The sequence below is a fragment of the Bacillus sp. D386 genome, from assembly GCF_006346415.1.
Genome location: NZ_VEMV01000004.1, coordinates 576,715 through 621,043, shown reverse-complemented (window position 1 = coordinate 621,043; position 44,329 = coordinate 576,715). Strand labels below are relative to the sequence as shown.

The following is a 44,329-nucleotide window of genomic DNA, read 5'->3' as shown; positions in this document are numbered from 1 at the left end:
GGCCGATCACCCTCTCAGGTCGGCTACGCATCGTTGCCTTGGTGAGCCGTTACCTCACCAACTAGCTAATGCGCCGCGGGCCCATCCCTAAGTGTTAGCCGAAGCCAACTTTCCTTCCAACACCATGTGGTGTTGGAAACTATTCGGTATTAGCACCGGTTTCCCGGAGTTATCCCGATCTTAGGGGCAGGTTGCCCACGTGTTACTCACCCGTCCGCCGCTAATCGTTGGGAGCAAGCTCCCTCAGATTCGCTCGACTTGCATGTATTAGGCACGCCGCCAGCGTTCGTCCTGAGCCAGGATCAAACTCTCCGAAAGATGTTTGATCTAGCTAAATTTTAAAGCAAATTGACGAGATTTTAAAAATCTCTTATTTTTAGACTTGCTTGGCGTTTCGTTTTGTTTAGTTTTCAAAGAACAATCTGTATGTCGTGTTAGCGACTTTTATATTATATCAAGATAACTTTTCTTTGTCAACAACTTTTTTAAAAGTTTTTTTGACTTATTTTAACTTGTTATCTCGTTCGCGTTAGCGACTTTTATAATATATCAGAATAACTTATTTTCGTCAACAACTTTTTTTAAAAGTTTTTTTAACGAATGTTCAACGAAGTGAACGATAGTTAATATATCATGGACAACTATTAGGATGCAAGTACTTTTTTACTTTTTTTCGCTTTTTTATATTATTTCTACATAACATCATAAAAATCACATATATCCAATACATTGACATACAACTCTTCATTAAGATTAGCAGTGTTTGTTTGCCTAACCATCCTGATCACTAAGCACGCCCTTTAATGTTCATAAGAATGAATTCCTTCAACAATACACTAAAAATCGGAAAAAGTTCAACACCAATTATATTTTAAAAAAACAGAGACATCCTTCTTGGATGCCCTGCAATGCAATTAATAGTTAACTTCGCTATTCTCTATTGCGTCTCTTCTTCTATTCATTAATATAAATAAAGATAACCCCACCAATACTAATGTTGCACCAAACAATTGTATAGCAGATAGGCTTTCATTAAATAAAAAGTACGCCAATACTGCCGCACCTATTGGTTCAAATAATATAGCCATCGATATTTTTGTTGCACTAACCCATTCAATTGCCCAATTAAAAAGTGAATGCCCCAACAATGTAGGAATGATTGCAAGCAAGATAAATAGGTACCACTCTTTTTTAGGATAATCGAATAACTCCTGGCCGCTCCCCAATACATAGATCAATAATATAATTGCGCTAATACCGTATACAATAAAAGTGTAAGCAGTTAACCCCATTCTTTTACGTACCATTTGTCCAATCAAGAAATAAGCTGTTGCAAGAGCACAAGCTACTATGGCAAGTACATCTCCGAACAAAGCTCCCTTATTATGCGAAAAATCGCTGGCACTAATCAATATACTGCCTGAAATCGCCACAATAATACTTACGACTCCACCGATAGATACTCGTTCCTTAAATAAAAAATAGGTACCTAAAAAAGCAAATATAGGCTGCATTGTGACTAGGACAGTTGAATTAGCCACTGAAGTATACCGAAGAGACTCAAACCAAAAAATAAAATGAAAAGCAAGAAACGCTCCGGCCGCTGCACATAATACCCAATCTTTTTTATTAATCCTTCCTATCTCTTTAACAGCCTCCCTACAAAAGTACGGAATTAGAATTAAACAGGAAAATAACATGCGGTAAAAAGCAATGACACCAGACTCGGCTTCCGAATAGCGAACAAGTATCGCTGAGAAGGATACAGCAATCACTCCTACAACAATGGCAAGATAAGGTTTAAAAAGTGACTGAGTCATATATTATTCCACCCTTTAACTGTAATTTAAACAAATAAATATTCATAATTCATAATTCTGGAACAGATCCGTCTCATATTCTATTCTATATAGAAGAACTTATAAAGGCAGGTTGGCAATATGGATTTCTCAATTGATATACAGATGATTATTAAATTATGCATATCAGCAGTATTAGGGCTTATCATAGGACTGGAACGGGAAATCAAAAGAAAACCTGTTGGTCTGAAAACATCTCTAGTAATCTCAATCGTTAGTTGTTTATTAACTATTGTCTCTATTGAATCTGCATATAATGCAAAAGGATCAGCATATGGAGTCACAGTAACAATGGATCCGCTCCGTCTTGCAGCCCAGATAGTATCCGGAATTGGTTTTATTGGAGCTGGCGTTATATTAAGGAGAGGCAATGACAGTATATCTGGTTTAACTACTGCAGCATTAATTTGGGGAGCAGGCGGAATAGGGATTACAGTAGGTGCAGGTTTTTATATGGAAGCAATAGCAGGTGTAGTTTTGTTAATCATCAGCGTTGAATTGCTGCCCATGTTATTTAATTATATTGGGCCAAAAAAGTTTAGAGAAAAAGAGTTAAACCTCCAGTTAATTATTGCAGAAAAAGACAGTATAGCGCCAATTATAAATTTAATTGAACAAAAAGAGATTTCAATTAAGTCTGTTCGCATAAAAGATCTGACTAACAGTCATCAAATTCGTTTAAGAACCACCATAGACAGCAAAAGACTAATTACAGATGTTTATTATTCCGTTTCCTCTATCGATGGAGTCATGAGCATTGAAATTGAAAATGCATAATCAATAGGAGCAGGAAAGAAGCATAGGCAGTTTCTTTCCTACTCTTTTTTACCCTGCATTATAGCTTGGTTAAGTTAGAAGATTCAGCAAAAATACTTCATACAAGATTGACATTCGTATTAAATTAGTTAAAATAAGGTTGTACATAATTTTATTACTTATTATGGGGCTATAGTTCAGCGGGAGAATGCTTCGCTGGCAGCGAAGAGGTCAGGGGTTCGAATCCCCTTAGCTCCATACCGGAAAACCCTTGTGTAGCAAGGGTTTTTTCTTTTTTTACAGGAGACATCTATGCAAAGAATCGGTTGAGTTGCACAACTAGTGCACAATTTGTTAACTAGGCGTTTGACCTCAGAACTTCAAAGCGGACCTCCATAACAATTATGAGTGAAGATGTACTACTGTATAGTTAGAATTTATTAAGTTATTTTCTATTACAGCCATAATGATCAGCGAGTACATTTCCATTCCCCCCAAATAACATAAAAAACAATTAATAATGATTTGTTAAGGAGCTACAGTCGTTGCTCCTTTTTCTTCTGCTTGAAAGAAGGTTTCTGAGAGTCAAATTCAGAATACAGGTTTTAACTCCTAAGACTTTCTAAGCACTTAAAAAAGACCTTAATTTAAGTTAAGGTCTAAAATTACATATCCATATCCTCATTTATAAATAATTCATCTACTGTTGTATCTAATACAGCAGCTATACTAAAAGCCAATTGTAATGTAGGGTCATATTTATCGTTTTCAATCGCATTTATCGTTTGTCGTGATACATTGCAAAGTTTAGCAAGTTCTTCTTGAGATAGCTTTGCTGATTTTCTTAATTCTCTAATATGATTTTTCAACTTAACCACCATATTTCTTTTTGCAAAATAGTAGTGAGATTAAATACACTAAAGAAATACCTATAAGAGCAGTAAATGGATTTATGCCTTCGTAAGTGTTGTCTGTCCAGAAAGTTACATAAATAGATTCAACAAGATTAATCAATAAATATCCAATAACACCTGCAAATGCAAACGACTGAGCTTTCATCTTAATAAAATCTTTTCTTTCATCACCCAGTTGAGGTAATGACACAAGAGTAACGATGATGAGTAAAACACAAATTGCTAAAATCACAAACAACAGCAAGATAGCTAACCAATCCATTAATGACAGCTCCTTTGAAAATGTAAAAACCTTTTGACATTTTCATTGTATCCATACTCATCATAAATGTCAAAAAGTTTTTACATATCGGACTTCTAAATAATATAGATTATTCAAAGGCAGTGATCTAATGTATCTCAATTCTATAGGTTAACTCCCTGCTATCATCATCACTCTTGCAGTTGTGTTAAAATCAAATCCACTATCTCGGTATATGTTAAATGACCTGTTACTTTCACTTCATTTTCCACTTCCAAATAATCATTTGGGGTCCACCATTTTCGTAAAGCATCTACACCGAACTCTTCCTTTTTATCACGTGAGAGATGACGTTTTACCGTTTCTTCGAATGACAAGTCAAAATAATAGATATATGCCTTTCCGCCATAGAACTGGATTAAGTCATTTAGCATTTGACCATAGCGACTTTTATTCAGAATTCCTTCAACAATGGTGTGTTCACATCTCCCTTTCCCATACTCAGCAATTTGACGAATCAAATCAATCGAAAGATTCCCTTCTCTATCCTCGACCTTCAACATCTCACGCCGAACATTATCTTGAGAAACTAACAGGGTACCTTTTCCTAACTGATCTTGAATGCTTTTAGCAATGGTTGTTTTTCCACTTCCGGAGTTTCCTCTTAGAATAATTAAGTTTGATTCCATCGATCCCATTCCCTATTATGTTTTTTATTTCTCTATAAGCCTCTTATGAAAATAATAATTCGGTATGATTAATCATTTTCCTTTTTATCATCTAAGTAAAAAAGTCGCCTCCTATAAATTAGGAAAGCGACTTTATGTCTCTACTGCTTAAACGGTCTTTTAAATTTAGATCAAAATCCTTACTTAAGTGAATATGTATAGTCTTTAGATACTCTGAACGAAGCTCACTATTAAATAAACAGCGATACAAACCACAATACTTTGTAAGTAAAGGCCTGCTTCCTTCTTTGCAGATTCATCTTTACTATTTTGATTTTTCACGGAACGTACGGAACCATAAAGAATACCTGCAATAACAGCAATTATTAAGGGAACTGTATTCATAGCATCTGCCTCCTTTGTGATTATTCTAACATAGAAGTTTTTCTTATATTATCTATAATGCTTTTGTGTATCAAATCTATTTACTATCCATAAAATAAGTATTACATTAGTTAATTTACCAAAATCTTCAGTATATATTTTTCGGTGAATATTTAGATACTACCTATTAAATTTGTTACGTTAATAAAGGATTAATTACATCTCAGGGGGTTCATAATGAAAAGTGGTAAACTGCTCTTTCTATTAGTATTGAGTATTATGCTGGTTGCTTGCTCATCAAAGGATGAGGAAAATAAAAATTCCGATAATGTGGATGTCAATAAGGGAATGGTAAATGTTGAAGTGACATTACCTGCATCATTTTTTGAAGACACAGATATGGTGAAACTAAAGAAAGAGGCTAAAGAGGACGGGGTAAAAGAAGTAATTGTAAATGATGATGGATCGGTTACATATAAAATGTCCAAATCTAAGCATAAGGAAATGCTGAAAGAGATGGGAGATACAATAGACACTTCCATTAAAGAAATAGAAGCCGATGAAGACTTTCCTTCAATTAAAAAGATAGAACACAATAAATCATTTACAGAGTATACGATTAAAATGGATCAGGAGCTTTATGAAAACAGCAGTATGGACGGATTTGCCTTCTTCAATTTAGCTTATCAATCACTGTACTATCAATTATTTAATGGTGTAAATGAAGATGATTATAAGGTTACCTTCCAGCTAAAGAACGAAGAAACCTCCAAAACATTTGATACCATCGTTTATCCGGATGATATCCAAACAGATGAGAATAAAACAGAAGAGAATAAGTAAGCCAATTTTAAGCTGTCTTCCCGATGAAGGCAGCTCTTTTCATGAATGAATAGTATTTCCACTATACAAATTCTGCTTTTCGTAAAACAATTCAATTGGTTCCCTCTCTTATACTATTTCCTCTTCGGAGCAATTTATTTTAAAAAAATTTCATCTCGATAAAACACCGAGAATCTTCAGTTAAGGGGAGATAATAACTTATTTTTAAAGAAGGTATAAATAGCCTTTCCCCAGATTTGAATACAATTGATTAATTATCTTTCTTCACTTTTATGACCTACTGCTTGCTCTTCCATAAGCTTTTTATAGAAAATCAGTGTTGTATTCTCATTTAATTTTCGGAGTTCACCGGTATTTATATAACCCATTTTTTCATATAGATGACAATTCCGTTCTTCTTCTTTTATCGTGGCCAGTTCCCAGCTTTTTGCTTTGCAATAATAATCTTCAATGATTTTTATTGTTTCCTGTGCAATTCCCATCCCCTGATATTCAGGTAAAATGAACATGGGACTGATTTTATATTCTTCGGTCCCCTCTCTCCACAGAATATTAATGGCTCCAACTAGCTGTTTATTGAACATAATTTTATAAAATACACCATTAGGATTGTTTAATCGTAGGATCAGCCGATCTACTTTTTCATTTGCAGGATTCGTATCGTAATCCTTATATTTTTCTAATAAAGGCATGAACGATTTGCGTTGGATGGCAAATAAAGCTGCTGCATCCTTTTCATCTGCCTTGAGCAATTCAATACTCAAATTATCACTCTCCACTTGCTTCTAATTATTTAGATATGTATCCTGCCACGCTCTTTTCCTACGCCCTTTGTCTCAGCAAAAACGCACTTCTTCATTTATTTCGAATACGATGATAAAAAAACGGAAGGGACTGTAAGAATGGAATCTGAAAATGACTTAAATATATTGGATTTCGCCCTCCCGCTGCTGGATATTATTGTGATTATGCTGACAGACGAAAATCCTGTAAACGGGGTCATCCTTTTAGTGCTATTAAAAGCCGTAACAAACGATCCTTTAATGGAAATATTGTTTATGATATTAGCCATTGTTCTATGGGCTGCCCGACAGAGTGAAGAAGATTGAACTGTTTTTTAATATCAGACAGGCTATCTTGATTCCCACGTTCATCATAGGCTTAAATAACAAAATAATATTCTTGACTGCAAACTTGAAAAAGGCGCTATGTTGTTTAGCCCTTTTTCTTCACATTTAGGTAACATGGTTATGCAGTAATACTACTACACTTTTATAAATATGGGGATGGCGTTGATCGGCATGATTATCTAGCCCAAAATGGAACAGATGAAATAAAAACACGGATTTTATTAAATCTAAGTGTTTTTTGAACATATTATAGGAGTATCATATAGTGAAACGACCGACTGCCTCTCACAATTGTTACATACTTTCCGATTTTATTTTCTCGATGGTAGGGTTTATATAGGATTGGTAGGATTTCCAATAAACAAAAGCAACAAGAACAGATCCGCCTATGGCATTCCCCAAAAAGACAGGTACAAAGTTATTAAAATAATCCATCCAGGTAAAATAACCTTCAAATATTGCTGCCGGAATCACAAACATATTCGCTACTACGTGCTGAAAGCCAATTGCTACAAATGCCATGATTGGAAACCATATCCCTGCTATTTTTCCTGCGATATCGTTTGCACTGTATGAAAGCCAAACACCTAATGCCACAAGCCAGTTACAACCAACACCTGAAATAAGAGCCGGCCAAAAATCAACATCTATTTTATGAGCAGCCACGTCCACCGTTTTTTCGAGAAAGACACCGCTGGCTGTAAACTCTCCTAAGTGGCCAAAGAAATAAGCTACAAAAATAGCACCTGCGAAGTTGCTAATCGTAATCCAAAACCAATTGTGAACTAATCGTGAGAAAGGAATCCGTTTGGCAAGCCAGGCCATTGGCACTGCCATCATATTACCAGTCAATAATTCTCCGCCTGCAATTAAAATTAAAATAAGTCCAAGTGGGAAAACAGATGCACCAATAAATGTTCCAAAGGTCCCCCAGTCTTCAGGCAAGCTTGCGGTTACTCGGATATATAGTAAATAACCCACAGATATATAAGCACCGCCCAAAAATCCCAATAGTAATAAATTTGTTAAAGGTAAACTGGTCTTCTTCACACCTGCTTCTACTGCTGCTATGGCAATTTCCTGTGGAGTTTTGAAACTCATGTATGTTCTCTCCAATCTATGTAATACGTCTTCCACATCATCATATGGAAATAATTATCAATCTATCCAAGTTTATTATATTCGTATTTTAGAAATGCTTAAAGAGAACATTTTATGAATAATTCAAATTCTAATGATGTTAACTAAAAAATCCCCTCCGTTTTTTACAGATGGGGATTTAATTTATATCATTTTTTTATGTTCTTTTAATTCTTCATCAATCATGGAATCGAGTTTTATAATACTGGCTTTCGCTCTTTCATACTCAATCTTCCGATAATGGTGAAGGCCGCCTTCCTCTTCATCTTTTTCATCTGCCCATTTAACAATCTGTTGAAGAGGTGTTCTAACAATATCATTTGAAGGTAAAAAGGAATCTGTATGAAATAAAATTGCGAGGGAGATCGTTTTCGCCTGAACCGGATTTTCACCAAGCCTTATTAATAATTTATGCGCTCTTTCAGCGCCCTTAATTGGATGTATATCGTTCTTTCTATATAAATCATAATCCCATTTACCATTACGGTACCAAGTAAAATGTCCAATGTCATGGAGCAGACCTGCTTTTGCTGCAGAATCGACATCGATATTCTGTTCTTTCGCTAAATGAAAGGCATGGTAAGCAACGGCAATTGCATGTGCCAAGCCAGAACGATTTAAATATTTTTGAGCAATGCGATGCTCAAATATATCAAGTAAAGTTACTTCTCTCATAAGGTCTCCCTCCCTGGTTATTTTTGTATATTTATAGAGATAAATATATATTTTTGTGCATTATAGCATGGATACTTCACTGTTTAAAAGGAATTTATTATTCTATAAAATTATCTTGTTTCTGTACTTTTAAACGAAATTTTACAATCAGCCTTCCTTTACACCCTTATTCGCATTCATTCTTTTGCACTTTATGGCTAGTATTATCGCTAATCTTGGAAAACCGTGGCAGCTTGTCAAGATATTAACATGGACCAAGTTATTATTCATTATTGTATGTTCATGCCCTGTCTTTAAAAACGGCAAAATTCGTAGTTGGGCAGATACTAGTTTAGAAAAAACATAAGTATTTCCGAAAAACTCCCACACAAAAATATCCAGGTTGACTTGTTTATCATCATCTAAAAAGGGAATTTTGTGAATACAGGAGGAGGAGTACAAATGAATCAGTATCAAACTTTTTTCTTCGAGGATGATGGTAGGATACCTAATAATCCAAACTTACCAGTCATTCTATATAATCAAGCTGTAGACAGCCCTGAATCCACTATGGAAAGCCTATTTAATGAAAATCAATGGCTAAATAGTTGGACAAATGGGGTATTTGACTATCATCATTATCACAGTAATTCTCATGAGGTACTAGGGGTTATTAGAGGTGAAGCCACCCTTATGATTGGCGGTGAAACAGGAAGGAAGATTCATGTTCAGTCAGGTGATGTGATTATTCTTCCAGCCGGAACCGGCCATAAACGCCTTAGAGCCAGCTCTGACTTTTCTGTCGTTGGAGCATATCCAAATGGGATGGACTATAACACTAAATACGGGAAAGAAAATGAACGTCCTGAAGTATTAGAGGAAATTAGCAAGGTTCCCATCCCAAAGACTGATCCTATTAACGGTAAGGATGGTCCTCTGATAAAAGAGTGGCAGGTATAATTTCAAAAGAAGATATGCATGTTATACCGTTTGATAAAGTAGTGTGACTTTAAATTGTTCAGCGATTAATCTCCTGATTTTTTAGCGTTCTGCAAAACAATATTTTACTGTCTTTCAAAATGTTTCAAAGACTATTAATAGGGAATAAAGAACTTACTAAAATGAATATATAGGGGAATTATTATATGCCGGATACAAAAACAAATTTAAGTTTATTAGAAAAACAAGATATGACCAATCCACAAATCGTACCACAATGGGTAACAGAAGAATACCAAACATTTCATAACATTGTTACAAACCCAACATTTCCATGTTACTTTGGTATGAAAGCAGAAAATAAAGGAGAACTCCGTTATGCGTATATGACTCATAATGATTGGTCCTCTCTTCCAAAAGCAGTAGAAAGCTTTCTTGAACTATTTAAGAATCCACCTCATATAAGACACGGTTTATTTGTTTTTGTTGAACCTGAAAAAGAGGAACGCGATATCCCTTACTATAGAGATTATTTTTGGAGAATCCTACAGTATTTACACGAGCATGATCCGAAGCTTTGGCCTGAGGATAAACCGAAGGATCCTGAACATTTCCTTTGGGACTTTCACTTTGCCGGTGAACCATTCTTTATCTTCGGCAATTGCCCTGCCTACAAGCAACGGAAAACCCGTGACCTCGGTAATAGTTTAGTTCTTGGCTTTCAACCGCGAATGATTTTTGAAGGACTTGAAGGGACTGAAAAAGGCGGAATCATGTCCAGAGAGAAAGTTCGTGAACGAGTAGAGAAATGGGATCAGCTCCCTAAGCATCCGGATATCAGTCATTATGGGGATCAAAACCATAATGAATGGAAGCAATACTTTATCGGTGATGATATAGAACCAATCGCTGGGAAATGTCCATTTCACCATAAAGATTCATAATCATATAAAAAAGAAGCTGATCATTGAATCAGCTTCTTTTTTATAGAGTGGGAGCTTGTACGCCTTCAAGATTCGATACATTATTTAATAATCTGTTGAACCCGTCCCACCTGACCATCCGTTAACCGTACCTTAATGCCATGCGGATGTGTTGCTGAATTGGTTAAAATATCTTTAACGATACCGCGAGTTAATGCACCTGAGCGCTGGTCTTTTTTTAACACGATATCGACTTCCAGTCCTGCTCGTATATCACTACGATTCTTTCCATTGTTCATTTTTCTAACCTCCCTTATTTATCTCGATCCATAAATACATTCATTGAGCATAACGTAATCTATCCACTAATGGTATAATGGACAAATAGTAAAATCCACTTTTTTGGAGGCAATATGTTAACTTTTGAAGAAAAAATTGCAATTATAGAGTCCTTTAAGGAACTCGAACGTAAAAATGTTTCACTTGGGCGTATCAACTATCAATATCCTGAAAGCAAATTAGATAAATCGAATGTTGTTTATCACCTGCATCCAAACGGTAATGGTTTCGTTTATGCAGAAGGCATTCCTGGGTACCGTGTGGGTCAAAAGGGATTGGTGAATATCAAGGATTTTTCCGCTGAGCAATTAGAAACTATCATAGCTAAATCCATAGAGCTTCTATCTACTGATCCTTATGAAGATTATGCTGGCGATATAGCAGGTGAAGAAGAAATCTGGAGGAATAACGAAGGACATACTCTTACCGTTATAGCAGAAGAGGATATGTGGAATGTATATGCTGGCTTAAACCTAGATGGCACATTCCCATCCTACAATGAAGCAAAATCTTATTTAATGGAAGAAGGATTCCATAAAGTAAAGTAAACGAACCTAACAGCCCGTTGGTAATCCATAATCCAATGGGCTGTTCCTATTTAATCCAACAAATAAACGGACCATGCAGACACTATCTAATTTATTTACCTGAAAACTCTGCCTTTCGCTTCATAAAGAAGGCACTGATTCCCTCCATCGCATCCTCCGAACGGGCTATTTTCAGCATATTCTCTAGTTCAATTGAGATTCCATCTTCTAAGGAAACTTCTGTACCTCTCCCCACAGAATCAAGGATCCCTTTAAGCGCAAGCGGCGGCCCTTCAGCTAAATTGGCTGCAATCGCTAAAGTTTCATACTTCAGCATTTTAGCAGGCACAACTTTGTTGATTAAACCATACTCCAATGCTTTTATCGCCGAAATTTTTTCACCGCTTAAGATTAATTCAAGAGCCCGCCTGCGGCCAATCAATCTTGGCAGCCGTTGGGTCCCCCCATAGCCAGGCATAATTCCGAGCTTTATTTCTGGAAGAGCAAACTCTGCTGTGTCTGCAGCTATTACCAAGTGGCAAGCCATTTGCAATTCATTCCCACCACCCCGCGCACGACCGTTTATGCTTGCAATGATAGGTTTAGAGAAAGACTCAATTCGGTTAAATAGATCATGCATCCCTTGAATCGTTGCCCTCGCTTTTTCCGGATCCGCTAAATCTGCAAATTCATTTACATCTGCACCAGCTGAAAAAGATTTTTCTCCTGCTCCGGTTATTATAATAGCTCTAATTGTATGATTGTTTTCGATATCATCCAAATAGGTGCCAATCTCATATAATGTATCTCTGCTCAATGTATTTAGGGGAGGTCGATTAATCGTAATGATTGCCACCTTATCAGTTACCTCCAACAAACAATTTTGCCCCATTCCCCTACCTCCCTTTCCAGTATTACAGCAATTGCCTGACCAAAACCGATACACATGGTTGCAAGCCCAAATCTTCCGTTTGTTCTTTCCAATTCATTAAGTAAAGTGGCTATAATACGAGCTCCACTTGCGCCCAGAGGATGGCCCAATGCGATCGCTCCTCCATTCGGATTTACTTTATCCATATCTGGTTCCAGCTCTTTCGCCCATGCTAATACAACTGAAGCAAAGGCTTCATTCACTTCAAAAATATCGATATCATCCATGGAAAGACCTGCCTTATCCAATACCTTTTGTGTTGCCGGGATAATAGCACCGGTAACAAGAGCTACTTTTCCTTCCAGTGAAAATGACATACTTATTAATCTCCTTTCGATTTAGGCAATGACAGGCCAACTGCTACTTCATTAGCAGCTACCTCGATCTCTGCATATGCGTCTTCTTCATACATTTGTTCAATAACTTCTTTATACTTTTCTTCTATTTCTTTAAAACGTACCTTTAAGGACGGAGTCATCTCCCCACCCTCCACAGTCCATTCTTTCGTTACAATGATTAGTTTTTTGGGCTGTTCATAGCGTGCGAATTTATGAGTATTGGATTTTACTTCTCTCGTAATCAATTCCTGTACTTTTTTATTCGTAACCAACTCATTGACAGAACCACGAATGCCCTTCCTTTTGCACCAGCTCTTAAGATTTTCATAATTTAGAGTTAATAAGACGATTACATACTTCTGATTTTGTCCAACCAAAACGGCATTTTCTATATAAATACTTTGGTGAAGTGCATTTTCCACAGGCTGTGGAGCCACATTTATCCCCGAAGTAAGTACTATAATCCGCTTCTTTCGATCCACAATTCTTAAGAAGCCATCTTCATCAAACTCGCCTATATCGCCAGTCTTGAACCACCCATTTTCAAAGTGTTCCTTGGTAGCCTCTTCATCATGATAGTAACCTTTCATGATACTTGGGCCTTTAACAAGTACCTCACCATCATCTGAGATATGGACGTCCAGGTTCGGCAATGGTTTTCCTACTGTTCCAACTTTGGTTCTGGAAAACGGATTTACGCAGATAACGGGGGAGGTTTCTGTCAGGCCATATCCTTCAAGGACCGGAAGATCAACACACCAGAAAAACTTCCCGATTTCTGGATTTAAAGCTCCTCCGCCTGATATAAAGCCTCTGATTCTTCCACCCAATTGTTTTTTTACTTTTTGGTAGACAAGTTTATCAGCTATTTTCCACTTTCTCCTAAACTCTTTCGGTAGTTCACTTTTACGAACCATTACATCTGTAGCACTGGATAAATAATATTTATATCTTGTATTTCCGACTTTAAGTGCCCAGTCAAAAATTTTTCTGCGAATAGGGGTACCGGATTCGACCATCTTTTGAGCCTGGGCATATACTTTTTCAAATAACAATGGGACACTGACTAGGATGGTAGGTTGTACTTCTAGAAGGTTTTGTTGTACGGTATCAATATTTTCTGCATAAGCAATTGTTGCACCAACTGACAAAGGAAAAAATTGACCTGCCATACGTTCAAATATGTGGGATAGTGGTAAGTGGGATAACATGATGTCGTCAGGCCGGGCTTCCAACACCCAAAATTGAACGCCTTCAACATTTGATAAAATATTTCCATGCGTTAACATTGCACCTTTTGGATAACCAGTTGTTCCCGAGGTATGAATAATCGTTGCTAAATCATCTCTTGTTATTGCCTGGAACTCATCTTCCCAGTTAAATAAAGGATGTTTTTCACCTGCTGACATTAATTGTTCCATTGTCAGCATATCTTCTTTCTTTTCTGCTAAGGAATCACCGGGATAAAAGATAATCAGTTTATCGAGAGTAGAATTAGCAAGAATCTTTTGCAGTTGCTTTTGATTTTCTACAAAAAGAAACTTACAGTCTGCATTACTGAGAATGTAAGAAATCTGATCAGATGGTAAAGTTGAATGGATTGGCACACTGACTGCACCCAAACTCATAATCGCTATATCGCTTATAGCCCAGTAAGGATTATTATCAGATAATATGGCTACATGATCACCAAAGCCAACCCCATAATGTGCCAGTCCGGCAGCCGTTTGTGAAACCTGTATCCAAAAATCCCTGTATGTGATCCCCTTATATTCACCTGCTACTTTAACCAAAAAACCATTCTTTTGTGAATTTTTTTCGGCTGTTCTCCAAACCATCTCTACCAAATTTGCAGGTTTCATAAAACACCTCCCTTAGGCCTACACGTCGTAGGGTCACGAAGACGTTGCCACACGATGTGGCGTTTTTAGTCTTTGGTCCACCTTACATGGTCTCCGTTTTTAGCGAGATCTAGCTTCCGTGGCTAAAAGCTCGGGACATAAGCATAGCCTCTTCGGGGGAAGTTCATCCCCTATGAGCCTCTGTCTTATGCTCCTCGCTTTTGAGCAAGCCACTCCAGCTTTTCTTGAGATCTAGCTTCGGCTCCTAGCTCCTCGAGTCATAAGTGTAGCCACTGCTGGAGGGAGAACACCTCCCTACGTGACTCCTCTTATGCTTGTCGGAGCTGAACAGTCGCCTCAGCCTTTCTTATAAATATTCCTTTACGTTATATTGTTTCAGTATTCCTTCTAGTTTGATTGCTTTTCCGATGTCGCCTTTGATTTTTAGTTTGCCGGACATGAAGGCTACGGTTCCGTTTAGTTTGCCGAGAAGGAATTGGCGGAAGTTTTCGACAGACATGGTGAGTGTACAATCCGCTGGTGTTTCTTCTCCTTCGACTACCTCTGCCTGACCATCGTGTATATTAAGCTGATAGATTCCTTCTTCGGAACCGGTGATTGTGAATTGATAGCGTGTCGTAATTCCTTGAATTGGCTGAGGATCGTTTTTAAGTGCTTCCTCAATTTTTTCAAAAGACTCTCTTAATGTATAATCTTCAATTGCTTTTCCCATTTTAAAATTCCTCCCTTTATTATTAAAGGATATTTTTTTTATTTTTCAGTTTTATTTAGATGCAGCATTTTTGTCCTGTCGTTTCACCACCTCCTGAACGTATTTATAAAATCATTACACACGAATACCATATGGTTCATACAGATGACGCGCAATAATTAATTGCTGAATTTGATTAGTCCCTTCAAAAATGTCATAAATTTTTGCGTCACGATATAATTTCTCGACTAGATGTCCCTCAAGACCATATGGACCGAGTATTTCCTGACAGGCTGAAGTAACCTCCAAAGCAATCTTTCCACCATAGGCCTTACACATGGCTGCTTCTTTTGCATTCGGTTTTCCCAAATCTGCTTTCCAGGCAGCTTCCCAGGTTAACAGACGAGCTCCCTGAATTTTTTGCTGCATCTCTGAGAAGAGTCTCAGGGCTTGATGATAATGATTGCCGTGCTGAGGATATTCTCTTTTTACAAAATCCAATGTATATTCATAGGACGCTCTTGCAATTCCGGTAGCCATAGCTGCGATTATGGGCCTTGTGTTATCGAATGTTTTCATAGCAACCCTGAAGCCACCTGATCCATTCGCTTTATTGACATAGGCCTCTTCTCCACCTAAAAGGTTTCCATCCGGAACAAAGCAATCCTCAAACACAAGTTCTGCTGTTTCAGAAGCACGAAGACCCATTTTTTCCGCCAATCTCGAGCATGAGAAGCCGGGTGTACCTTTTTCTATAACAAATGCCCGGTGACCAGCCCTACCTAAATTGCGGTCTACCGTAGCAAATACAACAACCCAGGAAGCTCTTTTGCCATTTGTAATAAATATCTTCTGCCCGTTTATCACATAACCGCCGTCCACTTTAACAGCTGTCGTCTGTAAACCGGATACATCAGAACCTGCCTCTGGTTCAGTCAAAGCATATGCTCCCCACTTCGGTTTCTCATCTCTGGAGAAAATGGATAAAAAACGTTCCTTTTGTTCCGGTGTGCCGCTATGCTGAACAGGCGGACCTCCAAGCCCTGGCCCGGGTAGCGTCAAGGCAATCGCGCAATCTCCCCAGCCTAATTCCTCAGAGGCAATGACTCCCAATCGATTTCCTTGGCGCTCCTTCGCTTTTTTAAAATCTTTTTTCTTTTTATCATCATTGGACTCTCCAAAAGAAGACATGCTTAAAGAAATTCCGAGTTGATTTACTTTATCCAGCCAATCATCCGGTACTTTCTTTAATTGATCGGCAATCATGGATACCGGTCGCATTTCATTTTCAGCAAACCAATGGACCACTTCCTTAACTTGACTTTGATGTGGCGTCAACTCGTATGTGATCATTACTCATCCCCCTCTCCTTACCATACATGATCCAGTTTCCTGCCCTGATTTCTAAATCGCCCTCTTGTTCAAACCAACCGACTTGTGCCTGAGCGTCCCTCATCCACTTCTCAACAGGATGGTCCTGAACATATCCATGCCCACCAAGGAGCTGTACAGCTGAATCTGTTACATATCGAAGCGATTGATGGGCTTTTTTAAGTGCCTGGATACTGTGGAAAACAGCATCAGTTTCACCTTCATCAATTTGTTTTGCCGTATATAAAACAAGATGCCTTGCTGCACCCGTCTGGATAGCCATTTGTGCAAGGTTAAAAGAAACACCCTGGAATTTTGCGATTTCTACCCCAAACGCTTTTCTCTGGGAGGTATATTCAACTGTGTAATCAAGGGCAGCTGCCATAACACCAATTTCTTTTGCAGCCTCTAACGTACGTACACGGCTCAATGATTGATCCATCCAAGTTTCAGCTTCGGCACCACTAGCCAAAATATTGTTTTTGGAAACGCTTACTTCTTTAAGCTGAATTCTCGAAAAGCCGGCACTCAATAGCCCCAAGCGATAATCACCGTCAAGCACTCTCCAAGAATGATTATTGTCTTGATCTATCCAGAACAACACCGCTTCACCATTAGTAGCAGTTCCTGCAATTAATAGATATTCAGCCTTTCTGGCATTTTTCAGCGGACTCGTTTCTCCATCAATGATGTATCCATTGTCTATTTTTTTAATTTGGAGTTTATGTTGATTGGGATAAACAAAGGCGACTGTTGGGCAAATTCCCGTTTCACACTGAGTTTGATAAAAAGAAAATGCGTTATGATCCTCTTTTAGTCGAATAAACGATGCTCCCTCCCCGGCTCCTGGAAGCCCCTGAATAGTATCAAGGTCACCATAAGCAAGCGCCTCAACAATCTGTACCTGGGAAACGAGCGGCAATTCCAGGCCACCGTATGATTCAGGCAGTTCCAAATTTAATAATCCAAGGTCACTCAACTTTCTGACCACGTCCTCACTTACACCCTGATTTTTTTCCGTTTGCCTGGCATAGGGACGGATCTTTTGAATTGCAAAATCCTTTGCTACATCAACAAATGCCTTTTCTTCCTCACTTGGTAAAAAAGAAACCAACTTTCTCCCTCCTTCATATCAATAGTTTATTAATTTGAGAGACTGCTAAATGAGCGCATGACCAATCGGTTTAATAATCTAGCAAGATATTCTACATCTGTCTTTTGGTGATTTGGTTCCCGGAATTTTTGAATGACGACCTCATTGATTGCTCCAACCATTGCCTGAGAGATGATCCTAACTTCCTGTCCATTCACATTCTCCGGAAACTCCTGGTAAGCAAAAAAAAAGATAAGATCTGCGAAACTTTTAAGTGCTTCTCGTCTGACCAGTTCTACTTCGAAAGAAACTCCGACTGATTCGAGTAAAATAAAATTGGCAACAGCCTTATTGGAAAAGCAAATTTCCAAATAGCGAAGAATTCCGGCATATGCTTTATAACCAATGCGTGGTTCCCGTAAAGCTGCAAGCTTAATCTCTTCTGCAACTTCTCCAATCAAACTTTCACAAAGTGCAACAATCAAAGTCTCTTTATTGCCGAATTGTTGGTAGAACGTTGTTTTCGAGACATGTGCATACTCAACTATGTCCAGAACTGATGTATTCTTGTAACCTCTTGTAGTGAATAATTGCAGGGCTGCATATAGCATTTTATCTCTTGCTTCGGTCGGCAGGTCATTTACATATAACATTCTTATCATTCCAATCCCATGTGTGAGTACGAATACGTATTGGTATCATCATACCTACACAAAAGGGAAATTTCAACAAAATTGTTAGAAAATTTAATTTATTTTCTTCAACAAAAAAAGAGCCTCCCAAAGTAAAATGGGCGGCTCTTAAATGAAAATGTTTATTTAAATATTTCAGGATAGATTTTTTCAGCTATCAATTGCAAGCCTTCTGTTAAACGTGGTCCCGGTCTTGACACTGTGTCATTATCTACATCATAAACCTGCTTATTTTGAACGGCAGGTACCTCGGACCAAGCTTTTCTTCCATATACCTTTTCTTCTGGATTTTCAATATAATAGCCATATGTAGTAAGAATAACATCAGGATTGCGATCAATGACTTGTTCTTCATTCATTGTTACCCAACCCTCTTGATCAGCGGCAATATTCTCTGCCTGAATGATATCAAGCATTTCGTCTATATAGGTTCCGTTAGCCGCTGTATATAAATCCGGTGAGGAAGATACTTCAATCCAAACCTTCTTCTTATCTTTTATAGCACTTGCTTTCTCTTTAATTTCTGCTACTTCTTTTTTCATATCCGAAATAATTTCATCAGCTTTGTCTGATGTTCCGGTTGCTTTAGCAATCAATTCAATTGTTCCATATGCACCATCAAACGAATTGGCGTCAGGTACGATAATAACATCAATACCAGCTGTCTGGAATTGTTTAATGGTATCCTTAGCATTATTAAAATGACTGGCAGAAAGCAATAAAAGATCCGGATTTAATTCCAACACTTTTTCAATATTGATTTCTAACCCGCCGACCTTAGGTTTGTCAGCAGCTTCTGTAGGAAAATTACAATAATCTGATACACCAATGATTTTCTCTCCAAGACCTAGTGCATAGGCCGTTTCAGTATTGCTTGGCAGCAAGGATACGATCGTGTCCGGCTTTTCCTCAATCTTGATGCTTTCTCCGGATCCATCCCTTACCTCAACAGGAAAGGCTGTGGACGTTGATTCAGAAACCTCTTTCTTCTGGTTTGAGTCATCTTCAGTTGACGAACACCCAAACATTAACATAGATAGCGTAAGCATTAGCATAAATAAAAATAAATAGTTTTGCTTTTTTAGCATAGTTATTCCCCTTTCCAACATAATAAAAAAGCCTTAGCTCGAAAAAAGCTAAGGCGAAAATCCACATTAAAATAACAGGATTGGACGCCTACTTTTCCCTCCGAAAAATAGTACATACAAAAGAAAGAGCAGGTCTCCTGGCTGACGCATCAATTTACTCTGATTTACCTTCCCATGCTCTAAACAAAGAGCCGGTGGTTTACAAATCATTTCATCCGCGTATACAGTAGCGGGGGCTGCACCGGATTTGCACCGGTTTCCCTATTATCCTAATAAATAAGGCACTCTTACACTATTCAATATTTATATTTTTTATATAATCAGCTATCTTCATTCTTCTTCATATTCAACATCAGTATGTTCCCTGCAAAATTGTAAAACCATCGATAATTCATCTTCCTCAAGCTCAAAATCCAAAATACTTTGTGTTTCACTTTCTATAAACTCATATTTTGAAATTTGGTCCTGATTTTCATCCATTACATATATAACACGCAACAGAAGACCCTTATCGGTATATAGTTCATCTTCCTCGGGAACGGAAATCTCCAGTACATATTCGAACCTTTCTCCAGAAAGGATACCAAACGGGTCTTCCAGTTTCTCAACTGTATAACTTTGTATCTCGATCATCTTTATCAACCTTTCTAAAATGCTTATGTCTATTATACATGTTCAATCTCTTTATTAAACATTTTACCCAATTATTCAACTCCGTTTAGGAATATTTTTTAACAAGAATCAAAAACTATATTAAAATCACTTAATCCATAGGAGTTTATTATGCGTACTCTATCTGTTCTCACATTGCTCATTATCCAGCTTCTTATTCCATCTGAAACATTTGCAAAGACAGCCTACCTCAGTTTTGATGATGGTCCCTCAAACATCACACAGGAAATCCTCGATATCCTCAAAGTTCAGGATGTTAAGGCAACCTTTTTTGTAACGGGAACAGCCAGCCCGGGACATATGTATTTATATAAAGATATCGTAAAAAATGGACACGCTCTTGGACTGCATTCCTATTCTCATAATTATTCCAAAATCTATCGATCCAAGGATACTTTTTTTAAAGACATTACTCAACTGGAAGAATTTTTGGAAAGGGAAGTAGGCGTAAGCCCGAAAATCCTACGATTCCCCGGCGGCTCCAATAACTATGTCGCAAAACAATATGCCGGGACTGATTTAATGGATCAATTAAAGACTGAGGTAATAAAAAGAGGATATAAATATTATGATTGGAACTGCGATGCTAACGATGGATTAAATCCTCCAATTCCAGAAAAAAAATTACTTAAATTAATTATGCAAGGGGTAGGTGAAAAAGAAAATCTCTATATCCTCCTGCATGATTTTAACGGCAATACAACAATCGTGGATGGGCTTCCGGAAATCATTCGCCGTCTGAAACATAAGGGATACACCTTTAAAATAATGGATGAGTCCACACCAACTTTTGAATTTTAAAAATGATAAATACTCCTATCAGTTCAAATCGCAAATGCTGTCCATTATTCTGTAACGCTTCTTTTCTAACCTGAAATAAGGTTTACATTATAAAACAAACGCCCTTTCAGGTAGGGGCGTTTTGTTTTTTATTATTCGACTACAAGGTAATTGCCATGTTCCATATTGATTACGTATTCTGGCTTTGGGGGCTTACCTCCGTGCTCCTTGATTTTCGCTTTATGGCCAGCGATATGCTCAGGGCTCTTTTCCCATGCTTTCCATGCTTCCTCTGATTCCCAGCGGATAATCATGACAACTTCTTCTTCCCCACGCGTTGTTTTTTTCACTAATAACTCCCGACTTATAAAGCCTTCACGCTGCTCAATTAACGACGGACCTTGATCTGGCTTCTTTTTGAAGCGTTCCAATATCTTGTCTGAATTTCCCTCTGTCACTATCCACTTACGGATTTGAACAAACATACATAATCGCCCCTTATTAAAGGAGCATGCCCCACTTGAGACATGCTCCTTGTTATGAAGATTATTTTAATTCATTTAAGATTTCATCTAATTTTTCTGCTTCAGTCGTTACACCGTTACTTGAGAAGTACCAGTTAACACCGTCTAAGTAGACAATTTTGCCTTCTTTGTAAGCACTGGTTTTTTTGATAATATCATTTTCAATATCTTTTTTAATTGTTTCTACATCAGAAGCAGTACGGTCGATAATTAACAATACTTCTGGATCAACAGAAAGGATTGACTCATAAGAGAAATCAGAACCGTGGGAAGATGCTTCGATATCAGTTGTTGCTGGCTTGAAGCCAAAGTCATTATATACATATGCGAAACGTGAATCTTCACCATTGTCGAAACCGGAGATTTTCTTGTCATTGTACATCGCTACCAATGCATTTTCATAACCAGCAGCTTTTTCTTTTACTGCATCAACTTTTTCTTGTAATGAAGCTTTCAATTCTTTGCCTTTTTCTTCTTTATCAAAGATTTGAGCTGCTAAATCAACTGTTTCATATACAGCCTCTATGTAATTATCATTGTCAGAACCAATGAAAATAACGTTAGGTGTGATTTCTTTTAATTGTTCATAAAATGGTGTTTGACGACCAGAGATGAAAATAACATCCGGCTCAGCAGCTGCTACTGCTTCAAAATCGATTTGCTTTAGTGTACCAACATCGGCAACACCCTCAGCAACATATTTTTCTTTTAAATGCGCTGGCATATTTCCTTTACCGCCACCAGCAGCTACGCCTACGATTCCTTCAACACCTAATGCATCAAGTGTATCTAAAAAGCCATAATCCAGAGCAATAATGCGTTCTGGCATTTTATCTAATTTTACTTCTTCAAATGTAGTTGTCGTACCCTTTTCTTCATCTTCACGTGATTCTGTTAAGGAAGATACTGTCATTGGAAATTTAGAACTTTCGACAGTTTCTTTTTCTTCTGTTGGTTTTGTCTCAGAAGACTCCCCTGTTGTTGACTCGTCACCTGAGTTACAAGCTGTCAACATTAATGTTAACGCTGCCAAAGCAGTTAAAGTTTTCCATTTCTTCATCCTTTGTTCTCCTCCTAAAATACGCTGTTGGTAATTGAAAACGATTATCATTTTCAATCGACATTATCATTCTAAATGAGAATCACAAAATATGTCAACTCTTTTGAAGTGTTTGATAAATAATTTTATTTTTCCTATCTGACCTAACGAGAATTAGACATGGATGATTTCGTATCATTCTCGAGATATTCTCTCCTTGAAAAGTTAAATATCAGTTAGAAATGTGCTCAGCAAAAGAAATACTATAAAAAAAGACTCCAAAATAACAGCTATTTTGGAGTCTTCGCGAAAACTTAAGTATACGACCCTTAACTTGAACAAGATTTTGCTGCTGTCAATTATTCCAAAAATATAAGGCCAGAATCTATTTTAGAATCTAATGTGAATTAAAGTATACACATATACGACATCCATCTTGCTCTTGTACAGGAATATGCATGTCATATACATCACGCAAGGATTCTGAGTTAATAATCTCATGCGCTGGACCGTCCTTTATCAGACGCCCATCCTTTAACGCCACTATGCGATCAGAGTATACAGAAGCAAAGTTGATATCATGCAAGACAATTACAACCGTTTTCCCTAACTCATCTACCAGCTTGCGCAGTATTTTCATAATTTGCACAGAGTGTTTCATATCCAGATTGTTTAATGGCTCATCTAATAAAATATAATCCGTATCTTGTGCAATAACCATTGAAATAAAGGCACGTTGTTTTTGACCGCCTGATAACTCATCCAACAGCTTATCCTGCATATCTGTTAAGTTTAAATACTCCAGTGCTTGGTCTACAATTCGTTCATCATCTGCATTCAGCCGCCCTTTTGAATATGGATAGCGTCCAAAAGAAACAAGCTCGCGTACGGTTAAACGAATATTCAAGTGATTGGTCTGCCTTAAAATAGCCACCCGCTTTGCAAAAGCATCTGATTTCATTTTCTTAACGTCAGTTTGATCTAAAAATACTTCACCTGTATCAGCATCTAAGAGACGGCTCACCATTGATAATAACGTTGATTTACCAGCGCCATTTGGACCAATAAAAGAAGTGATAGCTCTTGGTTGGATTTGCAATGTTACATTTTCAATAACAGATTTTTTCCCAAAGCTTTTAGAAAGCCCTTTAATATCAATCATCCTGCTTTCCTACTTTCCCTTAGTAATAAGTAAATAAAGTAAATCCCACCGACAAAGTTAATAACGACACTAATCGTTGTATTCAAATGGAAAACATGCTGAACAAGAAATTGTCCTCCGACAAGCGCAATAATACTGATCAAGCTTGCCCCAATGATTAATATCGAATGCTTATATGTAGCCAAATATTGATAGGCTAAATTCGCCACAATTAATCCTAAAAATGTTACAGGTCCAACCAGTGCGGTAGAAGTAGCGATTAAAATAGACGATAGAATCAGCACTTTCAGCACGATTTTATCATAGGCGACACCAAGATTAATCGCGTTATCTCGACCTAGTGATACAACATCTAAATCACGTAATAACCGATAGCCATATATAAAGGCGGTACATAAAATAACAATAGCAATGCTCAGTAATTCCGTCTTCACGTTCATAAAGCTGGCAAACAAGCGAGCTTGCAAACTTTCATATTCCACAGGATCAATTAGAACTTGCATGAACGTTACCAGACTTCCGAGTAATGTTCCAAGTATCATACCTGCTAATAATAGAAGAAAAATTGGATATTTATCTGCCCTGAATAAAAAACGATACAAAATCAATGCGAATACTACCATCGCAATGATTGCTACACTAAAGTTTAAGTAACGGCTTACAACGAAGATTGAAGCCGACCCTGCCGTAAAATAAATGACAGTTTGAACGACTTCATACATCGAGTCGATCCCCATAACAGATGGTGTTAATAAACGGTTATGTGTAATGGTTTGGAATATAACACTTGCATACGCAATTGCCGTTCCGGTAATAACCATAGCAACTATGCGCTCAATACGCTTTGGAAAGGCGTAACTAAAACCGCCCTGAATATTATAGAAAGCAAATAAAGCCATACATCCAATTGCAATAACAGCTAAAATAATTAGCTTTACACTATTTTTTCGCATATGCTTTCCCCCTAAACAACATAATTAAGAAGATCGCACTGCCAATTACTGCAACTGTAGTATTTACAGGTATCTCATATGGATGGACAATCAATCGGCTTAGAATATCACATGCCAATAAGAATGCCGCCCCCATGAATATTGTATGAGGGATTGTTTTACGTAAATTATCGCCCAAATAAAGGGAAACCAGATTTGGTACAATCAACCCTAAAAACGGAATAATCCCTACCGTTAAAATGACTGTTGTAGAAATTACCGCTACGATAACTAGACCAATGTTTAACACTGTACGATAACTTAAACCCAGGTTTTTCGCAAAATCCTCACCCATACCAGCTACTGTGAATTTATTTGCATATAGATAAGCAATGATAATTGCTGGAACCGCTACATACAACAGTTCATAGCGTCCTGAAACGATCAAGGTAAAACTCCCCAAGAAAAACGTATCTACATTTTGCAGAACATCCGCTTCATATCCAATGAATGTTGAAATCGCCCCGATGATATTACCGTACATAATTCCGATAAGAGGGACGAATATGACATCTTTGAATTTAATGCGCTCAAGTAAATTCATAAAAATAAATGTACCAATTAATGCGAATGCAAAACTAAATAGTATTTGCCCCATATAGGACATATTAGTAAAAAACACCATAGAGACAATGACACCTAGTTTTGCTGCATCTAGCGTACCAGCCGTTGTCGGTGATACAAACTTGTTTCGGCTTAAGCTTTGCATAATTAAGCCCGCAATTCCCATTCCTGCACCAGCTAAAATAATGGCCATTAACCGTGGTAATCGACTCATCAAGAAGATTTGCGTCTTGTCTGAATCTAAATCTAGTAAATCACTCGGTTTAATATCAATAGCCCCTATAAATAGCGAAATAAAGGATAGGATAATAGTTACTAATACTAACATCCATAGTCTCATTGCAATCCCCGTCAAATTAGTTTCTCAACAACATTACTGATAATGATAATCATTATTGAGTCGTCTTTAATTATAGTCAATGAAAATAGTAAAATCAACATCTAGTGATAATCATTACCAATGATAAAATGAAAATTCAGGAAAATTGTAACGATTTTAAGCACCTGTAAAATTGCTTCTAAAATAATATTCCTTTAACCCAACGATCGCTGAAAGGTTTCATCAACTTAGGCTTTTGTAATAAAAACTCAAAAAAGGCATTCCTACTAAGTTACAGGTGAAATCCATTTAAACTCCTACTTAAGAATCATTTTTATACAATCTTCCTTTAATTCGTAGTAATCTTATAAGGTTTATTGTAATATACATCTATCCAAACAACGGAGGGATCTCATCATGATACAAATTATTAGTTATGGCCTTATCGTCGGACTTCTCTTAGGCTTTGTCTTACAAAGAGGACGTTTTTGTGTTGTCGGAGCATACCGTGACCTGCTTCTCGCTAGGGATGGACGCATGTTTCTCGCAACCATGATCGTTATTGCCATTCAGGCAATTGGTGTATATGCACTTGCAGCTAACGGAATCATCACCATCCAAGCGGATGCATTTCCGTGGTTAGGAACGATTGTTGGCGGATTTATCTTCGGAATTGGTATGGTTCTAGCCGGAGGATGTGCTACTGGTACTTGGTATCGGGCTGGTGAAGGGTTAATTGGGAGCTGGATTGCATTAGGCGGCTATGCACTTGGTGCCGCAATGACTAAGTTTGGGATATTAAGCGCTGTGGGCGGAAATGTACTATCCTATAGAACCAGCGATACGTATATCCATGAAACTTTCAACCTATCTCCATGGGTACTTGTCATTGCTTTTGCATTACTTATTGGATTTTTCGTATACCGTAACTTAAAACAGCCTAAGCTGCCATCCTTTAAAATGAAACAACAGAAAACAGGGATTGCCCATATTTTATTTGAGAAACGCTGGCATCCATTCATCACGGCGCTGCTCGTTGGCCTCATCGCTATTCTTGCATGGCCTTTAAGTGAAGCAACAGGGCGAATGGCCGGTCTTGGGATCACAACTCCAACCGCACAGTTGTTAACATTCTTTGTTAATGGTGATACATCCCTATTAAACTGGGGAGTTTTCCTTGTACTTGGTATTGGCCTTGGATCCTATATTGCCGCTCGCGGCAGCAATGAATTCAAATGGCGCCTTCCGGATAAAAGAACACTTGCATACAATGCTAGCGGTGGACTTATCATGGGCTTTGGTGCATCGCTTGCAGGCGGATGTACCATCGGAAATGGGCTTGTAAATACTGCTCTGTTTACTTGGCAAGGCTGGGTTGCTGTTGTCTTCTTCTTATTAGGAACATGGACGGCTACTTACTTTACAATTATCCGAAAACAAAAAAAACAAAAAGCAGGTACCGGTAATACAGCGGTGGCCTAATTTAATAGGAGGGTATACATTATGGCAAAAGTACTCGAGACAAACGGAATGGTTTGCCCCTTCCCACTAGAAGAGGCGAAAGTGGCAATGGTAGAAATGGCTGTTGGCGAAGAATTAATCATCAATTTTGATTGCACCCAAGGAACAGAAAGCATTCCGCGCTGGGCCGCAAAAGAAGGTCATGAGATTACTAATTTTGAACAAACAGGCAGTGCCGAATGGCAAATCGTCTTGAAAAAAGGCCAATAAATTAAACAAGGGGCAGTCGCATAAATATATTAGCGACTGCCCCTTGTTAATTCCCCCACAAAGTCTCTCCTATTAGTAATGCCTTCAATTGTTCTTTCTGCAACTGTCTCCTGCTCCACTCATCCAACAATCGCTCTAATGCTTCTGGTCCTGTATCATCAGCCAATCGATAGGCACCGTAATGCATAGGGATAAAATAGTCCCCCTTCAATTCTAAAAATGCTTTGATAGCATCTTCAGGATTAATATGAGAGCTTGCCATAAACCATTCAGGCTCATATGCTCCAATTGGCATAAGTACATAATTGATTTGGAACTTCTCCGCTATATCTTTAAATCCTCTGAAATAACCTGTGTCTCCAACAAAATAGACCTTTTCAGATGTATTGACTTTTTCAATCACCCATCCTCCCCAGTGGGAAGTATTCATATCAAAAGCCCCTCGTCTTGTCCAATGCTGCGCAGGAACAAAATGAAAAGATACATCTCCATGTACGAATGTCTCCCACCAGTTTGCTTCATGAACTTTCCCATACCCTCTTTTTAAGAAAGCTTTTCCCAGACCAATGGGTACATAATAAACCGGGTCACCCTTCAATTTTTGGATGGTCGGGAAATCCAGATGATCATAATGTCCATGAGAAATTAAAACGGCATCGATTGATGGTAGGTCATCTATCTTCAAACCCGGTTCTGTCAGTCGGGTTTGAACACCCATCCGCCTCGCCCAAACTGGGTCAGTCAAAATATTTATCCCTGCCATTTGAATTAAAAAGGTTGAATGGCCAATCCAGGTTATAGAAGTTCGGGATTGATTTCTTTTTAGCTCCTCAATCTGCGGGTTATCAACACGGCTAATTTGAGTTTTTAAATCCTTTTGTTTTCTCCGCCGTTCTTTATTCCACCGATACATATCCAGAAATGTATGATCATTCCCTACGCGATCAAGATTTTCAAATTTTTTCATCATATAGATACAATCCCTCACTCTTCTTTATAAACCCAGTGAAATGTATTTAATCTCTAAATATTCATCTATTCCATAATGGCTTCCTTCTCTGCCCAGTCCACTCTCTTTAAATCCTCCAAAAGGTGCCTGCGCTGTTGAAGGCAACCCATCATTAACTCCAACAATCCCATATTCCAGATTTTCAGCTATCCAAACAGCCTCCCGAATATTATCCGAGAAAACATAAGCAGCCAATCCAAATGGTGTATGATTTGCACGTTCTACCGCTTCTTCAACTTGATCAAACACTGAAATTGGAGCAATTGGGCCAAAGGTTTCTTCTTTCATACACAGCATATCATCAGTCGCACCCGAGATAATTGCAGGAGTTATAAAATGTCCCGGCATGTCTTTCGGAACATATCCACCTGTAAGAATGGTTGCGCCCTTTTCTTTCGCATCATCGAGGTGTGACATAACCTTTTTTACAGCTTCCTCATTTATGAGCGGGCCAATATTATTTCCCTTTATCAATCCATTGCCTACCTTTAATTGTTTGACTTTTTCCGTGTATAGATTAGTAAATTCATCCATAATTGATTGTTGGACAAATATCCGGTTGGCGCATACACACGTCTGACCCGCATTACGGAATTTGGAATCGATTGCTCCCTGAACTGCTTTTTCAATATCAGCATGCTTTGTTACAATAAAAGGCGCAAGTCCTCCTAGTTCGAGAGAAATCTTCTTCACCGTATCTGCAGCATCTTTCATTAAAATCTTCCCTACTTCAGTCGAACCGGTGAATGTAATTTTGCGGACTCTTGAATCCTTCTGCCAAACAGACACGATACGCTTTGCATCACCTGTAACAATATTAATGACTCCGGCAGGGATATCAGCTTTTTCAGCCAACTCAATCAATTTCAAGGCTGTGAATGGTGTTTCTTCAGATGGCTTCAGAACAACCGTACATCCTGCTGCCAATGCCGGTGCCACTTTTCTCGTAATCATGGCAGCCGGAAAATTCCAAGGTGTAATCGCTGCTATCACCCCGACAGGCTGTTTTTGAACGAATATCCGTTTATTAGGTGAAGATGCCGGGATTGTCTCGCCGTATACACGTCTACCCTCTTCAGCAAACCAGGTAATAAAACTGTTGGCGTAGCGTAATTCCCCTTTCGCCTCTTCAAATGGTTTACCCTGCTCAAGCGTCATAATTTCTGCTAATTCATCTATATGTACATCTATTAATCTGGACCATTCCCGGAGTTTTGTACTCCGCTCCTCTGCAGTAAATTTTGACCATGCCACTCCACTCTTATAAGCTGCCTCAACCGCATCCTTTGCATCAGATTCAGATCCATTCGGAACGCTTCCTATCACCTCGCATGTAGCTGGATTATATACATTTATTGTATTTTCACTGTCTCTCCATTCTCCATTAATATACATTTGTTGTGGAAAGCATATACTCTTCATCCCTATATTCCCCTCCCTAAAGTAAAAAAGATACTATTTACTAGTTTCCCATTCTTTTCCATCTAAAAACAATCATTTGTTTCGCCCTTGCGAATTGAATATGAAAATAGAACAAAATCAATAGTAATATCCATATTAATCCATTAAAATGAAAATGAGACAGTTTTTATAATTTTTGGAGGTTGAGAGATTGAAGAATCCCCAACGAAAGAAAAAGAAAAAAAAGCAATCCGTTAATACGCGAACAAATATATTACTTTTTGTTGTCTTTTTACTATTCACAGCCTTAATTTTACGATTAGGATTTTTACAGATTGCTCATGGTGAATCCTTCAAGAAAGAAGTCGAAAGGACAGAGGATATCACCATTAACAAACCTGTACCACGCGGCCTGATTTATGATAAAAATCATAAATTAATAGTTGATAATCAACCTGTCAATGCAATCACCTATACGCGCAGTAAAACAGCAAAAACAAAGGAAATGGTAGAGACAGCCGAGAAACTATCTGAATTAATCGATATTAGTAAAGATGACCTGGAAGATATAAAAGAACGGGACCTCAAGGACTTTTGGATTATTATGAATCCGAAGGTAGCAGGGAAAAAAGTAACAAAAAAAGAGCTTTCTGATAAGAAGGATAAAGAATTATATAAACTTCAGCTCGAGCGTATCACTGAAGAAGAGTTATCTTCATTCACAAAGGCAGAGTTAAAAACTCTCGCTATTTTCCGTAAGTTTAACAGCGGAACATACTTGACTCCACAAATTGTTAAGAATAAGGATGTCACCGATGAAGAAATGGCTCGGGTCACTGAAAATCTGGATGAATTGCCTGGAGTCGATACCTCAGTCGATTGGAATCGTGCATATCCGCTTGACAGTACTTTAAGATCTATCCTTGGCAGAACAACCTCATCTGATGAAGGTCTCCCAAAGGAAAAGGTCGAATATTATTCTTCCCGTGGATACAGTCTTAACGAGCGTGTCGGTGTTTCAAACCTTGAACTTCAATATGAAGATATTTTACATGGCCAAAAAGCTAAGTCAAAAAACAAACTCGATAAAAGCGGAAATATTTTATCCATAGAAGAACTTAGTGATGGTCAACGTGGAAAGGACCTAGTCCTGACAATTGACATAGATTTCCAAAAGAAAGTGGAAACCATTATTGAAGAAGAGTTAAGAGCTAAAAAAGCAGCGTATTATGCACCTTATCTTGATCGAGCATTTGTTGTAGCCATGAATCCTAATACTGGCGAAATATTAGCGTTAGCAGGCAAACAATATGTTTGGGATGACGAAAAAGATAAATATGAAATGAAGGACTTTGCCCAAGGGACTTATACAACTGCATATGCAATGGGGTCGGCAGTCAAAGCAGCCACCGTATTAACCGGTTATCAGGAAGGGGTTCTTAATCCCGGAACCACTCTATATGATGCTCCAATGATCATAAAAGAAACACCTATAAAAAAATCCTATACAAATATGGGGTACGTTTCTGACTTAACTGCCTTACAGCGATCATCCAATGTGTATATGTTTAAAACAGCTATTGCAATTGGTGAAGGCAATTATGTTCCGAACGGACCATTATCTGTAAAACCTGAAGCATTTGATATGATGCGAAATCATTTCTATGAGTTTGGATTGGGTAAACGAACAGGTATCGATCTGCCCGGAGAACAAATTGGCTACAAGGGGACAGAATTGGGTGCCGGTAAACTGATGGACTTGGCGATCGGGCAATATGACACATATACTCCGTTGCAGCTTGCGCAATATATCTCTACCATCGCCAATGGTGGATATCGTATTCAGCCTCGTGTTGTTAAGGAGCTTCGTGAACCAGTACTTGAAAAAGGAAAACTTGGACCAATCTTCCAAGAAATTGAACCTAAATTCCAAAACCAATTGAGTATGAATGAAGATTGGATTAATCGTGTTAAAGAAGGGTTACGGCTTGTTACCCAAACGTCAACAGGAACCGGATACAAAGAAATGGGTAGAGAACCATATAGACCAGCTGGCAAGACAGGTACAGCAGAAGCCTTCTATGATGGACCAAAATGGACACCAGGAACCGAACAACCGGAAACATGGAATATCACATTTGCTGCGTACGCACCACATGATAATCCGGAAATCGCCATAAGTGTTGTAGTACCGTGGGCGTATCAATCAAATGGACATCGTATGAATATGGATATTGGGAAAAAGGTATTTAGAGCCTACTTTGGAACGGAAAAAGAGAAGGAAGCAAATTAAAGAGACAAACCATACAAAAGGAAATAATACAATACATTCTGTTTGAGCCATCGCCCATCTTTTAGACGAATAAGCTCCTTCTTTATATAGACACATATACTATAAGGAACCAGTTCAGAAGGAGTGAATGGAATGCCAAATGAATATGATCAGCAAAATGTAAATTTCCCACATGAAATGAGACAACAAGGCTATTATGGCAGCGGTTATGGACATGGACAACACGGTGGTGGTGGCTATGGGCAACACGGTGGTGGTGGCTATGGGCAACACGGTCATTATGGTGGTGGTATGGGCCATCATCAACATCATCAAGGATATCACGGCGGTATGGGATACCCTCATTATTCAGGCGGAGGATATGGACACCATATGCCTTACCATCCAGGCCATCACCATCATCAACATCACGGATATGGCGGAGGCCACGGATTCCCACATCACGGCTGGCAAGGACAGCAGTGGGGCCAAGGATGGGGTCAAGGACAATCAGGTTATGGAGGCTTTTCATCTCAAGGTCGCGATCCGTATTCCTATGAGGAATTTGACACAGATCCATCACAATATTCAAACCCCTATTACCAATATTAATAGAGTAAAACACACAGGTTTATACAATCTGTGTGTTTTTTTCGTAAAATTTATCCAGGTTAACTTCACACTTTCAAGGGTAAAAACCTTCAATAAGCTTATTAAGCACTTAGAAAGGAATTTTTCTCATGAAAGAGCTCTCGATAACTGAAAAACAGGTTTCCAGTGCCAACTTCCAATTTGTGTTCCCGTTTTCGCTTATACGCGGAAAGGAAGATGATTTGGTTGAGAAATTGAAAAAAAATCAGTTTAAATGGTTTAGACTGGATAACCTTGAAAAAGAAGACGATTTCTATGGCAGGTTTGAAATAGATCACGAAAATATGGAGAATTTTTTTCTTCCTTTTACAAATCGAATTTTATTCCCTAAAAAGGAGGATGGGAAAGGATTTCAACGGTATTCCAAAATGTATCTGGTTTCTGGTACATTACAAACAAAGTATTGCAGCACCAAATTTGTAGTTGAATCCATTGATATAACCGTGTGTCCATATCAGTTAGGTTTTTTAACCATACGTATTCACTTGGAAGACCAGGATCAATCATTGAATCTTACTGAAGCTATTCATTTTGCTTCAGAATTTAGAATCATGGAACAAAATCAGCCGACTTCCAAAATAATCTATGAAGATCAGGAGTTCGAACATGTTGAGCGCTTTTTGCTAGATTGTCTCATGCCTGAAATTAAAAAATATATGGATGATAGCACTGAAGATAATGCTTACTTTGAATCCTTCCCATTTTTTGAAAATAATCATTTATACGTCCAGTCCTTGATTGGATTAGTACCTGATGAAAAAATTGAGGATTACGATGTTTACCGATTAGGTAATCTGGATGGGTATTCCCAAAATAAAAATCCATATATCAGTTGCAATAATCAACAATTTATTGATCAATATATGGAGTCGATCGTTTATACCCGTTGGGCACCGTTTACTTATTACATACCCGATGAACAGGGAATTGCTTGTATAACCAATCGTACAAATGAAGCATTTAATAATATTGCCAGTACTTTTTATGGCGAATACTATTACGGATTAATGCTCACTTTATTTCATAAAATCACCTTGCTTAAGGTGGCAAACGAATACTCACGTGTGAGAATTTCACAGGATACAAAACAAGTGGAAAAATTAATTCATGCGATCAATGCCTTCTCATCCAATTATTATTTTTTTGAACTGGCAACCAACTCGAAGGGCCGTGATATTTTTATCCGGCTAAGAGAAAGGTTTAAGGTAGACGATCTATTCGAGGATACACGTGCAACGCTGCAAAGTTTAAATCAATATCAAGAAAATTTCACATCTAAACAAGGTAATATGCTTTTACAAATTTTAACTCTCTATTCTGTCATAACTGGAATATTCGGAATGAATTTAGTTTCTGAACAGCTTAAAGGGAATATAAATTGGTCCAGTTTATTATCAAGTTATAATCGGCTCGAATACTTAGCATTATTTGTAACATTAACCGGTGTATTTATCTCCATTATCTTAGGACTTAGATTTATTTTTTTATGGATAATAGATAAAAGGGACCGTAAAAAATGGAGAAAGGAAATTGAGTATCCAAATACAAAGTAAATTTTATAACAGATAAACCTCCGTTTAAATCAATGTAAACGGAGGTTTTTATATTCCTCCCCCTCTAAACTAAATCAAAAAGATTTAACTCCAGAATTATCCATGAATCAAAGGCCTAATTTGCTTACTATTACTTTTGGCTATCTTATTTTCAATCAAGTTTTGCAGCAATTCATAATCCAGCACACCTGCAATCAATTGAATAATATTCCTTAGTTAACTAATACTAACGTTTATCAATTAAGGTTTAGGTGATGGATATGAAATTCTTTAAAAAGAGAACGACAAACCAGACTAACGAACAAGTACAATCGAACGAGGCATCTACTCCAGATATACGGAGCTTACAAACAACCTGTCATGTAGAAGATAATATTGAAAAACTGAAAACAGCCTTTTCTAATACACAAGATTTCGATACACGTTATTTCTCAAATGGTGATCACAAATATGGAATGGCATTCATCAAAACAATCGTTAAAAAGGATATTATCGATCATTTTCTGATAGAACCATTAGTGGTTAACTCTTCACTTAGCCCTGCTAACTTACCTGTGGCACATGTTTCTGCTTATACCTGTTTTGAAGATATTATTAATAATATGCTCGACGGTAATATTGCTCTGTTTAAAGAAGGTGATACAGCCTGTTATTTAGTAGAAGCAGCAGATTTTAAGACTCGTTCTATTGAGGAACCTGCATCGGAACAAAGTATACGTGGTTCTCATGAAGGGTTTGTAGAGAAAATTGAAGATAATTTAAATCTGATAAGAAAAAGGGTCAAAACGGAGAACTTGGTGGTTAAAACAAAAACACTTGGTTCATATCCAAAGGCTACTGCCGCTCTTTTTTATATAAATGGGAAAGCAGACCCGGAGGTTATAGAAAAAATAGAAAAAAAATTAGACTCTATTCATCTTGATACAGCTATCAATACAGAAGTTATTCAAAATTATATAGAAGACTCTGTTTATTCACCATTTCCGCAAATTTTGAATACAGAAAAACCCAATCGGGTTGCACATCACTTATCAATGGGTGCCGTTGGCTTAATGACTGAAGGAAGCTCTACTGTCTTCCTGATGCCAATTACATTCTTTACTTTTTTTCATGCAGCGGATGATATTGAAAGCCGTTTTTATATAAGCTCATTTGAACGGATTTTACGCCTGTTTGCCTTATTTCTGGCCATTACCTTACCATCATTTTATATCGCTCTTGTATCATTTGATTTCGAGATTATCCCGTTAAATCTTGTAGCAAATGTTAAAGGATCTTTGGAGAACATTCCCTACTCCCCCTTAATCGAAGCTCTTATTATGGTGGTCATATTGGAACTTCTTAAGGAATCCGCCATCCGTTTACCCAGTTCCGTTTCACCAACGATTGGTGTGGTAGGTGCTTTGGTCATAGGTACTGCAATTGTTCAGGCTAACCTGGTTTCTAATACGATGTTAATCGTGATTGCGATTACAGCCATTTCGGCATTTACTATTCCAAATCAGGAAGTCGCACAAATGATTCGTATTCTAAACTTCCCGCTCATCATTATAACTTATATTTTTGGCTTAGTTGGAATAGCGATTGGATTCACTTTAATTATCTATCATTTATGTGAATTGGAATCTATGGGAAAACCTTATTTAGCACCGGTCGCGCCGTTTAATTTTAAAAGCTTGTCGAAAATGCTATTCAAAATACCATTTAAGAAGGAGAGTTAAATGGACTATGATAGCTTCTAATAAAAAGTTATTGTCAGCTCACCAATTATACTTTTTAACCGTCCAATCCGTTAGCTCTGTCATGATTTTTGCCATTCCTTATCTTGTTAATGAGCATAGTAAACATAATGCCTGGATATCTGCCATCATCACTTTAATCTTCTTTCAACTAATTGGATGGGTCATCTTTTCATTGCATAAACGATTACCGGATAAGAATCTATTCCAAATGACAGAGATTCTAACAAGCAAATGGATCGGAAAAATAATGAATTGGCTGTATATCATCTATTTCATTGGCCTTGCTACCTATACGGCTTTATATTTTACGTATTTATCAAAGGAATGGACACTGCCTGTCACACCGCTATTTGTTGTTTACCTAATCTTTATTTTAATGGGACTCTATATAGCCAAAGGGACGATAACTACACTCGCGCGGTTCAGCGGCATAACATTCCTGGCGTTAACAGGCTTTCTCCTGTTCTCTATTTCTTTTGCCATTCCTAAAATGCATCTTTTATTTCTACTGCCAGTTGGGGATGTTCCGGTTACTAAAATTTTGAATGGTTCATATCATATGGGGATTGGTTATGCAGGCCTAAGTTCATTACTTGTATTATTACCACTTCTTCATGACAAATTAAAAACAAAAAAAAGAGTAATTACTTTTTCAATCCTGACTATTTCATTGATTTATCTTGTTTTATTAGTAATCTGTCTTGCCCATTTTGGTACATATTCATTAGGTCTAGTTCCAATTCCAGTTCTCTATTTACTAAAAATATTGACGATACTTAGCATTTTTGAACGGATGGATTTGATTATTATGTGCGCCTGGATTTCTCCAATGCTCGTTTCCTATGTCCTATATATTTTTATAGCAGGAATAGGAATATCAGAAAATACTCGATTCAAGAACAAAAAAATCATTGTATTGGTTATTACTTTGATAATCTCACTTCTATGTGCTCTTTTTCCGGAAGCGCAGGATAACATGATTCGTCTTAATAATTATTTGCTACCCTTTACTTATGTGTTCATGATAGGGTTTCCCATTCTTCTACTGGCTATTGCTATGATTCGAAAAATAAACCAGAGTCATCAAAATCAGGCAGGTGATTGATCCATGAAACTATTAAAGATAGGTTTAATATTATCAATATTGATTGCTACCACAGGATGCTGGGACCAAAATTTTTTATCTAAAACTTCCCTGGCATTCAGTTTAGGTTTTGACAAAGCTAAAGGCCCGGAACCACTGGAATTAATTACAATTATTCGTGCATTAAAGCCTGCAGGTGGGGGACAAATAGAACCCTATAATACCAGTTATAAAGTAAAGGGAGCATCTCCATTAATTTTAAGGGAAAAAATGAATCAAATTACGCCCGGCGAATTCTCAATAAATAAATTAAGTAATGTTTTAATAGGCGAGGAATTGGCGAAAACAGATATCTATCCCCTGCTGGATGTGTTATATCGTGATGCAAAAAGTAATGTAAACGCAAAAGTCTTGATTACAAAAGGAAAATCACGAGACATTTTAAAAGACGAGTATATTAAGGGCACTTTAATTAGTAGAGCCATACAAGAGTTACTCGACAGTGCAGAAGACCATTCCATGATTCCTGAGCAATCATTAGCTACGATTATGCCTGCCATGTTTGATCCAGGTCAGGATTTTGTCCTTCCCTATGTAGAAAAACTTAAGGGTGGCCTGGTAAAAGTAAAGGGAGTAGCTTTATTCGATAACTTAAGTTATACCGGTAAAAATTTAATTGGGGAGGACTCTTCTTTATACTTATTAATGGTTGGCAAAGAAGGAACCTATACTCAATTTACAATAAATAATCCGGAGAAAAAAAATGAAATTGATGAAAAGGTTAGCTTTTTTATTCGAAAAAACACCCATAAAATAAAATTAAAAATCAAGGACTCTAAACCGGTCTATACAGTTTCATTAAACTTAAGGGTTTCTGTATCTGAATATACAAAGGGTTTGCTTAAAGAGGACGAAATTAAAACCCTTGAGGAGCATATTTCTAAGGACTTAACGAAACAAGCTAGAAAAGTAACTGATACGTTAGTGAAAAGCAATTGCGATGCACTCGCGCTTGGCCGTAAGCTGATGGTTAAGGATCCAAAATTGTTTGATGAGTATAAGAAGAATGGAAAGTTAGATTTAAAAAAAGTTGAGATTAACCCAACTGTTAAAATAAAAGTTGTGGACAATGGAATTTTAGATTGAATAGATTTTTGATAAGAGCGAGGACGACGTATGAATACTGCTCAGTATATTTTCAATAAACTTCATTTAGTTGCTCGTCTGATTATTATTATCGTTGGCATTATTCTGGTCTATGGAATCCTTATGCATCTGATTGAGCCTTCAACATTTACCAACATTGGTGAAGGAATATGGTTTACCATTGAATCAATTACAACTGTGGGGTATGGCGAAATTGTGCCCAAAACTCTTTTAGGGAGGTTAACTGCCAGTACATTAATCTTAATTGGTGCAGCATTTGTTTCTTACTACTACGCATCTATGTCATCCTATGTGATTAAACGGCAGACAGCCCTGCAGCTTGGTTCTGCCATCTATACAAAACGTAAGCATCTTATTATAGTTGGTTGGAATGAATGTACTAAAATGCTAATCGATACATGGCATAAGGAGAATCCACGAAGAAATATAGTCATCATAGACGAGACATTAGAATCTCATCCAATGCCAGACACTCATATCTTTTTTTTGAAAAATGACAGTACAAATGAACAGACATGGATTCATGCAAATGTAACCGAGAGTGAATTCATCATTTTAACAGCAGATCGCTCGAAAACTGAACGTGCTTCTGATTTGCATGTCATCGCTTCCTTACTGTGTATTAAAGGCCTTTATCCAGAAGCCACTTGTATTTGTGAAATAATGGCTCCCTTTCAAATGAAAAATGCCAAACGAGCTGGTGCAGATCGTATTATTGCAACTAATACGATTATTAGCCAAACCATTATAGAAACAGTCGAACAAGAGCCGTCTTCAAGATAATTTTATTCATATCCCAACACAGCAATTTCCGCTTCATTTACTAATACTCTGCCTAGATCTAAATATCTTTCCAAACCTGAATCACCACCGTACACATTATCTGATGGATTTGAGTAATGATCAAATTCACATTCATCTGAATATGGGTGGTGATTCATATAAAATTGGGCACCGGTTTTAGCTTCATAAGATAATAAGTAAGGAGTCCCAAAGCGGATTACTCCGTTTTTATCTTCTATAGACCCCTTAATGGTGGTAAAGGGAATCCTAATATAATTTGATTTACTACCGCTATCCATTAGATAATCAAAATAACCATGCTTATAATCCCAGTTCCCGCCAACGATAAACCCATGGCTTCCAAGCTGATGATGGGCATACACATAATTTGTTATAGTATTTGTTAGACGTGATGGTATTTCAATCATGTTATCCCTTCCTTCCTTTAGATCCTTTATTAATATCCACTGATAGAAGGAAAGGTATGTCTGGTATTGGCAGCCTTCAACACCTAATATTCTCAACTATGGTACATATAAAAAATACCCGGTTCATTTACCGGGTATTTTTTGCACGAACATAATATTAAGAATTTAATCGTTTTTCAAGCTCAGCTTTCTTTTCTTCAAAGCCAGCTTTGCCAAGTAAAGCGAACATATTAACTTTATATGCTTCGACACCTGGTTGATCAAATGGATTTACCCCCATTAAATAGCAGCTCATTGCGCATGCTTTTTCGAAGAAGTAGACCATATAACCAAATGTATATTCATCAAGTGCCGGAATGCTCACAACCAAGTTCGGAACTCCGCCATCTGTATGAGCTAATAATGTACCCTCAAATGCCTTATTATTCACGAAATCTACTGTTTGTCCAGCTAAATAATTGAGGTTATCCAAATCATTTGCTGCCTCTTCAAGAACTAATTCATGGCGTGGCTTTTCTACTTTTATAACTGTTTCAAACAGATCTCTGCGACCTTCCTGCACGTATTGTCCTAATGAGTGAAGATCAGTTGAGAAGTTCGCAGAAGATGGATAAACTCCTTTTTGATCTTTTCCTTCACTTTCACCAAAGAGCTGTTTCCACCACTCGGAGAAATACTGTAAGGATGGCTCATAGTTAATCAACATCTCAATGGTTTTCCCTTTACGATAAAGAAGATTACGAACAACTGCATATTGATACGCCTCATTGTTCTCTAATTCAGATTCAGAATAATCTTGCTCAGCTGCAGCTGCACCTTTCATGATAACATCGATATCCGCTCCGCTTGCAGCAATCGGCAGTAATCCAACAGCTGTAAGAACAGAATAACGTCCGCCTACATCATCAGGAATGACAAATGTTTCAAACCCTTCTTCATCAGCAACTGTTTTTAAAGCGCCTCTAGCTTTATCTGTAGTTGCATAAATGCGGCCCTTTGCTGCTTCTGCGCCATATTTTTCTTCCAATAGCTTACGGAAAATACGGAAGGCAATCGCTGGTTCAGTAGTTGTACCGGATTTAGATATAACATTAATCGAGAAATCTTTTCCTTCAAGAAGATCCATTAAATCGCGCATATATGTAGAACTGATATTGTTACCTGCAAAAATGATTTGCGGAGCTTTACGCTTTTCACTAGGCAGAATATTAAAGAAGCTGTGTTGAAGCATTTCAATTGCCGCTCTAGCTCCAAGATAAGATCCGCCAATCCCAATAACTAATAAGATATCAGAATCGTTTTTAATCTTTTCTGCTGCTTTCTTTATACGTGCAAACTCTTCTTTATCATAATCAGAAGGCAAAGATAACCATCCAAGATAATCATTACCAGCTCCTGTTTTTTCATGGATTGTATGATGCAGTTGCTTTACAGTATCCTTCATATAAGACACTTCATGCTCTTGGAAAAATTCTAGTGCTTTTGAATAATCAAATTTAATATGAGTCATTTTTTGTCCTCCATTCAGTTTCCTCATTTTCACTTTACAGAATCCGAAAATGATAATCAAGTTGCGACTAATAGCTTCAAAAATTTCAAGCGTTTACATTTCGTAACATTGAGAAAAAGGTCTTACAGGAAGACCTTTTTTTCAAACTATAAAGATGCTTTGAGAATAGATAGTACATCCTCTTTGTTAAGCTTCTTAAAGTTTCCGAATTCACCGTTCACCATTGCTTTGTCTGCTATTAACTCTATTTTGGAATCGTCTATATCATAATCAGCCAATCTGGATGGAGCGCCGATTCCTGTCCAGAAATCTCTTATATTACGGATACAATCATTAGCGATTTCCTCTTTTGATTTACCAGCTGGATCCACGTCAAATACCTCAGTTCCCAATCTGACTAACTTATCAAGATTTTCGTGCATACAGTGCTTCATCCAGTTTGGAAATAAGATTGCAAGCCCCCCTGCATGAGGAATATCATAGACAGCTGACACAGCATGTTCGATATTATGCGTTGCCCAATCGCCACGGATACCCACACTCAATGTACCATTTAAAGCCACCGTTCCACAGTAAAGAATAGTTTCCCGATATTGATAATTTTCCATATCGTTCAATAATTTCGGAGCCGTTTCTTTAACTGTTTTTAACACTGATTCACACATTCTATCCTGTAAAGGTGTATTTTCTGTGTGGTTAAAATATGTTTCCAACACATGTGACATCATATCAACCATTCCATAAATCGTCTGATCGCGAGGAACTGTGAACGTATTAACCGGATCAAGGATAGAAAACTGAGGGTATGTATATGGTGAACCCCACCCGTGCTTCTCCTGTGTCTCCCAATTCGTAATCACACTGCCAGAGTTCATTTCAGAGCCTGTGGCTGCCAGTGTTAAAACTGTACCAAACGGCATAGCGCCCTTTACTTTGGCTTTCTTGGTGACTAAATCCCATGGATCTCCCTCATACACAACACCTGCCGCAATTGCCTTCGTACAATCAATAACACTACCTCCGCCAATAGCTAAAAGAAAATCAACCTCATTTTCTCGGCATATATCGACACCTTTGCGCACAGTAGAGATACGCGGATTTGGTTCTACTCCAGATAATTCATGATAGGTTAGTTCTCTGTGCTTCAGCTCATCAACAACACGATCATATAAGCCATTTTTCTTTATGCTTCCCCCACCATAAATTAATAAAATATTTTTTGAATCGGCTGGTATTAAATTTTTCAGTTCTTTAACTGTATCCTTACCAAATACTAAATTTGTCGGATTTTTATATGTAAAATTTTGCATAATTCTATTTCCTCCTTATTATTCCGTTTTCTTTATCTTTAATTCCTTTAATTTCATTAATAAAACCTAAAATCATGTATAATATTTTCTTTTTTTAACCACTCTATAACTGAACCATGCTTTTTGAAGGAGGAAATCAAATGAGTGGTATACAACGTACCGCACTTGTCTTAACAATTATAGGCGCCATTAACTGGGGACTTATCGGATTTTTCCAATTCGATTTGGTTGCCACTGTTTTTGGGGGCGGAAGCCAAGCTGGTGGTTTCGCACGTGTTATTTATGCACTTGTTGGAATTGCAGGCCTTGTCAATCTTGGATTACTATTCAAGCCAAGCGAACAAACAAGCAGCCAGGAACAACCAAATCCATCAAAATCATAATATCTAGAATAGGCCCATCCCTTTATTTGGATGGGCCTATTCATTTATACAGACAATACCTTTTTAATTTTTGAAATCGCCCAATCAAGCTCTTCTTTGGTAATGATAAGTGGTGGGGCAAAACGGATGACATTATCATGAGTTTCCTTACATAATAAGCCCTCATCCTTTAACCGTTCACAATATGGGCGTGCTGATTCCGTTAATTCCATACCAATAAATAAACCACGGCCTCTGATTTCTTTTATAATAGGATTTTCAATCTTCCTTAATTCTTCACTCAGATAGGCTCCCAGCTGTTCGGATTTTCCAGCCAAGTTCTCTTCAACTAACACATCAATAGCCTCCATAGATACTGCGCAGGCTAATGGGTTACCACCAAATGTAGATCCATGGGATCCCGGATTAAAAACATCAAGAATATCATGATTGGCCAGAATACAGGAAATTGGGAATACTCCGCCACCAAGGGCCTTACCCAAAATATAAATATCAGGAACAACATCCTCCCACTCACACGCAAACATCCTGCCCGTTCTGCAAAGCCCTACCTGAATCTCATCTGCAATAAATAAAACATCATTAGCCTTACATACATTATATGCTTCCTTAAGGAACCCTTCAGAAGGTATATTAATTCCTGCTTCACCTTGGATCGGCTCAATCAAAAAGCCTGCTGTATTGGGAGTAATCGCTTCCTTTAAAGCTTCTATATCGCCAAATGGGATAAGCTTAATGCCTGGCAGCATAGGACCAAAACCTCTTTTATATTCCTCATCAGAAGAAAGAGAAACAGCAAGCATCGTTCTGCCATGAAAGTTCCCAGTGCAGGCGATAAATTCTGCCTTGTCCTTTTCCACTCCTTTTACGTCATAGGCCCATCTTCTTGCAGCTTTAAAAGCTGTTTCAACCGCCTCCGCGCCAGTATTCATAGGAAGTGCTTTGTCTTTGTTTGCTAGCTTACAAATTTTTTCATACCATGGACCAAGCTGATCATTATGAAAAGCTCTTGACGTCAGAGTTACACGATCTGCTTGCTCCTTTAAGGCCTGAATAATTCTTGGGTGACGATGCCCCTGGTTTACAGCCGAATAAGCGCTCAGCATGTCCATATATCGGTTGCCCTCTGGATCCTTTACCCAAACACCCTCAGCTTCAGCTATAACAATCGGCAATGGGTGATAATTCTTGGCACCATATTGTTCTGTTTGTTCAATCACTTCGTTGGAAACAGTTGTCTTTGTCACATGAATCGGCCCCCTATCTAAGTTTTGCTTTCGTATAAGGTATAATTCTATTCGACTAAAAACCCAATTAAACGATAAGTTGAGTCTTGTCTATATTATCCGATAATTTACGTACAATTGGAATTAATAACTGTTAACAACAAAAAACTGCCCATTATCACAGTCGAAACAAGTGATAAGGGCAGTTTCAGAAATCAATTCAATTATTTTTTAATAAGATCTTCGCGTTTGGATTGTTCAATCCACTCTTCCAATTTATCTTTAAGTGTATTGAATCCTTGTGGTGTTTCAGCAGGCGGAACTTTAACTGAACTTTGTTGAGATTTTTTCTTAGGTTTACGAGCTTCCTGTTTAACTGCTGGTGGCTCTTCTGTAGCACGAATAGATAGAGCGATTTTCCCAGCTTCTTCATTAACGGAAAGAACTTTAACTTTAACTTCATCGCCTAATTTTAATTGATCATTAATATCTTTCACAAAACCGTACGTAATTTCGGAAATATGAACGAGTCCTTGTGTATTTTCGTCTAAAGCAACGAATGCTCCGTAAGGCTGAATGCCAGTTACTTTACCTGTAAGAATTTGACCTACTTCATATTTTGTAGTCATAATAACACTCCTATA

Annotated in this window: 46 protein-coding genes, 1 tRNA gene, 1 rRNA gene, 1 pseudogene and 1 riboswitch; of the genes and pseudogenes, 18 read left to right on the top strand and 31 right to left on the bottom strand. The window is 37.7% G+C overall.

Features of this window, described 5'->3' with window-relative positions; translation table 11 throughout:
• Both FHY45_RS15015 and FHY45_RS15010 read right to left on the bottom strand, forming a co-directional pair.
• Positions 1–318: ribosomal RNA gene (locus FHY45_RS15015) — 16S ribosomal RNA — on the bottom strand; the annotation flags it as partial.
• Between the two features lie 596 nt (positions 319–914).
• Positions 915–1,820, bottom strand: coding sequence for a DMT family transporter (locus FHY45_RS15010; protein ID WP_066106823.1), 906 nt, complete (start codon positions 1,818–1,820; stop codon positions 915–917).
• Positions 1,821–1,940: 120 nt separating this feature from the next.
• Here FHY45_RS15010 and FHY45_RS15005 point away from each other — a divergent pair, with 120 nt between their 5' ends.
• Both FHY45_RS15005 and FHY45_RS15000 read left to right on the top strand, forming a co-directional pair.
• Positions 1,941–2,636 carry an MgtC/SapB family protein gene (locus FHY45_RS15005; protein ID WP_066106820.1) on the top strand — a complete coding sequence of 232 codons (696 nt, stop codon included), beginning with the start codon at positions 1,941–1,943 and terminating at the stop codon, positions 2,634–2,636.
• Positions 2,637–2,801: 165 nt separating this feature from the next.
• Positions 2,802–2,873, top strand: a tRNA-Ala gene (locus FHY45_RS15000).
• Between the two features lie 407 nt (positions 2,874–3,280).
• Here the strand turns inward: FHY45_RS15000 and FHY45_RS14995 are convergent.
• The 4 genes from FHY45_RS14995 to FHY45_RS14980 all read right to left on the bottom strand — a co-directional run bounded on the left by FHY45_RS14995 (position 3,281) and on the right by FHY45_RS14980 (position 4,843).
• Positions 3,281–3,484: a helix-turn-helix transcriptional regulator gene (locus tag FHY45_RS14995; protein ID WP_066106817.1), complete on the bottom strand. Its 204-nt coding sequence runs from the start codon at positions 3,482–3,484 to the stop codon at positions 3,281–3,283.
• A 1-nt stretch (position 3,485) separates the two neighbouring features.
• Positions 3,486–3,791 carry a hypothetical protein gene (locus tag FHY45_RS14990; RefSeq protein WP_066106813.1) on the bottom strand — a complete coding sequence of 102 codons (306 nt, stop codon included), beginning with the start codon at positions 3,789–3,791 and terminating at the stop codon, positions 3,486–3,488.
• A gap of 170 nt (positions 3,792–3,961) precedes the next feature.
• Entirely contained in the window at positions 3,962–4,459 is a 498-nt protein-coding gene (locus FHY45_RS14985) for a kinase (RefSeq protein ID WP_373925485.1), read from the bottom strand.
• Between the two features lie 204 nt (positions 4,460–4,663).
• Positions 4,664–4,843 (bottom strand): hypothetical protein, encoded by a 180-nt coding sequence (locus FHY45_RS14980; protein ID WP_066106805.1) that lies wholly within the window; start codon positions 4,841–4,843, stop codon positions 4,664–4,666.
• Positions 4,844–5,059: 216 nt separating this feature from the next.
• Between FHY45_RS14980 and FHY45_RS14975 the strand changes: the two genes are divergently transcribed.
• Entirely contained in the window at positions 5,060–5,665 is a 606-nt protein-coding gene (locus FHY45_RS14975) for a hypothetical protein (RefSeq protein ID WP_139892338.1), read from the top strand.
• 254 nt (positions 5,666–5,919) lie between these two features.
• On the opposite strand, the gene FHY45_RS14970 is transcribed toward FHY45_RS14975, so the two are convergent.
• Positions 5,920–6,429 carry a GNAT family N-acetyltransferase gene (locus FHY45_RS14970; RefSeq protein ID WP_180349988.1) on the bottom strand — a complete coding sequence of 170 codons (510 nt, stop codon included), beginning with the start codon at positions 6,427–6,429 and terminating at the stop codon, positions 5,920–5,922.
• 138 nt (positions 6,430–6,567) lie between these two features.
• Here FHY45_RS14970 and FHY45_RS14965 point away from each other — a divergent pair, with 138 nt between their 5' ends.
• Positions 6,568–6,774 carry a hypothetical protein gene (locus FHY45_RS14965; protein ID WP_066106799.1) on the top strand — a complete coding sequence of 69 codons (207 nt, stop codon included), beginning with the start codon at positions 6,568–6,570 and terminating at the stop codon, positions 6,772–6,774.
• A gap of 315 nt (positions 6,775–7,089) precedes the next feature.
• On the opposite strand, the gene FHY45_RS14960 is transcribed toward FHY45_RS14965, so the two are convergent.
• Both FHY45_RS14960 and FHY45_RS14955 read right to left on the bottom strand, forming a co-directional pair.
• Positions 7,090–7,896: a formate/nitrite transporter family protein gene (locus FHY45_RS14960; RefSeq protein ID WP_139892337.1), complete on the bottom strand. Its 807-nt coding sequence runs from the start codon at positions 7,894–7,896 to the stop codon at positions 7,090–7,092.
• Between the two features lie 183 nt (positions 7,897–8,079).
• Positions 8,080–8,610 (bottom strand): HD domain-containing protein, encoded by a 531-nt coding sequence (locus FHY45_RS14955; RefSeq protein ID WP_066106793.1) that lies wholly within the window; start codon positions 8,608–8,610, stop codon positions 8,080–8,082.
• Between the two features lie 441 nt (positions 8,611–9,051).
• On the opposite strand from FHY45_RS14955, the gene FHY45_RS14950 reads away from it, so the two are divergent.
• A complete protein-coding gene (locus FHY45_RS14950) occupies positions 9,052–9,549 on the top strand; it encodes a cupin domain-containing protein (protein WP_139892336.1) in 498 nt (165 codons plus the stop codon).
• 185 nt (positions 9,550–9,734) lie between these two features.
• Positions 9,735–10,472: a YqcI/YcgG family protein gene (locus FHY45_RS14945; protein WP_139892335.1), complete on the top strand. Its 738-nt coding sequence runs from the start codon at positions 9,735–9,737 to the stop codon at positions 10,470–10,472.
• An 80-nt stretch (positions 10,473–10,552) separates the two neighbouring features.
• Here the strand turns inward: FHY45_RS14945 and FHY45_RS14940 are convergent, their stop codons facing one another.
• Positions 10,553–10,750, bottom strand: a complete 198-nt coding sequence (locus FHY45_RS14940; RefSeq protein ID WP_139892334.1) for a YwbE family protein — start codon at positions 10,748–10,750, stop codon at positions 10,553–10,555.
• A gap of 114 nt (positions 10,751–10,864) precedes the next feature.
• Here FHY45_RS14940 and FHY45_RS14935 point away from each other — a divergent pair, with 114 nt between their 5' ends.
• On the top strand, positions 10,865–11,338 hold the full coding sequence (locus FHY45_RS14935) for a hypothetical protein (protein ID WP_139892333.1): 474 nt from the start codon (positions 10,865–10,867) through the stop codon (positions 11,336–11,338).
• A 91-nt stretch (positions 11,339–11,429) separates the two neighbouring features.
• On the opposite strand, the gene FHY45_RS14930 is transcribed toward FHY45_RS14935, so the two are convergent.
• From FHY45_RS14930 to FHY45_RS14890, 9 genes and pseudogenes are all read right to left on the bottom strand, one after another.
• A complete protein-coding gene (locus tag FHY45_RS14930) occupies positions 11,430–12,209 on the bottom strand; it encodes an enoyl-CoA hydratase/isomerase family protein (protein WP_139892332.1) in 780 nt (259 codons plus the stop codon).
• Positions 12,182–12,535 (bottom strand): annotated as a pseudogene (locus FHY45_RS14925) (hypothetical protein); the annotation flags it as partial. The pseudogene FHY45_RS14925 and the gene FHY45_RS14930, both read right to left, overlap by 28 nt.
• A gap of 35 nt (positions 12,536–12,570) precedes the next feature.
• Positions 12,571–14,448: an AMP-dependent synthetase/ligase gene (locus FHY45_RS14920; protein WP_139892331.1), complete on the bottom strand. Its 1,878-nt coding sequence runs from the start codon at positions 14,446–14,448 to the stop codon at positions 12,571–12,573.
• 346 nt (positions 14,449–14,794) lie between these two features.
• The gene (locus FHY45_RS14915; RefSeq protein ID WP_066106771.1) at positions 14,795–15,160 is read right to left on the bottom strand and encodes an SCP2 sterol-binding domain-containing protein; all 366 of its coding nucleotides are present in this window, start codon (positions 15,158–15,160) and stop codon (positions 14,795–14,797) included.
• Between the two features lie 114 nt (positions 15,161–15,274).
• The gene (locus FHY45_RS14910; protein WP_139892330.1) at positions 15,275–16,492 is read right to left on the bottom strand and encodes an acyl-CoA dehydrogenase family protein; all 1,218 of its coding nucleotides are present in this window, start codon (positions 16,490–16,492) and stop codon (positions 15,275–15,277) included.
• Positions 16,452–17,624 carry an acyl-CoA dehydrogenase family protein gene (locus FHY45_RS14905; RefSeq protein ID WP_066106764.1) on the bottom strand — a complete coding sequence of 391 codons (1,173 nt, stop codon included), beginning with the start codon at positions 17,622–17,624 and terminating at the stop codon, positions 16,452–16,454. The genes FHY45_RS14910 and FHY45_RS14905 overlap by 41 nt, the downstream gene beginning before the upstream one ends.
• 29 nt (positions 17,625–17,653) lie before the next feature.
• Entirely contained in the window at positions 17,654–18,265 is a 612-nt protein-coding gene (locus FHY45_RS14900; RefSeq protein ID WP_139892329.1) for a TetR/AcrR family transcriptional regulator, read from the bottom strand.
• A gap of 152 nt (positions 18,266–18,417) precedes the next feature.
• On the bottom strand, positions 18,418–19,383 hold the full coding sequence (locus FHY45_RS14895) for an ABC transporter substrate-binding protein (RefSeq protein ID WP_139892328.1): 966 nt from the start codon (positions 19,381–19,383) through the stop codon (positions 18,418–18,420).
• 110 nt (positions 19,384–19,493) lie between these two features.
• A riboswitch (cobalamin riboswitch) is annotated at positions 19,494–19,687 on the bottom strand.
• 26 nt (positions 19,688–19,713) lie between these two features.
• Positions 19,714–20,016 carry a DUF6509 family protein gene (locus FHY45_RS14890; protein WP_139892327.1) on the bottom strand — a complete coding sequence of 101 codons (303 nt, stop codon included), beginning with the start codon at positions 20,014–20,016 and terminating at the stop codon, positions 19,714–19,716.
• 150 nt (positions 20,017–20,166) lie between these two features.
• Here FHY45_RS14890 and FHY45_RS14885 point away from each other — a divergent pair, with 150 nt between their 5' ends.
• Positions 20,167–20,856: a polysaccharide deacetylase family protein gene (locus FHY45_RS14885; protein WP_066106751.1), complete on the top strand. Its 690-nt coding sequence runs from the start codon at positions 20,167–20,169 to the stop codon at positions 20,854–20,856.
• A 131-nt stretch (positions 20,857–20,987) separates the two neighbouring features.
• Here the strand turns inward: FHY45_RS14885 and FHY45_RS14880 are convergent, their stop codons facing one another.
• From FHY45_RS14880 to FHY45_RS14860, 5 genes are all read right to left on the bottom strand, one after another.
• Positions 20,988–21,320 (bottom strand): antibiotic biosynthesis monooxygenase family protein, encoded by a 333-nt coding sequence (locus FHY45_RS14880; protein ID WP_066106747.1) that lies wholly within the window; start codon positions 21,318–21,320, stop codon positions 20,988–20,990.
• A 61-nt stretch (positions 21,321–21,381) separates the two neighbouring features.
• Entirely contained in the window at positions 21,382–22,419 is a 1,038-nt protein-coding gene (locus FHY45_RS14875; protein WP_066106744.1) for a siderophore ABC transporter substrate-binding protein, read from the bottom strand.
• A 376-nt stretch (positions 22,420–22,795) separates the two neighbouring features.
• Complete coding sequence (locus tag FHY45_RS14870; protein ID WP_066106739.1) at positions 22,796–23,560, bottom strand: iron ABC transporter ATP-binding protein; 765 nt, start codon at positions 23,558–23,560, stop codon at positions 22,796–22,798.
• Positions 23,557–24,513, bottom strand: coding sequence for an iron chelate uptake ABC transporter family permease subunit (locus FHY45_RS14865; protein WP_066106734.1), 957 nt, complete (start codon positions 24,511–24,513; stop codon positions 23,557–23,559). The genes FHY45_RS14870 and FHY45_RS14865 overlap by 4 nt, the downstream gene beginning before the upstream one ends.
• Positions 24,500–25,456, bottom strand: coding sequence for an ABC transporter permease (locus tag FHY45_RS14860; protein ID WP_066106731.1), 957 nt, complete (start codon positions 25,454–25,456; stop codon positions 24,500–24,502). Before FHY45_RS14860 ends, FHY45_RS14865 begins: the two co-directional genes overlap by 14 nt.
• Positions 25,457–25,852: 396 nt before the next feature.
• Between FHY45_RS14860 and FHY45_RS14855 the strand changes: the two genes are divergently transcribed.
• Together FHY45_RS14855 and FHY45_RS14850 are read left to right on the top strand one after the other, a co-directional pair.
• On the top strand, positions 25,853–26,917 hold the full coding sequence (locus FHY45_RS14855; RefSeq protein ID WP_139892325.1) for a YeeE/YedE family protein: 1,065 nt from the start codon (positions 25,853–25,855) through the stop codon (positions 26,915–26,917).
• Positions 26,918–26,938: 21 nt separating this feature from the next.
• The gene (locus FHY45_RS14850; RefSeq protein WP_139892323.1) at positions 26,939–27,166 is read left to right on the top strand and encodes a sulfurtransferase TusA family protein; all 228 of its coding nucleotides are present in this window, start codon (positions 26,939–26,941) and stop codon (positions 27,164–27,166) included.
• A 46-nt stretch (positions 27,167–27,212) separates the two neighbouring features.
• Here the strand turns inward: FHY45_RS14850 and FHY45_RS14845 are convergent, their stop codons facing one another.
• Both FHY45_RS14845 and FHY45_RS14840 read right to left on the bottom strand, forming a co-directional pair.
• Positions 27,213–28,136 carry an MBL fold metallo-hydrolase gene (locus FHY45_RS14845; protein ID WP_373925484.1) on the bottom strand — a complete coding sequence of 308 codons (924 nt, stop codon included), beginning with the start codon at positions 28,134–28,136 and terminating at the stop codon, positions 27,213–27,215.
• Between the two features lie 24 nt (positions 28,137–28,160).
• Entirely contained in the window at positions 28,161–29,597 is a 1,437-nt protein-coding gene (locus tag FHY45_RS14840; RefSeq protein ID WP_139892322.1) for an NAD-dependent succinate-semialdehyde dehydrogenase, read from the bottom strand.
• A 190-nt stretch (positions 29,598–29,787) separates the two neighbouring features.
• On the opposite strand from FHY45_RS14840, the gene FHY45_RS14835 reads away from it, so the two are divergent.
• The 7 genes from FHY45_RS14835 to FHY45_RS14805 all read left to right on the top strand — a co-directional run bounded on the left by FHY45_RS14835 (position 29,788) and on the right by FHY45_RS14805 (position 38,828).
• Positions 29,788–31,869 carry a penicillin-binding transpeptidase domain-containing protein gene (locus FHY45_RS14835; protein WP_257469117.1) on the top strand — a complete coding sequence of 694 codons (2,082 nt, stop codon included), beginning with the start codon at positions 29,788–29,790 and terminating at the stop codon, positions 31,867–31,869.
• Positions 31,870–32,065: 196 nt separating this feature from the next.
• Positions 32,066–32,611, top strand: a complete 546-nt coding sequence (locus tag FHY45_RS14830; RefSeq protein WP_139892319.1) for a hypothetical protein — start codon at positions 32,066–32,068, stop codon at positions 32,609–32,611.
• On the top strand, positions 32,589–34,052 hold the full coding sequence (locus tag FHY45_RS14825) for a hypothetical protein (RefSeq protein WP_139892316.1): 1,464 nt from the start codon (positions 32,589–32,591) through the stop codon (positions 34,050–34,052). The genes FHY45_RS14830 and FHY45_RS14825 overlap by 23 nt, the downstream gene beginning before the upstream one ends.
• A gap of 260 nt (positions 34,053–34,312) precedes the next feature.
• On the top strand, positions 34,313–35,773 hold the full coding sequence (locus tag FHY45_RS14820) for a spore germination protein (RefSeq protein ID WP_180349987.1): 1,461 nt from the start codon (positions 34,313–34,315) through the stop codon (positions 35,771–35,773).
• A 7-nt stretch (positions 35,774–35,780) separates the two neighbouring features.
• Entirely contained in the window at positions 35,781–36,899 is a 1,119-nt protein-coding gene (locus tag FHY45_RS14815) for a GerAB/ArcD/ProY family transporter (RefSeq protein ID WP_139892311.1), read from the top strand.
• A gap of 3 nt (positions 36,900–36,902) precedes the next feature.
• Positions 36,903–38,024: a Ger(x)C family spore germination protein gene (locus FHY45_RS14810; protein ID WP_066106703.1), complete on the top strand. Its 1,122-nt coding sequence runs from the start codon at positions 36,903–36,905 to the stop codon at positions 38,022–38,024.
• Between the two features lie 30 nt (positions 38,025–38,054).
• Positions 38,055–38,828: a potassium channel family protein gene (locus FHY45_RS14805; protein WP_066106697.1), complete on the top strand. Its 774-nt coding sequence runs from the start codon at positions 38,055–38,057 to the stop codon at positions 38,826–38,828.
• A 2-nt stretch (positions 38,829–38,830) separates the two neighbouring features.
• Here FHY45_RS14805 and FHY45_RS14800 read toward each other — a convergent pair whose 3' ends face one another.
• The 3 genes from FHY45_RS14800 to FHY45_RS14790 form a co-directional block, all read right to left on the bottom strand.
• The gene (locus tag FHY45_RS14800) at positions 38,831–39,256 is read right to left on the bottom strand and encodes a YugN family protein (RefSeq protein ID WP_066106694.1); all 426 of its coding nucleotides are present in this window, start codon (positions 39,254–39,256) and stop codon (positions 38,831–38,833) included.
• A 157-nt stretch (positions 39,257–39,413) separates the two neighbouring features.
• Positions 39,414–40,766 carry a glucose-6-phosphate isomerase gene (locus FHY45_RS14795; protein ID WP_066106687.1) on the bottom strand — a complete coding sequence of 451 codons (1,353 nt, stop codon included), beginning with the start codon at positions 40,764–40,766 and terminating at the stop codon, positions 39,414–39,416.
• Between the two features lie 146 nt (positions 40,767–40,912).
• The gene (locus tag FHY45_RS14790) at positions 40,913–42,076 is read right to left on the bottom strand and encodes an iron-containing alcohol dehydrogenase (protein ID WP_066106679.1); all 1,164 of its coding nucleotides are present in this window, start codon (positions 42,074–42,076) and stop codon (positions 40,913–40,915) included.
• Positions 42,077–42,216: 140 nt separating this feature from the next.
• Here FHY45_RS14790 and FHY45_RS14785 point away from each other — a divergent pair, with 140 nt between their 5' ends.
• Positions 42,217–42,459: a DUF378 domain-containing protein gene (locus tag FHY45_RS14785; RefSeq protein ID WP_066106678.1), complete on the top strand. Its 243-nt coding sequence runs from the start codon at positions 42,217–42,219 to the stop codon at positions 42,457–42,459.
• Positions 42,460–42,503: 44 nt separating this feature from the next.
• Here the strand turns inward: FHY45_RS14785 and FHY45_RS14780 are convergent, their stop codons facing one another.
• Positions 42,504–43,706 (bottom strand): ornithine--oxo-acid transaminase, encoded by a 1,203-nt coding sequence (locus FHY45_RS14780; protein WP_139892310.1) that lies wholly within the window; start codon positions 43,704–43,706, stop codon positions 42,504–42,506.
• 203 nt (positions 43,707–43,909) lie between these two features.
• Positions 43,910–44,314 carry a S1 domain-containing post-transcriptional regulator GSP13 gene (gene yugI / locus FHY45_RS14775; RefSeq protein ID WP_066106671.1) on the bottom strand — a complete coding sequence of 135 codons (405 nt, stop codon included), beginning with the start codon at positions 44,312–44,314 and terminating at the stop codon, positions 43,910–43,912.
• Positions 44,315–44,329: the final 15 nt, after the last annotated feature.

Excerpts from the sequence above, each read along its gene's own strand:
- FHY45_RS15010 (WP_066106823.1), bottom strand. The coding sequence starts at position 1,820 with ATGACTCAGTCACTTTTTAAACCTTATCTTGCCATTGTTGTAGGAGTG.
- FHY45_RS15005 (WP_066106820.1), top strand. The coding sequence starts at position 1,941 with ATGGATTTCTCAATTGATATACAGATGATTATTAAATTATGCATATCA.
- FHY45_RS14990 (WP_066106813.1), bottom strand. The coding sequence starts at position 3,791 with ATGGATTGGTTAGCTATCTTGCTGTTGTTTGTGATTTTAGCAATTTGT.
- FHY45_RS14985 (WP_373925485.1), bottom strand. The coding sequence starts at position 4,459 with ATGGAATCAAACTTAATTATTCTAAGAGGAAACTCCGGAAGTGGAAAA.
- FHY45_RS14980 (WP_066106805.1), bottom strand. The coding sequence starts at position 4,843 with ATGAATACAGTTCCCTTAATAATTGCTGTTATTGCAGGTATTCTTTAT.
- FHY45_RS14975 (WP_139892338.1), top strand. The coding sequence starts at position 5,060 with ATGAAAAGTGGTAAACTGCTCTTTCTATTAGTATTGAGTATTATGCTG.
- FHY45_RS14965 (WP_066106799.1), top strand. The coding sequence starts at position 6,568 with ATGGAATCTGAAAATGACTTAAATATATTGGATTTCGCCCTCCCGCTG.
- FHY45_RS14960 (WP_139892337.1), bottom strand. The coding sequence starts at position 7,896 with ATGAGTTTCAAAACTCCACAGGAAATTGCCATAGCAGCAGTAGAAGCA.
- FHY45_RS14955 (WP_066106793.1), bottom strand. The coding sequence starts at position 8,610 with ATGAGAGAAGTAACTTTACTTGATATATTTGAGCATCGCATTGCTCAA.
- FHY45_RS14950 (WP_139892336.1), top strand. The coding sequence starts at position 9,052 with ATGAATCAGTATCAAACTTTTTTCTTCGAGGATGATGGTAGGATACCT.
- FHY45_RS14945 (WP_139892335.1), top strand. The coding sequence starts at position 9,735 with ATGCCGGATACAAAAACAAATTTAAGTTTATTAGAAAAACAAGATATG.
- FHY45_RS14940 (WP_139892334.1), bottom strand. The coding sequence starts at position 10,750 with ATGAACAATGGAAAGAATCGTAGTGATATACGAGCAGGACTGGAAGTC.
- FHY45_RS14935 (WP_139892333.1), top strand. The coding sequence starts at position 10,865 with ATGTTAACTTTTGAAGAAAAAATTGCAATTATAGAGTCCTTTAAGGAA.
- FHY45_RS14930 (WP_139892332.1), bottom strand. The coding sequence starts at position 12,209 with ATGGGGCAAAATTGTTTGTTGGAGGTAACTGATAAGGTGGCAATCATT.
- FHY45_RS14920 (WP_139892331.1), bottom strand. The coding sequence starts at position 14,448 with ATGAAACCTGCAAATTTGGTAGAGATGGTTTGGAGAACAGCCGAAAAA.
- FHY45_RS14915 (WP_066106771.1), bottom strand. The coding sequence starts at position 15,160 with ATGGGAAAAGCAATTGAAGATTATACATTAAGAGAGTCTTTTGAAAAA.
- FHY45_RS14910 (WP_139892330.1), bottom strand. The coding sequence starts at position 16,492 with ATGATCACATACGAGTTGACGCCACATCAAAGTCAAGTTAAGGAAGTG.
- FHY45_RS14900 (WP_139892329.1), bottom strand. The coding sequence starts at position 18,265 with ATGATAAGAATGTTATATGTAAATGACCTGCCGACCGAAGCAAGAGAT.
- FHY45_RS14895 (WP_139892328.1), bottom strand. The coding sequence starts at position 19,383 with ATGCTAAAAAAGCAAAACTATTTATTTTTATTTATGCTAATGCTTACG.
- FHY45_RS14890 (WP_139892327.1), bottom strand. The coding sequence starts at position 20,016 with ATGATCGAGATACAAAGTTATACAGTTGAGAAACTGGAAGACCCGTTT.
- FHY45_RS14885 (WP_066106751.1), top strand. The coding sequence starts at position 20,167 with ATGCGTACTCTATCTGTTCTCACATTGCTCATTATCCAGCTTCTTATT.
- FHY45_RS14880 (WP_066106747.1), bottom strand. The coding sequence starts at position 21,320 with ATGTTTGTTCAAATCCGTAAGTGGATAGTGACAGAGGGAAATTCAGAC.
- FHY45_RS14875 (WP_066106744.1), bottom strand. The coding sequence starts at position 22,419 with ATGAAGAAATGGAAAACTTTAACTGCTTTGGCAGCGTTAACATTAATG.
- FHY45_RS14870 (WP_066106739.1), bottom strand. The coding sequence starts at position 23,560 with ATGATTGATATTAAAGGGCTTTCTAAAAGCTTTGGGAAAAAATCTGTT.
- FHY45_RS14865 (WP_066106734.1), bottom strand. The coding sequence starts at position 24,513 with ATGCGAAAAAATAGTGTAAAGCTAATTATTTTAGCTGTTATTGCAATT.
- FHY45_RS14860 (WP_066106731.1), bottom strand. The coding sequence starts at position 25,456 with ATGAGACTATGGATGTTAGTATTAGTAACTATTATCCTATCCTTTATT.
- FHY45_RS14855 (WP_139892325.1), top strand. The coding sequence starts at position 25,853 with ATGATACAAATTATTAGTTATGGCCTTATCGTCGGACTTCTCTTAGGC.
- FHY45_RS14850 (WP_139892323.1), top strand. The coding sequence starts at position 26,939 with ATGGCAAAAGTACTCGAGACAAACGGAATGGTTTGCCCCTTCCCACTA.
- FHY45_RS14845 (WP_373925484.1), bottom strand. The coding sequence starts at position 28,136 with ATGATGAAAAAATTTGAAAATCTTGATCGCGTAGGGAATGATCATACA.
- FHY45_RS14840 (WP_139892322.1), bottom strand. The coding sequence starts at position 29,597 with ATGAAGAGTATATGCTTTCCACAACAAATGTATATTAATGGAGAATGG.
- FHY45_RS14830 (WP_139892319.1), top strand. The coding sequence starts at position 32,066 with ATGGCAGCGGTTATGGACATGGACAACACGGTGGTGGTGGCTATGGGC.
- FHY45_RS14825 (WP_139892316.1), top strand. The coding sequence starts at position 32,589 with ATGAAAGAGCTCTCGATAACTGAAAAACAGGTTTCCAGTGCCAACTTC.
- FHY45_RS14820 (WP_180349987.1), top strand. The coding sequence starts at position 34,313 with ATGAAATTCTTTAAAAAGAGAACGACAAACCAGACTAACGAACAAGTA.
- FHY45_RS14815 (WP_139892311.1), top strand. The coding sequence starts at position 35,781 with ATGATAGCTTCTAATAAAAAGTTATTGTCAGCTCACCAATTATACTTT.
- FHY45_RS14810 (WP_066106703.1), top strand. The coding sequence starts at position 36,903 with ATGAAACTATTAAAGATAGGTTTAATATTATCAATATTGATTGCTACC.
- FHY45_RS14805 (WP_066106697.1), top strand. The coding sequence starts at position 38,055 with ATGAATACTGCTCAGTATATTTTCAATAAACTTCATTTAGTTGCTCGT.
- FHY45_RS14800 (WP_066106694.1), bottom strand. The coding sequence starts at position 39,256 with ATGATTGAAATACCATCACGTCTAACAAATACTATAACAAATTATGTG.
- FHY45_RS14795 (WP_066106687.1), bottom strand. The coding sequence starts at position 40,766 with ATGACTCATATTAAATTTGATTATTCAAAAGCACTAGAATTTTTCCAA.
- FHY45_RS14790 (WP_066106679.1), bottom strand. The coding sequence starts at position 42,076 with ATGCAAAATTTTACATATAAAAATCCGACAAATTTAGTATTTGGTAAG.
- FHY45_RS14785 (WP_066106678.1), top strand. The coding sequence starts at position 42,217 with ATGAGTGGTATACAACGTACCGCACTTGTCTTAACAATTATAGGCGCC.
- yugI (WP_066106671.1), bottom strand. The coding sequence starts at position 44,314 with ATGACTACAAAATATGAAGTAGGTCAAATTCTTACAGGTAAAGTAACT.